This is a genomic window from Planotetraspora thailandica, assembly GCF_016863335.1.
GTDB classification, from domain to species: domain Bacteria; phylum Actinomycetota; class Actinomycetes; order Streptosporangiales; family Streptosporangiaceae; genus Planotetraspora; species Planotetraspora thailandica.
In genome coordinates this window covers 1-57,333 of the sequence record NZ_BOOR01000027.1, presented here as the reverse complement: position 1 = coordinate 57,333, position 57,333 = coordinate 1, and the positions used below count along the sequence as shown (strand labels likewise).

General features: G+C 67.2%; 54 protein-coding genes, 1 tRNA gene and 1 pseudogene (1 of these 56 only partly in view). 29 read left to right on the top strand and 27 right to left on the bottom strand.

The genetic code is table 11. The features are described from left to right. The 3 genes from Pth03_RS19475 to Pth03_RS19465 form a co-directional block, all read left to right on the top strand. Positions 1-368, top strand: partial view of an ABC transporter ATP-binding protein gene (locus Pth03_RS19475; RefSeq protein ID WP_203945745.1) — the end only. It extends 724 nt beyond the left edge of the window; only the last 368 of its 1,092 coding nucleotides appear in the window; its start codon lies off the left edge, out of view; the stop codon is at positions 366-368. Continuing rightward, complete coding sequence (locus Pth03_RS19470) at positions 358-1,047, top strand: HAD family hydrolase (RefSeq protein ID WP_239119186.1); 690 nt, start codon at positions 358-360, stop codon at positions 1,045-1,047. Before Pth03_RS19475 ends, Pth03_RS19470 begins: the two co-directional genes overlap by 11 nt. Positions 1,048-1,136: 89 nt before the next feature. Continuing rightward, positions 1,137-2,096, top strand: coding sequence for a quinone oxidoreductase family protein (locus Pth03_RS19465; protein ID WP_203945744.1), 960 nt, complete (start codon positions 1,137-1,139; stop codon positions 2,094-2,096). Between the two features lie 3 nt (positions 2,097-2,099). On the opposite strand, the gene Pth03_RS19460 is transcribed toward Pth03_RS19465, so the two are convergent. The 10 genes and pseudogenes from Pth03_RS19460 to Pth03_RS19420 form a co-directional block, all read right to left on the bottom strand. Then, positions 2,100-2,441, bottom strand: a complete 342-nt coding sequence (locus Pth03_RS19460; RefSeq protein WP_203945743.1) for a LysR substrate-binding domain-containing protein — start codon at positions 2,439-2,441, stop codon at positions 2,100-2,102. A 35-nt stretch (positions 2,442-2,476) separates the two neighbouring features. Continuing rightward, positions 2,477-2,908: a hypothetical protein gene (locus tag Pth03_RS19455; RefSeq protein ID WP_203945742.1), complete on the bottom strand. Its 432-nt coding sequence runs from the start codon at positions 2,906-2,908 to the stop codon at positions 2,477-2,479. A gap of 327 nt (positions 2,909-3,235) precedes the next feature. Further along, positions 3,236-4,648 carry an FAD-binding oxidoreductase gene (locus tag Pth03_RS19450; protein ID WP_203945837.1) on the bottom strand — a complete coding sequence of 471 codons (1,413 nt, stop codon included), beginning with the start codon at positions 4,646-4,648 and terminating at the stop codon, positions 3,236-3,238. A 29-nt stretch (positions 4,649-4,677) separates the two neighbouring features. Then, positions 4,678-4,844 (bottom strand): annotated as a pseudogene (locus Pth03_RS42530) (IS30 family transposase); the annotation flags it as partial. Positions 4,845-5,309: 465 nt separating this feature from the next. Beyond that, positions 5,310-6,014 carry an SHOCT domain-containing protein gene (locus Pth03_RS19445; RefSeq protein ID WP_203945741.1) on the bottom strand — a complete coding sequence of 235 codons (705 nt, stop codon included), beginning with the start codon at positions 6,012-6,014 and terminating at the stop codon, positions 5,310-5,312. Between the two features lie 26 nt (positions 6,015-6,040). Continuing rightward, entirely contained in the window at positions 6,041-7,093 is a 1,053-nt protein-coding gene (locus tag Pth03_RS19440) for a PucR family transcriptional regulator (protein WP_239119185.1), read from the bottom strand. Next, positions 7,093-7,893 carry a DUF2705 family protein gene (locus Pth03_RS19435; protein WP_203945740.1) on the bottom strand — a complete coding sequence of 267 codons (801 nt, stop codon included), beginning with the start codon at positions 7,891-7,893 and terminating at the stop codon, positions 7,093-7,095. The genes Pth03_RS19440 and Pth03_RS19435 overlap by 1 nt, the downstream gene beginning before the upstream one ends. After that, a complete protein-coding gene (locus Pth03_RS19430) occupies positions 7,874-8,779 on the bottom strand; it encodes an ABC transporter ATP-binding protein (protein WP_203945739.1) in 906 nt (301 codons plus the stop codon). Before Pth03_RS19430 ends, Pth03_RS19435 begins: the two co-directional genes overlap by 20 nt. Positions 8,780-9,096: 317 nt before the next feature. Then, positions 9,097-10,047 carry a cobalamin biosynthesis protein gene (locus tag Pth03_RS19425; RefSeq protein ID WP_203945738.1) on the bottom strand — a complete coding sequence of 317 codons (951 nt, stop codon included), beginning with the start codon at positions 10,045-10,047 and terminating at the stop codon, positions 9,097-9,099. Between the two features lie 262 nt (positions 10,048-10,309). Continuing rightward, on the bottom strand, positions 10,310-11,137 hold the full coding sequence (locus tag Pth03_RS19420) for a phosphotransferase (protein WP_203945737.1): 828 nt from the start codon (positions 11,135-11,137) through the stop codon (positions 10,310-10,312). 118 nt (positions 11,138-11,255) lie between these two features. Between Pth03_RS19420 and Pth03_RS19415 the strand changes: the two genes are divergently transcribed. The 4 genes from Pth03_RS19415 to Pth03_RS19400 all read left to right on the top strand — a co-directional run bounded on the left by Pth03_RS19415 (position 11,256) and on the right by Pth03_RS19400 (position 14,105). Further along, complete coding sequence (locus Pth03_RS19415; protein WP_203945736.1) at positions 11,256-12,227, top strand: Gfo/Idh/MocA family protein; 972 nt, start codon at positions 11,256-11,258, stop codon at positions 12,225-12,227. Between the two features lie 58 nt (positions 12,228-12,285). Next, positions 12,286-12,359, top strand: a tRNA-Arg gene (locus Pth03_RS19410). A 121-nt stretch (positions 12,360-12,480) separates the two neighbouring features. Continuing rightward, entirely contained in the window at positions 12,481-13,104 is a 624-nt protein-coding gene (locus Pth03_RS42375; protein ID WP_203945735.1) for a hypothetical protein, read from the top strand. A 69-nt stretch (positions 13,105-13,173) separates the two neighbouring features. Further along, positions 13,174-14,105, top strand: a protein-coding gene (locus Pth03_RS19400; protein WP_203945734.1) for an IS5 family transposase whose coding sequence is annotated in 2 segments (ribosomal slippage) — positions 13,174-13,624 and positions 13,624-14,105 — 933 coding nt in all. Because the reading frame shifts where the segments join, the coding sequence is not laid out codon by codon here. Positions 14,106-14,173: 68 nt separating this feature from the next. On the opposite strand, the gene Pth03_RS19395 is transcribed toward Pth03_RS19400, so the two are convergent. After that, complete coding sequence (locus Pth03_RS19395; RefSeq protein ID WP_203945733.1) at positions 14,174-14,608, bottom strand: nuclear transport factor 2 family protein; 435 nt, start codon at positions 14,606-14,608, stop codon at positions 14,174-14,176. Positions 14,609-14,695: 87 nt separating this feature from the next. On the opposite strand from Pth03_RS19395, the gene Pth03_RS19390 reads away from it, so the two are divergent. The 7 genes from Pth03_RS19390 to Pth03_RS19360 all read left to right on the top strand — a co-directional run bounded on the left by Pth03_RS19390 (position 14,696) and on the right by Pth03_RS19360 (position 22,966). Further along, positions 14,696-15,247 carry a TetR/AcrR family transcriptional regulator gene (locus tag Pth03_RS19390; RefSeq protein WP_239119184.1) on the top strand — a complete coding sequence of 184 codons (552 nt, stop codon included), beginning with the start codon at positions 14,696-14,698 and terminating at the stop codon, positions 15,245-15,247. Between the two features lie 536 nt (positions 15,248-15,783). Beyond that, positions 15,784-17,010 (top strand): EfeM/EfeO family lipoprotein, encoded by a 1,227-nt coding sequence (locus Pth03_RS19385; RefSeq protein WP_203945731.1) that lies wholly within the window; start codon positions 15,784-15,786, stop codon positions 17,008-17,010. Positions 17,011-17,054: 44 nt separating this feature from the next. Beyond that, on the top strand, positions 17,055-18,293 hold the full coding sequence (efeB, locus tag Pth03_RS19380; protein ID WP_203945835.1) for an iron uptake transporter deferrochelatase/peroxidase subunit: 1,239 nt from the start codon (positions 17,055-17,057) through the stop codon (positions 18,291-18,293). Between the two features lie 50 nt (positions 18,294-18,343). Next, positions 18,344-19,987, top strand: a complete 1,644-nt coding sequence (locus Pth03_RS19375) for a phospholipase C (RefSeq protein ID WP_203945730.1) — start codon at positions 18,344-18,346, stop codon at positions 19,985-19,987. Positions 19,988-20,435: 448 nt separating this feature from the next. Beyond that, positions 20,436-20,801, top strand: a complete 366-nt coding sequence (locus tag Pth03_RS19370; RefSeq protein ID WP_203945729.1) for an ankyrin repeat domain-containing protein — start codon at positions 20,436-20,438, stop codon at positions 20,799-20,801. 985 nt (positions 20,802-21,786) lie between these two features. Continuing rightward, a complete protein-coding gene (locus Pth03_RS19365; protein ID WP_203945728.1) occupies positions 21,787-22,176 on the top strand; it encodes a hypothetical protein in 390 nt (129 codons plus the stop codon). Between the two features lie 379 nt (positions 22,177-22,555). After that, positions 22,556-22,966 (top strand): DUF5959 family protein, encoded by a 411-nt coding sequence (locus Pth03_RS19360; RefSeq protein ID WP_203945727.1) that lies wholly within the window; start codon positions 22,556-22,558, stop codon positions 22,964-22,966. A gap of 334 nt (positions 22,967-23,300) precedes the next feature. Here the strand turns inward: Pth03_RS19360 and Pth03_RS19355 are convergent, their stop codons facing one another. After that, a complete protein-coding gene (locus Pth03_RS19355) occupies positions 23,301-23,819 on the bottom strand; it encodes a YxiG-like protein (protein ID WP_203945726.1) in 519 nt (172 codons plus the stop codon). A 585-nt stretch (positions 23,820-24,404) separates the two neighbouring features. Next, positions 24,405-24,770, bottom strand: coding sequence for a MerR family transcriptional regulator (locus tag Pth03_RS19350; protein ID WP_203945725.1), 366 nt, complete (start codon positions 24,768-24,770; stop codon positions 24,405-24,407). A 114-nt stretch (positions 24,771-24,884) separates the two neighbouring features. Between Pth03_RS19350 and Pth03_RS19345 the strand changes: the two genes are divergently transcribed. Both Pth03_RS19345 and Pth03_RS42525 read left to right on the top strand, forming a co-directional pair. Beyond that, positions 24,885-26,198 (top strand): alpha/beta fold hydrolase, encoded by a 1,314-nt coding sequence (locus tag Pth03_RS19345; RefSeq protein WP_203945724.1) that lies wholly within the window; start codon positions 24,885-24,887, stop codon positions 26,196-26,198. A 170-nt stretch (positions 26,199-26,368) separates the two neighbouring features. After that, a complete protein-coding gene (locus Pth03_RS42525; RefSeq protein WP_203945723.1) occupies positions 26,369-26,839 on the top strand; it encodes a hypothetical protein in 471 nt (156 codons plus the stop codon). Here Pth03_RS42525 and Pth03_RS19335 read toward each other — a convergent pair. From Pth03_RS19335 to Pth03_RS19300, 8 genes are all read right to left on the bottom strand, one after another. Beyond that, entirely contained in the window at positions 26,833-27,540 is a 708-nt protein-coding gene (locus tag Pth03_RS19335; protein WP_203945722.1) for a hypothetical protein, read from the bottom strand. The genes Pth03_RS42525 and Pth03_RS19335 overlap by 7 nt on opposite strands. Before the next feature lie 224 nt (positions 27,541-27,764). Next, on the bottom strand, positions 27,765-28,685 hold the full coding sequence (locus tag Pth03_RS19330; protein WP_203945721.1) for a PspA/IM30 family protein: 921 nt from the start codon (positions 28,683-28,685) through the stop codon (positions 27,765-27,767). Positions 28,686-28,990: 305 nt separating this feature from the next. Beyond that, positions 28,991-30,553, bottom strand: coding sequence for an HAL/PAL/TAL family ammonia-lyase (locus tag Pth03_RS19325; protein ID WP_203945720.1), 1,563 nt, complete (start codon positions 30,551-30,553; stop codon positions 28,991-28,993). 15 nt (positions 30,554-30,568) lie between these two features. Beyond that, positions 30,569-30,991, bottom strand: coding sequence for a hypothetical protein (locus Pth03_RS19320; protein WP_203945719.1), 423 nt, complete (start codon positions 30,989-30,991; stop codon positions 30,569-30,571). Between the two features lie 249 nt (positions 30,992-31,240). Continuing rightward, positions 31,241-31,564: a hypothetical protein gene (locus Pth03_RS19315; protein ID WP_203945718.1), complete on the bottom strand. Its 324-nt coding sequence runs from the start codon at positions 31,562-31,564 to the stop codon at positions 31,241-31,243. Between the two features lie 10 nt (positions 31,565-31,574). Beyond that, positions 31,575-33,092, bottom strand: coding sequence for an FAD-binding oxidoreductase (locus Pth03_RS19310; protein ID WP_203945717.1), 1,518 nt, complete (start codon positions 33,090-33,092; stop codon positions 31,575-31,577). A 5-nt stretch (positions 33,093-33,097) separates the two neighbouring features. Beyond that, entirely contained in the window at positions 33,098-33,820 is a 723-nt protein-coding gene (locus Pth03_RS19305) for a GNAT family N-acetyltransferase (RefSeq protein ID WP_203945716.1), read from the bottom strand. Beyond that, positions 33,817-35,349, bottom strand: coding sequence for a class I adenylate-forming enzyme family protein (locus tag Pth03_RS19300; RefSeq protein ID WP_203945715.1), 1,533 nt, complete (start codon positions 35,347-35,349; stop codon positions 33,817-33,819). Before Pth03_RS19300 ends, Pth03_RS19305 begins: the two co-directional genes overlap by 4 nt. Before the next feature lie 456 nt (positions 35,350-35,805). Here Pth03_RS19300 and Pth03_RS19295 point away from each other — a divergent pair, with 456 nt between their 5' ends. The 9 genes from Pth03_RS19295 (at position 35,806) to Pth03_RS19255 (ending at position 44,853) form a co-directional block, all read left to right on the top strand. After that, positions 35,806-35,958, top strand: a complete 153-nt coding sequence (locus Pth03_RS19295) for a DUF4334 domain-containing protein (RefSeq protein WP_203945714.1) — start codon at positions 35,806-35,808, stop codon at positions 35,956-35,958. A 14-nt stretch (positions 35,959-35,972) separates the two neighbouring features. Further along, complete coding sequence (locus tag Pth03_RS19290) at positions 35,973-36,257, top strand: hypothetical protein (RefSeq protein WP_203945713.1); 285 nt, start codon at positions 35,973-35,975, stop codon at positions 36,255-36,257. Then, positions 36,254-38,533, top strand: coding sequence for an Rv1355c family protein (locus Pth03_RS19285; protein ID WP_203945712.1), 2,280 nt, complete (start codon positions 36,254-36,256; stop codon positions 38,531-38,533). The genes Pth03_RS19290 and Pth03_RS19285 overlap by 4 nt, the downstream gene beginning before the upstream one ends. Positions 38,534-38,646: 113 nt before the next feature. Next, entirely contained in the window at positions 38,647-38,928 is a 282-nt protein-coding gene (locus Pth03_RS19280; RefSeq protein WP_203945711.1) for a hypothetical protein, read from the top strand. A 422-nt stretch (positions 38,929-39,350) separates the two neighbouring features. Next, entirely contained in the window at positions 39,351-39,494 is a 144-nt protein-coding gene (locus Pth03_RS19275) for a hypothetical protein (RefSeq protein ID WP_203945710.1), read from the top strand. Between the two features lie 168 nt (positions 39,495-39,662). Further along, positions 39,663-41,294: an ABC transporter substrate-binding protein gene (locus Pth03_RS19270; protein WP_239119182.1), complete on the top strand. Its 1,632-nt coding sequence runs from the start codon at positions 39,663-39,665 to the stop codon at positions 41,292-41,294. A gap of 21 nt (positions 41,295-41,315) precedes the next feature. After that, positions 41,316-42,275 (top strand): ABC transporter permease, encoded by a 960-nt coding sequence (locus Pth03_RS19265; protein WP_203945709.1) that lies wholly within the window; start codon positions 41,316-41,318, stop codon positions 42,273-42,275. After that, positions 42,272-43,201 (top strand): ABC transporter permease, encoded by a 930-nt coding sequence (locus Pth03_RS19260; protein WP_203945708.1) that lies wholly within the window; start codon positions 42,272-42,274, stop codon positions 43,199-43,201. Before Pth03_RS19265 ends, Pth03_RS19260 begins: the two co-directional genes overlap by 4 nt. Next, positions 43,198-44,853 carry a dipeptide ABC transporter ATP-binding protein gene (locus Pth03_RS19255; RefSeq protein WP_203945707.1) on the top strand — a complete coding sequence of 552 codons (1,656 nt, stop codon included), beginning with the start codon at positions 43,198-43,200 and terminating at the stop codon, positions 44,851-44,853. The genes Pth03_RS19260 and Pth03_RS19255 overlap by 4 nt, the downstream gene beginning before the upstream one ends. Positions 44,854-44,883: 30 nt before the next feature. Here the strand turns inward: Pth03_RS19255 and Pth03_RS19250 are convergent, their stop codons facing one another. The 4 genes from Pth03_RS19250 to Pth03_RS19235 all read right to left on the bottom strand — a co-directional run bounded on the left by Pth03_RS19250 (position 44,884) and on the right by Pth03_RS19235 (position 49,588). Next, positions 44,884-45,666, bottom strand: a complete 783-nt coding sequence (locus Pth03_RS19250; RefSeq protein WP_203945706.1) for a protein phosphatase 2C domain-containing protein — start codon at positions 45,664-45,666, stop codon at positions 44,884-44,886. Positions 45,667-45,964: 298 nt separating this feature from the next. Continuing rightward, positions 45,965-46,471, bottom strand: coding sequence for a DUF6933 domain-containing protein (locus Pth03_RS19245; RefSeq protein WP_203945705.1), 507 nt, complete (start codon positions 46,469-46,471; stop codon positions 45,965-45,967). 142 nt (positions 46,472-46,613) lie between these two features. After that, on the bottom strand, positions 46,614-47,312 hold the full coding sequence (locus Pth03_RS19240; protein ID WP_203945704.1) for a FadR/GntR family transcriptional regulator: 699 nt from the start codon (positions 47,310-47,312) through the stop codon (positions 46,614-46,616). Positions 47,313-47,500: 188 nt separating this feature from the next. Next, entirely contained in the window at positions 47,501-49,588 is a 2,088-nt protein-coding gene (locus Pth03_RS19235; protein WP_203945703.1) for an NPCBM/NEW2 domain-containing protein, read from the bottom strand. A gap of 592 nt (positions 49,589-50,180) precedes the next feature. Here Pth03_RS19235 and Pth03_RS19230 point away from each other — a divergent pair. From Pth03_RS19230 to Pth03_RS19215, 4 genes are all read left to right on the top strand, one after another. After that, on the top strand, positions 50,181-51,005 hold the full coding sequence (locus Pth03_RS19230; RefSeq protein ID WP_203945702.1) for an ABC transporter ATP-binding protein: 825 nt from the start codon (positions 50,181-50,183) through the stop codon (positions 51,003-51,005). After that, on the top strand, positions 51,002-51,847 hold the full coding sequence (locus Pth03_RS19225; RefSeq protein ID WP_203945701.1) for an ABC transporter permease: 846 nt from the start codon (positions 51,002-51,004) through the stop codon (positions 51,845-51,847). The genes Pth03_RS19230 and Pth03_RS19225 overlap by 4 nt, the downstream gene beginning before the upstream one ends. A 116-nt stretch (positions 51,848-51,963) precedes the next feature. Then, positions 51,964-53,049, top strand: coding sequence for an ABC transporter substrate-binding protein (locus Pth03_RS19220; protein WP_203945700.1), 1,086 nt, complete (start codon positions 51,964-51,966; stop codon positions 53,047-53,049). Between the two features lie 3 nt (positions 53,050-53,052). Continuing rightward, a complete protein-coding gene (locus Pth03_RS19215) occupies positions 53,053-54,237 on the top strand; it encodes an LVIVD repeat-containing protein (protein ID WP_203945699.1) in 1,185 nt (394 codons plus the stop codon). A gap of 141 nt (positions 54,238-54,378) precedes the next feature. Here Pth03_RS19215 and Pth03_RS19210 read toward each other — a convergent pair whose 3' ends face one another. Together Pth03_RS19210 and Pth03_RS19205 are read right to left on the bottom strand one after the other, a co-directional pair. Beyond that, positions 54,379-56,190, bottom strand: coding sequence for a CocE/NonD family hydrolase (locus tag Pth03_RS19210; protein WP_203945698.1), 1,812 nt, complete (start codon positions 56,188-56,190; stop codon positions 54,379-54,381). A gap of 190 nt (positions 56,191-56,380) precedes the next feature. Continuing rightward, the coding region (locus Pth03_RS19205) for an OmpL47-type beta-barrel domain-containing protein (RefSeq protein ID WP_203945697.1) at positions 56,381-57,333 on the bottom strand (953 nt) is incomplete at its 5' end.

Below are 57,333 nucleotides of genomic sequence, written 5' to 3'. Positions count from 1 at the left end.
TCCCCGGCCGCGTGTCCGGCGACAAGGTCACCGTGCTCGGGCAGCTCCTGCCCGTCGACGGCGAGGTCCCCGCGACCCCCGACGTCGAGGTGCTCGTCCGCCCGGAGGCCGTGCAGGTCACTCCCGATGCTGAGGCAATCGGGATGGTCCTGGTCTCGTCCTTCCGCGGGTCGACGGCGCGGCTGCGCATCCAGCTCGGCGACACCGAGGTGCTGGCCGACGTGCCGGGTCACGACACCACGCGGCTCGCCCCCGGCACGCGCGTACGGGTCTCCCTGGTGGAGCGCCCCGTGCTCGTATCGGCGGCGGCGCCGCAGGCTCAGTCGGCAACGGTGGAAGGCCTGGTGCCGCAGCACGATGTCGTCTGAGCCCAAGGGGCCGGTCGGCGAGATTTCCGGAGAGCTGGGCGCCGTCCTGTTCGACATGGACGGCACCGTCGTGGACACCGAAGGTCTGTGGTGGGCGGCCTGCTTCGAGGTCGCCCTCCACCTCGGATCGGCCCTTTCCGCCTCCGACCAGCGGACCCTTCTCGGCCTGTCGATCGAGGACGCCGCGGCGCACCTCGTACGGCTGGCCGAGGATCCGCTGGACCAGGACAAGGTGGAGGCCATGGTCACCAGGGCGTTCAGCGTACGGGTCGAGGCGGGGGTGACCGTGTTGCCGGGAGCCCTCGCCCTGCTCGACGCGCTGCGTGCGGAGGGAGTGCCCGCGGCGCTCGTCAGCGCCTCGCCCCGGCAGGTCGTCGACCTGGTGCTGGAGACCGTGGGCGCCGACCGTTTCCAGCTGTCGATCGCCGCCGACGAGGGCGGCAGGAACAAACCCGCCCCCGACCCCTATCTGACCGCCGCGAAGAAACTCGGGGTCGCCCCGGAGAACTGCGTCGCCATCGAGGACAGCCCCACGGGGGTGGCCTCCGCCCAGGCCGCCGGGTGCACGGTCGTCCTCTCCGGCGGGGCGGAAGCCGTACCGGAGGGGGTGGCCAGGGTGACCACGCTGGAGAGCGTGGACGTGCCGCTGCTGCGGCTGCTGGCGTCCCGATTCCAGTGACGCGCGACGCCTGAACCAGGGCGGGGAACAGCCGCGGCACGGCTCCCGTTGGGCAGGATCAGAGGTAGATCCGAGATGAGGAGTCGCGCATGCGTGCCATCGTCGTCAACGCCCACGGGGATTCGTCGGCGCTCGAACTCGCCGAAATCCCGGACCCGGTGCCGGGTCCGGGAGAGGTCCTGGTCGACGTGGCGGCGAGCGGCGTCAACTTCATCGACGTCTACCGGCGCGAGGGCCGCTATCGGACGAAGCTGCCGCTCGTGCTCGGCTCCGAGGGTGCGGGCACGGTGACGGCGGTGGGGCAGGGCGTCGCCGACGTGGTGCCCGGCGACCAGGTGGCATGGGCCGACGTGCTCGGCTCCTACGCGGAGAAGGCCGTCATCCCCGCCGACAAGGCGATCGTGCTGCCCCAGGGCGTGTCCCCCGATCTGGCGGCCGCCGTGATGCTGCAGGGACTCACCGCGCACTACCTCACTCATTCGACCCACCAGGTCAAGCCGGGTGACGACGTGCTCGTGCACGCGGCGGCCGGCGGGATGGGCCTGCTGCTGACCCAGATGGCCAAGCTGCGCGGCGCCCGGGTCGTCGGCACGGTCTCCACGCCCGAGAAGGAGAAGCTCGCGCGGCAGGCCGGCGCCGACGAGGTGTTCGGTTACGACGACTTCCCCGAGAGGGTCAAGGAGCTCACCGGCTCCGGCGCCCACGTCGTGTACGACGGGGTGGGCGCCTCCACCTTCGAGGGCTCGCTGGCCTCACTGCGCCCGCGCGGGCTGCTCGCGTTGTACGGCGCGGCCAGCGGGCCCGTGCCGCCCTTCGACCTCCAGCGGCTGAACCAGGCGGGCGCGTTGTTCGTCACCCGGCCGTCGCTCGGCTACTACACCGCGACGCGCGAGGAGCTCGTCGCACGGGCCGACGACCTGCTGGGGTGGGTCGCCTCCGGCGCGATCAACGTGCACGTCTCCCGGCGCTACCCGCTGGCCGAGGCCCGGCAGGCGCACGACGACCTGGAGGCCCGCCGTACGACGGGCAAGCTGCTGCTGATCCCCTGACGATCAGACGTACCGGCCGACGCAGTCGCCGAACCGCTCCCCTTCCAGGGAGCAGTCGTAGGTGAAGTGCTCGCGTCCTCCGCCGCGCGTCGTGCCGGCCCGGCGGCGTGCGGCAGAGCGGAACGGCTCTCCACGCAACGCCGCGATGGGGACCTCCTCCCGCCCGGCCAGCTCGTGGCCGGCCGGCATCGCGACGAACCGCCGCTCGCGCGTCACCTCGCGGGTCGCCAGCCCCGGCGGTACGGGCAACCACAGGAAGGCCACGTCGGAGGACCCGCGGAGACGGCCCGGTACGGCGTTGCCGTACGGCCTGCGTTGCGATGACCATGAGTCATGGACGTCCACCTATGGCCTGGTGCCGTTCTCCTGGATCTATGGAGTCACGCTTTGATCTCTGCTTGCTTGAGCCCACTGGCCATCAAGAACACGACAGCGGGTAGGACAACGGTCGGCACCACGATGGAGATCGTCTGGGTGGCCGCCTCAGCGGCACTCAAGTGGTGCAGGTGGAAGCTGTGAAACACCGTGTGCGGTACGGCGAACACGAACAGCGCGGCCGTGCTGGTACGGACCAACGCCGGAGTCAACCTGATCGCGGCCGCCACGAAGACCACGGTCATCCCGAGGTTCATGAAGCCGTAGTCCCGCACCAGGTGTTCGTTGTACGGCGGCAGCATCGCCACCCAGCCCGTGTCCGGGAAGGGCAGGGGGCCGTGCTCGTAGAAGGACAATGGCGCGAACCCGGCCCACACACCGAGCGTGGCCGTCAACAAGGCGAGCACAACGACGAGTGCCCTTGTCCACGTCCTCATCGCCGCCCCCGAGCCGAAGTGGTCCGGTTGTCCGAGCGTGCCGCGACGTACCCGGCGAAGGTGAGAAAAGGTTTGGTCATACCCTCCCAGACAGGGCAGCCGTCCAGACTGTGACAGTGGCCCACGTCTCACCCGCGTCCGGGCCTGGTCAGAGCAGCCGGCTCCTCCGGCGGCCGGCCGCATTTTGGAGAATCGGGGAACCAGGGCAGGTAGGCCCTCCGCAACTCCATAAGCACTAGTCCTGTCGAGCGAAACTCCAGCTCAGGAGCCTATCGAGGCATATCCGCCCGATTTTTCGCGAGTACTACCGTGACCCCGAGAGAGCCGCTAGGCGGGCGTGATGTTGTGGTTCATGCGGAACAGGTTGCGGGGGTCGTACCGCTTCTTGATCGCGGCGAGTCGGTCGTAGCGTTCGTGGCCGTAGATGGCGCGCAGTTCTTCTGGAGTGGTGCCCTGGCCGGCGGTGAGCAGGTTGGCGTACATCTCGTTCTGCGCCCACGGTGCCACCGCGTCGACCACGTTCTTCAGCTGTTCCTGGAACACCGGGATCTGGTCGGGGCTGCCCGCACCGAGGCCGACGACTTGCCAGCGCACGCTCCGACCGGCTACCGCGTTCGGCACCGCGGGCGGCCGTTCCAGCGCGCCGCCGAGGGCCCGTATCTCGACGAGGACCAGCCGCGCACCCGAATCGGGACCGACCGCGGCGAGCAGGGCGTCGGCGGCCTCGCGGGGGAAGTCTCGCAACGCTGCCGCGCGTTCGACCCACGGCACGGGATTGGGCGGGTCCATGTGCACCTTGCCGGCCATGCTGTAAGGCAGTTCGGTGATCGTGTCCATCACCGTCGGTGCTATCTCGCGTATCGGTGCGAGCAGGCGTTCGGCTTCCTCCTGGGGCTGTAGCGAGGAGAACCGTACGTGCATGACGAAGGTTCCCCGCAGGGGCTCCGGCATCTCGGGCCGCGGAGGCCGGCGCAGGAAGGCGATGGAGGAAGTCATCTCCGGCGGCAGGCCGACCACCCAGTTCCGCCAGGTGTGCAGCACCTTCGCCGCGTACTCGCCGGCGAAGAAGAGGCCGCCGCCGTAGAAGTGCTTGAGCGGGAAGAGGGCGAACTCCAGGGCGGTGACCACGCCGAAGTTGCTCTTACCACCGCGCAGCGCCCAGAACAGGTCCGGCTCGGAGGAGGGGGTGACCTGGCGTAGCTCGCCGTCCGCGGTGACGATCTCGAGCGCCTGTACGTGGTCGGCGGCGTACCCGTGCATGCGGCCCAGGACCGGGCTCAGCCCGCCGCCGAGGTGGTAGCCGACGACGCCGACGGTGGGGCTGGAGCCGCTGGCCGGGGCGAGGCCGTACTTGTCGGTTTCGGGGAGTACCTGACGCCAGCGGACGCCGCCCTCGACGCGGGCGAGGTTTCTGGTGGGGTCGACGTGCACCGCGTTCATCCTGGACATGTTGAGCAGTACCGCGCCTTCGGCGGAGCGGACCACCTGGTGTCCGGTCGCGAGGACGGCCACCGGCAGGTCTCGTCCGGCGGCGAACCGGACCGCGGCCTGCACGTCGGCCGCGCTGGTCGCGCCGACGGCGACGGCAGGTCGTACCGGGGTCATCAGGTTGAAGGTGGCACATTCATCTTGGTAGCCCGCGTCGTCCGGCAGCACCACCGGACCGGCGACCTGCGCCGTGAGATCGGCAATTTCGGCCCTGCTCAGCGAGGCTGGGCCCGCCGTGTCGTACAAGGTCATTTATCTCACCTTTCCGTATTTGGACTCGTGATGGAGGAGGCGATGCGTCCCGGACGGCTTCCGCCCCCGTGCCCGGCCGGCGCGAGACCGTTGTGAAGCCACGGGCCGCCGTGGCCTTCCATGCGGGGCAAATGCAGCAGCATGGTGAAAGGGTGGTGCGCTCGACCAGGGTGCCGATCGCGGAGCCGTCCAGCCCGGCTGAACAGCAGGCTCAATGCCCATCGACGGACCGCGTGTCAGATTTGTGTTGATTGTGGATCGCGTGTCCGACTTTCATGCTGCCTACCGATCGGCGTGCAGCGCCGCCTTCGTCCGGCCAGGAAGCACTTATATCCGGACAGGGCGAAATCGCAGCCGTGCGCTCCACCACGGCGCGGCACCACGTCGCGCAGCCGAGTCCAGCGCGTGGCCTGCGACTTCGCGTTGCGATCCTCGTCTACGACGGAGTGACGTTGCTGGACGTCGCCGGTCCCGCGGAGGTGTTCAAGGAGGCACCGGTGGGGTGCCGACTACCGGATCGTGCTGCTGCCTCTGATCTCAACTCCGTACAGGCCCTAGGTGGCGGCGTGAAAGATCAACACGCCGAGGTAGACGCCGCCCGCGATGGCGGCCACGTGGAGGATGATCGACAACACGCGTACGGCGGTGGTGTTCATCTGCGTCATCCGTTCAGGAGGCGATTCTTCGCGGCGGCGTATTCGGCGTCGTCGAGCCGGCCCTCCTTGTGCAGGGCGGCCAGCCGTTCGAGCGCCTCGACCAGACCCGTTCCGGCGCCCGACGGGGCCCGCTCCGGCTCAGGGCGGCGGGGGTGGGCGTGTCGACGGTCGCGGTCGCGGTCACCGGGAAGCTCGACCGTGGTCGTCCAGTGCACCTCTCCGGGGCGGGTGGCGACCGGGGCCTGCGCGGTCCGGGGAGGTGCGACGCCCCAGAACACGCGCCGCAGCGCGTCGCGGTTGGCCATGAACAGCAGCGGGAGACCGCCCATGACGATGAACAGCACGGCGCAGATCATGAAGCCCACGTCGACGCCGAGCTCGGGGTCGAGGGCCGCGTCGAGGAAAACCCAGCCGAGGCTCAGGAACAACGCGGGCCAGGCCAGCACGACGAGCTTCGGGCCCACGGGCAGGAGACTGACCGCGTAGAGGCCGAGCGCGGCCAGGCCACCGAAGATCGAAACAGGGATGATCCAGGCGATGCCCGCCGGGCAGGGCGTCTCGACGACGTACGGCCCGCCCGCCCCGCAGCTGCCGCCGAGCGTCATCAGCGCACTGACGGCCAGGTAGAGCAGGGTGAGCGCGCAACTGAGAGCGCCGAGCCCGATCAGCAGCCCGATGGACCGCCGGACAAGCCCAAGGGGGGTGAGCATGCGTCGAATATAGGACAGGAGGGGCGTCACGTCAGGGGTTGCGCGGGCCACTCCAGTAGGCGTGCACCGAGCACCGCGGTCTCCAGGGTGAACCGCTGCGTGGGGTCGGTCGGCGAGAAGCCGGTGAGTCTGCGGACGCGCTCCAGCCGATAGGTGATCGTGCGGGCGCTGATGCCGAGCCTGCGGGCCGCCGCGGTGTGGTTGCCCTGCGAGGCGAAGATCGCCTCAAGGGTCTCCAGCAGCGGCTCGGGGCCGCCCCGGGTGGTCGTGAGCGGGCCGAGCACGGTCGACACGAGGTCGACGATCGCGCTCCTGTCGCGGAGAAGGACGGGGAAGACGAGCAGGTCGGACGCTTTGAGCACCTGGGGGCGAAGGCCGAGCCGCTCCCCGAGCTCGATGGCGTTCGCCGCCTCCTGATAGGAGGTGACGATCCCGCCGGGTCCGGCGTGCGGCCTGCCCACCCCCGCCCGGAACGACGGCAGCGCCGACCGCACATGGTGGACGAACTCTCCTCCCGCCGCACCCAGCGAGCCCGGCGCGACGCACACCAGCAGCCCGTCGCGCGCGGCGACGAGGATGTTGTGCGATCCGAACCTCGCGACGAGCGCTTGCTCGATCCGCCGGATCAGCGGATCTTCGGCGGCCAGGGCTCTGTCGGCCTTGACGACGGTCGCCATGTAAGCCTCGGCCAGGCGTAATCCGAAGTGCTCGGCCCTGCGGGCGTCGGCCCTGCCCCACAAGAGGTCGTCGACGAACGCACGGCGGCCCTCCTCTTCCTTCCTGATGGCCGTGAGCTGGGCCGCCTCGTAGCCTTCCGCGAAGGCGGCCATGCTCCGCCGTACGGCGCCGAAGGCTCCTCCGGCGGTCAGTTCGGCGGCGTGCAGGCAGGCGTCGGCGAGCACGCGCAGGGGGATGCCGCGCTCGGCGGCGAGCGCGCCGCACACCTTGAGGTCGTCGACCTCGGCGCGGCCGGGCAGCCGGCCGGTCGCGGCGGTGGCCGCGAGCACAGAGAGGTACCCGCCGAGAAGGTCGGCGGGCACCCCGGTCGCCTCGCTCACCCGAGCGAGAACGTCGTCCATCAGACACCCACATCACGCCGGGAGAAGGCGAGCATCGCCGTCGTCACGAGCACGGCGGTCGCGCCGAGAAGCACAAGGTAGTCCCCGAGGGGCCAGCCGAGTGCGACCGGGCTGCCGTCCAGGTAGTAGTGGAAGGGCGAGACCCAGCGCAGCCACGAGATCGCGTCCACGCTCTTGCCGAGCGTCTCGACGACGTACCCCGCCAGCGCGTAACCTCCGCCGACCGCGAGGGAGACCGCCTTGCTGCCCGTGGCGGCCCCCACGGTGAGCGCCAGCGTGCCGAAGAACAGCGCGAGCAGGAACAGCCCGGTGTGCGCAGCGATGATGTTGCCCATCGGGACGCCGATGTCGCTCACGGACCCGAGCGCCAGGACCAGGGCCAGCGTGACGATCGCGACCGCCAGCACGCCCAGGGCCACGGCCGCCCACCGCTCCAGCACGAGCCGGCCACGGTCGATCGGCAGGGTCACCGTGAGCTCCAGCGTGCCGTCCTCCTCCGGAGCGGCGATCGCCCGTGTGCCGAGGAGCATCGCGCAGATGGTCAGGAGGATCGGGACGAACAGCTGGTAGACGACGGCCTGGAGATAGCCCGTGCCCGACGCGATGTCGGCGAGGCCGCCCATCAGGTCCCTCAGCGGGCCGGGGTACTTCGACAGGGCGGCCTGCTGGGCGAAGTCGGGATTGCTCCTGATGCTCGGATAGATCGACAGGTACAGCGACAGGAAGGCGGAGATGCCGACCGCCCAGCCGATGACGCTCCGGCGGTAGTCGCGCAGGGTCTTACGCACCAGCGTGGGCACGGGGGGCCTCCTCGCTGTAGTAGGTGAGGAAGATCTCTTCGAGGTCGGGCTCGGAGCTGACCATGTGGACGACGGTGAACCTCGCCGCGGCCTTGATCAGCGCGTCGGGCCGGCCGTCGATCGTGCAGCGCAGGCTCGCGCCCTCCACCACGACGTCCCTCACGCCAGGCAGACCCTCGAAGGCCTCCTTCGGCACGGGCGCGTCGAAGTGGAACTCCACATGGCGGACGGCACGCTCACGCAGGGCCGCGACGTCCTCCACGGCCACCAGCCGTCCGGCCCGGACGATGCCGACGCGGTCGGCCACGTTTTGCACCTCGCCCAGCACGTGCGACGACATCAGCACGGTGCGGCCGGACGTGCGGACCTCCCTGACCATCGCCAGGAACTCGTGCTGGACCAGCGGGTCGAGTCCGCTGGTCGGCTCGTCGAGGATGAGCAGCTCCGGCTCGTGCATGAACGCCTGGATGAGGCCGACCTTCTGCTTGTTGCCTTTGGAGAGCTGGCCCATCCTGATCGACAGGTCGGCGTCCAGGCGGTCGGCCAGTTCGTCGATGCGGCCCCGGCTCACCCCGCCCCGGACCTCGGCGAGGAAGCCGAGGAAGTCATGGGCCCTCTCGCGACCCGCCAGCGCGAGCTCGCCGGGGAGGTATCCGATCCTGCCGCGCACCGCGGTGTCGCGGGTGTCCGCCCCGAGCACGGTCGCCCGGCCGGAGGTCGGCCGGATGACGTCGAGGAGCAGGCGAATCGTCGTCGTCTTCCCCGCGCCGTTGGGGCCGAGATAGCCGAAGACCTCGCCCGGCTGGATCTGGAGAGTGAGGTCCTCGAGGCCTTTGCGGGTGCCGTAGAACTTCGTCAGCCCTTCGGTCTCCACTACTGCTGTCATGGACGACATGTTCCTGCTGCGACCAGGCCCTGCGGTATGCCGAAGATCGGACAACTTCAAGCCGGTTCCCTTCCCACATCCGGCAACCGCCCTGTGGCGCGTGATCATGCAGAAGTTCGGGAACATGGCCTCTGACCTGCGACTCCCCCGTCCCGTGATCATGCAGAACTTCGGGAACATGGCCGCTGACCTGCGACCTTCCTGCGCGTGATCATGCAGAAGTTCGGGGATGCGGCCGCTGACCTGCTGGTTTCTCCTTCGTGATCATGCAGAAGTTCGCGCTGACCACCCATGACCTGCGAGTCGGTTGTTCGTGATCATGCACGACGCAGGAGCCGGGCCCCGACCGCCAGCGCGACCGCCGACAACGACACCGCGCGCGCCAGCCGTACGGACCTGCGGACGTCCGCGACCGCGGGGCGCGGGCCGTCCCCCAGCTCGGGGCGGTGCTCCAGGCGTCCGCCGTAATCGTTCACGCCGCCGAGCCGTACGCCGAGGGCGCCCGCGAAGGCGGCCTCGCACCTGCCGGCGTTGGGGCTGGGATGACGGTGGCCGTCGCGGCGCAGCGCGGCCAGGGCGCGGCGCGGCGACCCGCCCGCGACCGGCGCGAGCGCACTCGTGAGCAGGCCGGTCAGCCGTGCGGGCACGAAATTCGCGACGTCGTCCAGACGCGCCGACGCCCAACCGAACCGGTTATAGCGCGGCGAACGGTGACCCACCATCGCATCAAGGGTGTTGATCGCCCGGTACGCCAGAAGACCGGGCACACCGGCCACCGCTCCCCAGAAGAGCGGCGCGACGACCGCATCGGAGGTGTTCTCGGCGATCGACTCGACGGTGGCCCTCGCCAACTCGCTTTCGTCCAGGCGCGAGGGGTCGCGTCCGCACAGATGGGGAAGGCGCTCGCGGGCGGCGGCGAGATCACCGGCTTCGAGCGAGCCGGCCATGTGAACGCCCTCTTTCGCGAGGGTCGTCCCACCGAGAACGGCCCAGGTCGCGGCAGCCGTGACGACCGTACGGGCGATGGGCCTGTCCCGGGTCAGCCGGTGCGCGGCCAGGCCGATGCCAGTTGCCGCACCGACGCAGATGGTGGTGAACGCCACCCCCCGAAGCCGGGAGTCGCGATATATGCGTTTTTCCAGGACGGCGACTCGACTGCCGAACACCGCCACTGGATGCCCTCGGCGCGGGTCCCCGATGGCCGCGTCGACCGCGGCACCGAGGAGCAGACCGGCCGATGTTCCGTTTCCCCTGATCACGTGGGGCATTCTGGCGCATTGCGGACTTCTTTGCCGTACGGCAGGCCGGAGCGAGGGCGTAAGTGCATGATCACGAAGCGCATTCACCCAGGTCGGGAGTGATACCGCCGAACTTCTGCATGATCACGAACTGGAAATGCGCAGGCCACGCGCCATGTCCCCGAAGTTCTGCATGATCACGCCCAAGGTTGGGCGCACTGACCTGTGCCCAAGGTTGGGCGCTCTGACCTACACCCAAGGTTGGGGTGATCACACCCCAACGGTTGCGTGATCACCTCACGAGCTGATCGTGGAGAGTGTCCTGGTTGGCGTCGAGCCAAGCGGCGGCTCTCCTGATCCGCTGCCCGACTCCTTCCTCCCACATCCGGGCCCAGCCGCCGCCCGAGGTCTCCGCCTTGTACCGCATGGCCACATAGACGCGATCGAATCGAGTGCGGGCTTTCTCGAGCAGCCTCAGCCTGTCCTGCCAGGCGAGGCCGTACGCGTCGCAGAACAGCCGCAGCCGCGCACCCACATCGAGGTCGCGCAGGAGGGGATCGCGATCGACCGGGTCGGCGATCGGGGCCCAGTGCCTAAGTGTGGTCACCACGTCGAACAGCCGCGTCGTGGGCCGGGCCATGTCGAAATCGATCAACGCGTACGGCACGAGCCGCAGTTGCCCGCTTTCGTCGAAATCCTCGCGGAACACGACGTTGCCAGGGGTCACGTCGCAGTGCCCGACCAACTCGGGCTCATCATCGAGAACCGACCCCTCCTCCCAGATCGAACCGGGTGAAGGCGTGAAAGACGCGACGGCGTCATGGAAGCGCCGCAGAAGGCGGGCGAGCGCGATGAGCGTCGCATCAGTGACGGCGTAGGCGGGGAGCGAGCCGAAGGGCACGTGACCTTCGACGAAGGAGAGGATCTCGGTGTCCCGTCCGTCCGTGCCGAGCACGCGCGGAGCGCCCTCGAACCCGACGGCTTCGAGATGCCGCAGCACCGCGTGAACCGACGGAGAGCAGGGCTTCATCGAGCGATGTACGGTGGCCCCCACCCTGACGACTCCTTCGGTGACATCGCCACCGAGCAGGATCATCGAGGGAGCCGAGCGCACGACCATGGCCAATCACCCTAATGGTCATGATCTCTTCGTGCGGGTAGTTCGGTGCATCGGTCACACAAAGGACCGCCGGGTGACCGAGATCACTCGGCCGTGGACCGGGATCTAGGATGTCCGCGTGCGCATCGGAACACTCGGGGCTGCGCGAATCGCCCCCGCCGCCTTGATCAAGCCAGCTCGGTCCGTGCCGGAGGTCCAGGTCGCAGCCGTCGCCGCCAGGGACCGCTCCCGAGCCGCCGAATTCGCCGCCAAACACGGCATTCCGATGGTCCACGACTCGTACGAGGCGCTGATCGACGATCCTTCGATCGACGCGGTCTACAACCCGCTGCCCAACGCCCTGCACGCCGAATGGACGATCCGCGCTCTCGAAGCCGGCAAGCACGTTCTGTGCGAGAAGCCGTTCGCCTCGAACGAGAAGGAAGCCCGCACGGTGGCCGACGCCGCCGACAAGTCCGGACTTGTCGTGATGGAGGCGTTCCACTACCGGTATCACCCGCTCGCTGAGCGGATGGCGTCGATCGTCGGCGAACTGGGAGAGATCGAGCAGATCGAGACGGCTCTATGCTTCCCACTCCCCCGCTTCTCCGACATCCGATACTCCCTGCCCCTCTCCGGCGGGGCGCTCATGGACGCGGGTTGCTATGCCGTACACCTCGCCCGGTTCCTCGGCGGAGGTGAGCCCGCCGTCGAGTCGGCCCGCGCGTTGCTGAGGAAACCGCAGGTGGACCGCGCGATGACCGCCACGCTGAGGTTCCCTTCCGGCGCCTCGGGACGCGTCACCGCCTCCATGTGGTCGTCTCACGTGCTGAAGATCGCCGCCCGGGTGACGGGATCACGAGGCCAAATGCGGGTGACCAACTTCATCGCCCCCCAGGTCTTCCACCGCCTCTCGTACACGGTGGACGGCGTGAAGAAGCGGGAGCGTGTGGCCGGGGAAGCCACCTACACCTACCAGCTCCGCGCCTTCCTGTCGGCCGTGCAGACCGGCGAGGGCAACCTCACGCCGCCGGCCACGTCGATCGCCAACATGGCCGTCATCGACGAGATCTACCGCAAGGCCGGGCTGTCGCCGCGCGGCATGATCTGACGTCCAGGCGAATACCAGTTGTCCAGGCACTCGTGGGATCATGCAGAATTAGGCACGAGCGCCCTTAGCTCAGCCGGATAGAGCATCGGACTTCTAATCCGACGGTCGGGGGTTCGAATCCCTCAGGGCGCGCTCCCCAGACCAGCCCAGATGCCCTCTGAGCTGGTCTTTCGCGTTGTACGGCTCCCGCCGCGCATGCAACCGGAGGCTGCCGGATGCACCCCGATGCCGCCACTCCCGGAATATATCCGGAATGATCTTGACGGCGTTTTCGCAGGTCAACGGTGAGATTCCGACGGCTTCCGGAATGATCCCGGGCTCCCCGAACACGCCGAAGGGTCCCGGCGTGAACCGAGACCCTTGGTACCTCCGCTACGTCCAGGGTGACCTCGCACGGCGTGCGCTGGAGATCGATGGGTGGGAAGCCGCTCTCCACCATCACCTGACGGACCAGCGGCTCGACTTCGGTCATCGGCCCGATGGACAACGCGTAGCCCGCGAGTTCCCAGACCGCAGGCGTATCAAGTCCGGCTTCGATGAGCTCACAGGCCAGCCATCCGGCATCAGGCGCAGTCCCAGCGAGCCGGCCCCAGAGGAGTTCGCCCCTAAGCTCGGCCAGACGATCCCTGAGCTCTGGCAGCAGTTCCAGCGGGCCAGTATCCCGCGAGCGGTCATTCATGTTGCTAGCGCCTTCGATCCGCTGGTTGGCGACTTCGCGTTGGCCATCGATGCACTTGGCGTAAACGCGGAGCATCACATCTATGCCATGGCCAGCCCGCTCTGCCGCTTCCGGTGCGTGCACCCCTGCGTTCAACCAGAGCGAGACGGCCGCATGCCGGAGATCGTACGGCCGGGCCGCTATCTCAGGAGAGCATAAGCGGCGCGGTCGTCGTGATCCGCAAGTTCTGGTGTGTCGCTGATCGCTAAACGACGACGTCTCCGATAGATGGTTCATCGACCAAGACGACCATCCCCCGGAGACCTCGTGGCCACCTTAACGGTGACGGGGCGGGCCGACCTGACCGACGCGCAGTGGGCGCTGCTGGAACCGCTGCTGCCTAAAGGTCGCGTGCCCGGACGCCCGCCGATCTGGACTAAACGGCAGCTCATCGACGGCATCCGGTGGCGAACCCGGGTGGGCTCGCCCTGGCGGAACGTGCCCGAGCGGTACGGACCCTGGCAAACGGTCTACGGCCTGTTCCGGCGGTGGCAACGCCGCGGCGTCCGGCAGCAGATCTTGACCGCCTTGCAGGCCCGCGCCGACGCGGCCGGTCTGATCACCTGGGATGTCAGCGTCGACTCCACGATCGCCCGGGCGCACCAGCACGCAGCCGGTGCCCGGAAAAGGGGGACCTGCAGGCCGAGCCACCGGGCGGCGTGCGGATCGAACCGGCCGATCATGCGCTGGGCCGCTCGCGCGGCGGGCTGACCACCAAGCTGCATCTGACTTGCGAGCAGGGGCAAAAGCCGTTGTCGCTGGTGCTGACCGCGGGACAGCGTGGCGACAGCCCGCAGTTCATCACAGTCTTGGACGGTATCCGGGTGCCGCGCCCAGGCGGTGGCCGGCCGCGGACCCGCCCGGACCGGGTGCTGGCCGACAAGGCCTACACCTCGGCGGCCAACCGGCGGTATCTACGCCGTCGCGGGATCAAGGCCACGATCCCGATCAAGGCGGATCAGGCGGCGAACCGGCGCAAGAAGGGGTCCATGGGCGGCCGGCCACCGGCCTTTGACCTGCACCTGTATAAGCAGCGGCATGCCGTGGAGTGCGGCATCGGCCGCCTCAAGCGCAACCGGGCCGTGGCCACCCGCTTCGACAAACTCGCCGTCCGCTACGAGGCGACCGTCCTCGTCGCGGCCATCAACGAGTGGCTGTGATCGGCGCATTCAGCACGCGCCCAAGTCGGCGATAGATCACAGCACAGGCGTGCACAAGGCCCGATCGATCACTCCGCCGCGAGTAGGGCCATCGCTGCGGGATTCTGGTACTCGCGCCACAGTGCGACGCGCCCGTCCCGGACCCGCACCACCACCACGAATGGGGCTGCGGCACGCAAGCCGTCGGCCTCGCGGACCGCCTCCACCTCGTACTCAACGACGGCGACCTGCGGGTCAGTCGTCTCGTGGACGACCACATTGCGCACGGCGGTAAACCGGATGCGTCCCCGAAGCGCCTCCCGCTGCGGGACGGCCCTGGCGGCGAACGCCTCCCGTCCCTCGACCCGCCGCGGCACACCGGACGGGGCAAACGGGCTCTCGACCACGCCGTCGTCGGCGAGGAACCTCTCCAGCCCGGCCGATGTCCCCGCCAGCAGGTAGTCCCGGAATCGTTCGAACGCCTCGCGCGGCCCTGCCAGCGCCCTTTGGTCCACTCCAGTCACCGTACACTCCTAACATGAGTTGTCACTCACGATCCTGCAGCCCAAATTATGAGTTGCCACTCATGTTGTCAATGTCCGGAGCCCACCGTGCCTGAGCCGCCCCTTCGCGCCGACGCCCGCCGCAACCGGGCCCGCATCCTCGCCGCCGCCGCCGAGGTCTTCGACAAGCACGGCACGTCCGCATCGACCGAGGAGGTCGCGCGTTGTGCGGGCGTCGCCGTCGGCACTGTTTTCCGGCACTTCCCCACCAAGGCCGACCTGCTCGCCGCGATCATGAAGGAACTGCAGGGCCGACTCGCCACGCAGGCCGAGACACTTGCCGCCGGGGGCGACCCCACCGCGCTGCTCACGTTCTTCGCCGAAGTCGTCGAGCGCGCGGCTAGCGCCCGCACAGTGGTCCATCTTCTCGCCGCCGGCGGGACGGACGTGGGCGTCGACCGCCAGGTCGCGGGCCTTGGCGAGGCTCTCGACGCCCTGCTTGCGCGAGCCCGGGAGGCGGGTACTGTCCGCGCTGAGGTGCAACTCGATGAAGTCATCGCACTGCTCACCGCCGCCTGCCACGGCGCACTGGCCGCCGGATGGGCGCCCGATCTTCGTCACCGCACCGTCGCCCGACTCCTCGACGGTCTACGCCCCTAAACCACTTTTGAAACAGACCCTAGAACAGGCGATCTCTCGCGTCTTGTGCTTCCCTCGCTCTTCGAACTACGATTCCATCCCTCTTTGCCCAACCACGAAAGTGCTTTCCGGCCAATTCGATCGTTGCGTCGCCCCATTCGGCGTTACAGGCATCACGAATAATGCAGCCCAACGTCAAATTATCAACGGTTGGATCATTTTGTAGTTCGGATATTGCAGCCAACCCGCCCGTGATGGACCCTAACCGCCCCCGAAGCAATTCAGTAGATATTTCTTTCTCAAAAACAACATCATCCGCAATCCGAACCAGGCCATCGGATTGGCTTGAGAACAAGACCAAGGGTAAACAACTGTGAAGTACGTCACGAGGCTGAGCAGCCGAGATAACGCCCGGATGAACATCTGTTGACAATCTGAGCGGTGTCGCTGAACTGAGCATGAATCTCGTGGGAAAACTCTTGCGTCAAACGACTGTGCTGCCAAGCGTGGCCTTAAGTTCAGTTCGTTAACCGCTGTCTACCCTGCGAGCCCTTGCCGTGCGTTCTTCCGTTCTTGTCGTGCCCGGCGGGCGGCGGCTGTTGGTGGTTGTGGCCATGATCGTTGCGGCCGCGCTTATTGCAGTGAGTGCGGTGTTCGCGTCGCGGACCTTCGGTTTAAGTCGGGAATCCTCTTCGCCTTCGGCGGGCGCGATAGCGGTGGTGAACGGCTTCGATGCATGTGGTGACGGCTGGTCGGGTCCGGCCACCGGCGGCGCGTTCGATTTCGCGGTGTCGAATTCCACCGTCGCCGGTGAAGCGGTCTACCTCGAAGGGGCCGATGACCGGAAGGTGTATGCCGAGGCTGAGGGTCTGGGCCCGAGCACGGTCTACCACCTGCGGGTCACTCTCGCCGACGGCCGGTACCGGTTCGTGTGTATGCCGGCTGGTAACGATCCGATCGCCGGGCCGGTGGTGACGGTGCGTGATTCCCCGGCTGGGCTTGTCCCGACTCCTGGCATCGAGGTGGTGACCCGAGCGGATTTGCTTCCCGCCGCTCACACTTACAACGAGTGGGTCGGCTCCCGTATCAAGGGACTGGCGAGCGACGCACAACGACTCGACACAGCGATTGTGAGTGGCGACCGTGCTGTCTCACAGGCGGCTTGGCTGACGGCCCAGCAGGACTACTCGCGCCTCGGTGCGGCCTACGGGGCGTTCGGGGATCTGGCCGACGCTATTGATGGTGATCCAGCCGCCGGTAGCTCGGCGCTGGAGGACTCCGATCTGCACGGGCTGCGCAAGATCGAGGCGCTGTTGTGGAGCGATCGACCGATCGCCGACGCCGCGCCGGTCGCCTCGCGGCTCATCACCGACATCGGATCGTTAACGGCGACGCTGGCCAAGACGCCGGTGAACGCCATCGATCTCGGTCTGCGTTCGCATGAGATCTTGGAAGACGCGATCCAGTTCACCCTCACTGGTGCCGACGACGCCGGTTCGCACACCGGGTTGGCGGTGATTGCGGCCGATATCGAGGCGACCCGCGCGGTGCTCGACCCGATCCGCCCCCTCGTGACATCCCGCTACGCCGGGCTGAGCGACGCGGACGCGTGGCTGGCCCGCACCGCGACCTTGGTCGCCTCCTACAAGACCGGCGGTACCTGGCGGGCGTTGGATTCGCTGGACCGCGCCCAGCGCGAAGCGCTCGACGCCGACTTGGAGCGCACCGTGGAGTTGCTCGCCCCCATCGCCGCGGTCACCGACCCGAGGGTGGCCGACCAGTGACCCAGAACCGGAACGCCAGCACGGGCGGAAACGGCCCCACGCGGATGGTGGGCCGGCGTGGGTTCTTGGGCGCGGTCGGCGCGAGCCTCGGCACCGCCGCCCTCGGCGCGGGGATAGGTGCGGCGGCCGTTCACGCCGACGCAGCGCCATCGGCTGCGGACTCGTCGGCCGCGCCTACCGGTGGGCGGTTCGCCTTCTACGGCGAGCACCAACAGGGTGTGCTCACTCCGCCCCAAGCCGCAGCGGCATTCCTGGCGCTCGATGTCACCGCAGCCGATCGTGCCGAGCTGTCCGAGCTGTTCCAGGCGGTCACTAGCCGGGCACGGTTTCTGGCTGCTGGTGGTGCGCCGCCGTCGGTCGGCATCACCGCGCCGCCGTCGGACTCTGGCGTCGTGGGGCCCGACATTAGCCCGGATGGTCTGACCGTGACGCTGTCGGTGGGCGCGAGCCTGTTCGATGACCGTTACGGGTTGGCGGATCGGAAACCGGCCCGGCTGGTGACGATGCCGGACTTCCCGAACGACGCGCTGCGCCGCGACATGTGTGACGGGGACCTCCTGCTGCAGCTGCGCGCCGACCATGCCGACACCGTGATCCACGCCATGCGCGACATCACCCGCGCCACCCGCGGCGGCATGGCTGTCCGGTGGCGGACCGACGGGTTCATCTCCCCGCCTCGCCCGACCGGAACACCCCGCAACCTGATGGGGTTCAAGGACGGCACCGCGAACCCGAACATCCACGACCCGGCCGAGATGGCACGGCTGGTCTGGGCCGCGACCGACGGCAGCGAACCCGCCTGGACCGCGGGCGGCAGCTACCACGTCGTCCGGCTCATCCGCATGCTGGTCGAGTTCTGGGACCGGGTTTCGCTGCGCGAGCAGGAGAACATGATCGGCCGCTCCCGCGACGTCGGCGCGCCCCTGACCGGAGTCAACGAGACGGACACTCCGGACTACCTCAACGACCCGAACGGTGACGCGATCCCCACCGGCGCCCACATCCGGCTCGCCAACCCGCGTACGCCCGCGACCGACTCTTCGCGGCTGCTGCGTCGCGGCTACAACTACAACGCCGGCACCGACACCAACGGCCAGCTCGACATGGGCCTCATCTTCACGACCTTCAACCAAGACATCAAGCGGCAGTTCGCCGCCGTGCAGCAGCGGCTGGTCGATGAAGCCCTGACCGACTACATCTCCCCGTTCGGCGGCGGCTACTACTTCGCGCTGCCCGGTGCCCGCGACTCCAACGACTGGCTCGGCCGCACCCTGATGAACTGACCGGCCCGCGAAAGTACCCACCAAAAGGAAAACCCGAAAGGCACCATGCAATGCGCTCCATCGGTTACAAACGCGCCGCCGTCGCGGCCGCGTCGGTTGCCGCCGTGGCCGCGACCGTGTTCGGCGTCGCTAACCTCGGCACGTCAGCCAACGCCGCACCGAAGGCCGACAATTCCGCCAAGACTGCGACCCCGATCAAGCACGTCGTGGTGATCTACGACGAGAACAACTCCTTCGACCACTACTTCGGCACCTACCCGCATGCGGCGAACACCGACGGCACCACGTTCACCGCCAAGACGGGAACGCCGATCCCGAACAACTACATCTCCCACCCGGACCTGCTCACCAACAACCCGAACGCGTTCAACCCGCAGCGTCTCGACGCGGCGCACGCGCTCACTTGCGACCAGTCCCACTCCTACGGCAGTGAGCAGAAGGCCTTCGATGGCGGCCTGATGGACCGCTTCGTCGAGGAGACCGAGACCAGCAGTTGCAGCCCGTCCACCCTCTACGGCACCGACGGAATCGTCATGGACTACTATGACGGCAACACCGTGACCGCGCTGTGGACCCTGGCCCAGAACTACGCCATGAGCGACAACAGCTTCAGCACCGGCTTCGGCCCGTCCACGCCGGGCGCTCTCAACCTGGTCTCGGGCAACACCTCCGGCGCGCTCAGCGTGAACTCCGTCACCGGGGTCCCGACCTCAACCACCACGACGACCGTGACGAGCGACCCTGACCCGTTCTACGACGACTGCGCCGACAGCAACCACGCCAAGACCGGCAACCTCACCATGATGACCGGCAAGAACATCGGCGACCTGCTCAACTCCCGCGGCGTCAGCTGGGGATGGTTCGAGGACGGCTTCACGCCGACCACGACCGCGGCCGACAGCCCGACCGGCTACGCCGTCTGCGGCGCCATGGTGCCGATCACCGCGGAGAACGCGAACTTCCCGCTCGGCGCCTATGTGCCACACCACGCGCCGTTCGCCTACTACGAGTCGACCTCCAACCCGCACCACCTCCTGCCCGCCTCGCTCGACGAGGTCGGCCACGACGGCCAGGCAAACCACAACTACGACGTCAGCTACTTCTACCAGGCGCTGGCCGCCGACAAGCTCCCCGCGGTCTCCTTCGTGAAGGCCGCGGCCGCCCAGGACGGACACCCCGGCAGCTCCAACCCGGTCGACGAGCAGATCTCCCTCGTCAAGGAAATCAACGCCATCGAGGCCTCGCCCGCCTGGGCCGACACCGCGATCGTGATCGCCTACGACGACTCCGACGGCTGGTACGACCACGTCGCCGCCACCATCACCAACGGCAGCGCCGCCAGCGGCAACTCCGCAATCTGCACCAACGCCGCCACCCTCGACATCGGCGGCCAGGTCAACCGCTGCGGCCCCGGCCCCCGCCAGCCGCTCCTGGTGATCTCGCCCTACGCGAAGAAGAACTTCATCGACCACACCCTGACCACCCAGTCCTCCATCCTCAAGTTCATCGAGGACAACTGGAACACCGGAAGGGTCGGCGGTGTCTCCGCCGATGCCACCTCCGGAGACCTGGACAACATGTTCGACTTCAAGGCACCCCCGGGACAGGCGATGCGCCTCACCCTCGCCGCCAACGGCACCGTCGCATCCGAGTCAAAGGTCCACGGTAACGGAAACGGCAACCGCAAGAACTAGCAGAACTCCTACGAACCACTGAATGAAACACCTGAAAATGGGCGGGGTCAGCTTCTGCTGACCCCGCCCAATTGCATCAAAGACCCAGATTACTGAATGGCTTCGATCGGAAGGGTCCTCCGGTCCCTCGGAAAGTAGCCAGCGACATCCCCATTGCATGATGCCGAGACAGGATGTGAGGTAGTAACTGGTTCCTTAGCAATCATCAAGAGGCCACGGGTTAGCTCCAGGCGCGAGCCCGTACGGACGCGACGATATGTCAGCGCAGTGGCGCTAGGCTCAAGTCGCCAGGCTCATGCTTGCCGAATTGCGCTCATAGAGATCAAGGGCGGCGCTGCGCGCCGCCTCGCGGCCCTCCGCCCGCTCGTCGGCCGGGCATGCGGCCTGGGGGCCGGTCCCGGCCGCCGGCGGCTCGTGCCGCATGAATCGCGTATGACACACTCCGCAAATGGAGTGGAGCCCCGCCCATCTGGCGGTCGAACATGAAGACTTACCGACGCTGCGCGACCTGCTCAACAACGGGCACGACGTTCAAGACGCCGATACGTCTGGATTGACACTGCTGCATCACGCCATAGACGGGGAGATCGATGGACACCACCAGACCGGCGAGCCTCTACATGTAGATGTGACGGCATACCTTCTCGCCCGCGGCGCTGACCCCTTAGCCCCATCCCACCGTTACGGAACGCCCCTGCAGATGGCGACGTTTAGCGGTCACTGGCTTGCCGTCGAGCTGATCCACTCGTGGCTTCGAAGGCCAGGCCTGGATAAGGAGCATGCCTCCGGCGGGGGCGCTCCGACTCCAGGGTGATCGCCGAGGGGTTGCTCACCCCTCACCGGCCCGTATATGGCTGAGGTAGAGGCCTGATCACCCCGCCGGCCATCGACCCGGGACAAGCCGAGCAGACCAAGGCCGCCGGGTCCGCTTCCCCTTCGGGCGGGTCGACGGCATACGGGGTGATCAGGCAGGGTGAACTGTGCGCGGGTACGCAAACTTGGTTGCAGACAGGATCGCCGCTTTGTCATGGTGTCCGCCATGGAGCTTGAGCCGGGCATCTATCCGGACCGCCACCACGACCCTGGACGGTGGTTGGCTCAGTTCGCCGGCCGAATCCTCGTAGTGTGCCCGCCGTGCGGCGGTTGTGCCGTCGTCGTTCCCCTGCCGGGTCTTCCTGAACTTAGATACTTCAGTGAGCTGTTGTACCGGCCGCGCCGTCTGACTTGCGCGGAGTGCGGAACCGTCGCCGAGTGGGCGCCCGAAATGCGGGGTGCCGGGTTGGTCGGCGTGGTATTGGGAGGCACTGAGGACCCGTTCTTCCGTCGACCTCTGTGGCTTCAGACCCGTTGTGTCGGCCAGATCCTCTGGGCCTACAACGAGGAGCACGTCAACGAGCTGGCGGCCTACGTTGGCGCCCGGTTACGTGAGCGTGGCGTCGCTCGGCCGACGATGGCCATGTTCGCGCGATTGCCACGATGGATGAAGGCGTCTGGCAATCGCTCTGATGTCCTCGCCGGCTTGGAGAGGCTGCGAGTTCTAGCCAAGCGGTCGGCGCCTGCCGACCGGTCTGACGTCGCACATGAGCGCGGCGACCGTCCGCGGCCACACTAGAGCATGTATTTCCGGGGCGGTTCTTACTAGGCATGAGGTTCAGAGCCCGAGTCACAGCCACACGGTGACATCCGGGACGGGACCGCAGCCTCGCAGGAAGTAGGCTCTGATCACCATTACAGTCCTTATGAGGCACACGACCAGACACCCAGTGCCTAGGTAAACTGCGAGCCCCCCAAGAGGTCCTGTGGCTGAGGCAGAGAAGAACGAGCGCATGTCGCTCGCGGTTAAAAGTGCCCAGTTCATCATGATCGTCCAAGGGGCGCTGGGACTCTTGTCCGGCGTGCTGCTTATCGCTCTGCTGGCGGCGTCGGGCGGCAAAGGTGATGTCCTGACATCGCTGGTTCTCGGCCTCAGCGTTGTGATCGCAGTGCTGATCGGCTGGTGGGCAGGCAAGTGGATCTCGCGTAGAAGACGGGTCAGGATCGCCGCGCTTGGACTTGAGTGCCTCATGGCCCTCACCTACATCTCCACACGTGCGCTCGACCCCCCTCCCAACATGTACGGCCTGGTCCTGCCCGTCGTCGTACTCCTTCTGTTGCTCCTGCCCTCTGCTAAAGCGTGGTTTGACCGCTGACCCGGTAGGGAGCGGCTGCGCTCATCAACCACTGGCACGCGGTGTGGGAGTTGAGCAGCAGCTACACCCGTCAAGCCGCGGGTGACCCGCCTGATCGTCGTGCAATCAGCGTGCAATTAGAGAGGGGGACGAGGGGTCAACCACGGTCACTCACGACCGGCCTGAAGCCCAGCTCAGCGGCCCTACGACCCCTGATCCATACACTTCCCAAGCTGACAGCGCGGGTCCGATCTCGTCATCCGCCCCACACGCGGAAGGCCGAAACATGGCCCTGGTCCGCCATCGGGCGAACTGGAATGCGTTGGTGCTGAGGACCGCAGGTGAGCCACAATCCCTCAGGCGCATCGATGGAGGGAACGCTATGGCCGGGGTCGTTCCAATGGATCTGGTCGTCCTTGCCGATGATGAGGGCAACAGCGTCTGCGTCAAGGTTCTGGGGCGTCATCCTGACTGGTCTGCCGGACTTGCGGCTGAGATCGTCGTCCAGACCCCCTTTGTGAGCGGCCGCATCGACCTGGTGTTGTCGGCCTCAAAACTGGAAGCATGGGCCGACGCCCTAGCCAGACTCGACGCCGGCGAGGACATTGCATGGATGGCCATGGGCAGAGGACCTTCCATCTCCATCCAGCTCACGGGCGAGCGTGACTGCCCAGAAGTGGTCGTTGAGGACGTGACCGGCTCCATGGTCACCGTGCGCGTTCCAGTCGTCCCACCAGAGGACTGGATCGCGAGCCACCGGCAGCGACTCCACGACCTGACGACTAACTGGAATCCGATTCCGTCAGCGTAGAAGGTCGTCGGATTAGCCCGACGAGCCAGCCAGCGCCTTTCTATAGGTGGCCCGGTGCGCTTTGGGAGCCATCTTGGGAGCCACCGGTGCGGACGATGCCGGATGGAGCCGTACGGGCCTGAACGGCCGCGGCGTTGTCGACCAGCGCCGCGAACTGATTCGGACGCCGCTGGAGATCGTTTGGGAACCTTGTAAACAGAAGGTCCGAGAGCGGACTGAGGATGGTCCGCCCCCATGCTTTGGACGTATCTCTCGCCTGAGAGTCGCGACGCCGGCACGCGCACCGGCACCGCGCTCTGGCCGGGCCAAGGGACAAAACCGTCCGGCGTGGGCGCTACTGCAGGTTGTTTTCGACGGAGTCGGCCGCGGCCTCTACCTCGACAGGCACGGAGAAAGGTGTGTAGCCGGGCGGCAGCTCGCTCACGTCCAAGTCGGAAAAGACCAAGGTCAGGTCATGCGCGTTGGTCTGGATACGCACTTCGTGGAATTCAATCCCGATGGCTGCGGTCCAGGCATCAGCCGACGTCGACTCAGCCATGACTGTAGCCCCGGGATAGAGGGGGTGCCACTTCACACCCCAGACGTACCCATCGAGGTCTACGCCGGTCTCGTAGTCGATGAGGCGGTCATCCAACGACTCGTGCCAGATCTCCGAAGGAACCGCTGTCTGGCATCGGGCATCAACGCAATACCGGAACAGATATCGCAAGTAAGCAGGTTGAATTCCGGTGCTCGGATCGGCCGTTGCGTACACGATGACCTCGTAGTCGCGCATGTAGTCGACGAACCCGTGGAACACCAGCGCCTGGTCAAAGACATCGTCCAGCGCCCGCTGGAGAGCCTCGCTATCCATGGTTGCAGTTGTACACCAGCGCGCCCAGACTGTGGTCAGGTCAAGCGGCGTTGCCCTCCTCCAGGGACAACCGCCTGAATGCCGAGCACCCACCGCCCGCCCACGAACGAGAGCTGAGGAATCAGCGCGCCGACAGGAGCAAGATCCGGAATATGCCCGGAATGATCAGCCCCGCAGCACCGCAGCCGACTGACCATCAGCAGCTAGCAACCAATCGGCCCATCATGAAGGCGACCCACTTCTAATCCGCCGGTCGCAGGTTCGAATCCTGCAGGGCGCGCCATCCTGACCAGCCAAAACACCTGCTGACCTGCGGTTATACACTCGGGCGGGGAGTGCTCAGGTCCGGCCGTATACGGCCCTCGCCGGGCGTGTGCGGCTGATCCTTCCCAATGCCTTCCCACGGGAACGGGCGCGATCCTCATAGCTCCAGGGCCTCGGAGAGAGCGCTCAGGGGCAGGGAGGGTGCCGGGGCTTGCCCGATTCGACGGCGGCCCGGGATGCTTGACGCGTACGCCGCCGATCCCGCCGCGTGGTCGACGACCTTCCTGGTAATGGACTTCGTTATCTGCCCAGAGCGGCGTCTCACACAGAGAGCTCTTGCGCCTCCACCGCCTGGCAATAGTCGAGTTGCTGCTTCGCCAGCTTCCGGACTCGTTTCAGTGATGCGATCCGCTCGTCGATGAGGTTGATCTTGGACTGCAGGCTCTCTTGTGCTCGCGCGTGATCTAGCACGCCGTCGGTCATCTCCTGGGAGAAGGCCAGGATCTCGCGCAGGGAGAAACCTATCGATTTCCCGGAGGCGATGAGGTCGGCCGTTTCGATGTCCTTCTCGGTGTAATGCCGATAGCCGTTCTCGCTGCGGCTGCTGGAGAAGAAGCCCACCTTCCCGTAGAAGCGGATCGTGTCGGTGCTGACGCCGACGCGTCTAGCGAATTCGCCGATCAACATGCGCTGAGCCTCCCTGTCGATCCGAGCGGAGTGGAGTGAGACGCGGATCACCCTGGACCTTGAAGCATACTCCAAGGTTTACGTTCGAGCCGACCGACAATCAAGGAGGCTCCAATGACTGTGACTCATCCCGAACCGGGAACTGCGGTAGACGGCCTGCCCGGCTTCCACCACCGCTACGCCGAAGGGAACGGCACCCGCATCCACTACGTGATCGGCGGCGCCGGCCCGGCGGTCGTGCTGGTGCATGGCTTCCCGTTCACCTGGGCGGTATGGCGTGAGCTGATGCCGATGCTGGCGGCCCAGGGCTACACCGTGCTAGCCCCCGACCTGCGCGGCATGGGCGATTCCGACCCAGCCGAGAGCGACACCTTCGCCAAGACCAACGTCGCCGAGGACATCCGGCAGATCGTGCTCGGGCTGGGTCTCGGACCGATCAACCTGGTCGGCATGGACGTGGGCGGCATGGTGGTCTACGCGTACGCGTCACGGCACCCTGACGAGGTCCGCCGGCTGGTGCTCTCCGAGACGCTGATCCCCGGCTTCGGCCTTGAAGAGATGATGAACCCTTCCGTCGAGGGCGGCACCTTCGGCTTCGGGTTCCACGGCCAGGTCGACCTAGCCACGTTCCTCACCCAGGGCAAGGAAACCGAATACCTCACGCCGTTCTACCGGCTGACCTCGGTGCGGCCGGACGCCGAGGAATACGGCGTCGCCCACTATCTGCCGCATTTCACCGGCCCGAACGGCATCCGCGGCGGCTTCCAGCACTACGGCGCCATGATCGAGGACGGCAAGGCCAACCGGGCCGAGTTCACGACCCGGCTCCCGATGCCGGTCCTGGCGCTCAACGGCGACCACGGCTACTACCGCGACCAGCTGCTGGCCGGCGTCCGGGAGGTCGCCGAGAACATCGAAACCGATGTCATTGCGCAGGCCTCCCACGCGTACGCGTTCGACAACCCGCAGGCCACCGCCGAGCGATTCCGCCAATTCTTCGCGGTGTCCGATACTGAGCGGCTGGTCATCGTCGACGAGATCCGCCAGTTCATGGCGCGGTACGCCTACTACGCCGACCACAAACAGTTCGACCAGCTCGCGCGGCTGTTCGCACCGGAGGCGACCTTCACGATCTATGACCCGCAAGGCGTCCAGGTTATGCAGATGGCCGGCCCGAAGGAGATCGAGGACGTCATCACCACCAGCGTCGGCGACGCCACCGCGATCCACCACCTGTTCTCCTTCACTACCGAGGTCCACTCGCCGGTGGCTGCGTCCTCGACCATCAACATGGAGGACTGGATCGACGGCAGCACCCTCACGGTGCGCGGCTACGGCCACTATCACGGCGAGTTCGCCAAGGTCGATGGCTCCTGGCGGATAGAGAAGTTCGTCCAGACCCGCCTGCGCACGGATGTGCTCCCGTGAGCGCGCTGGGCGCCAGTGGCATCGACGTGTTCCCGCTCAACCTCGGCGGCAATACGTTCGAGGTTGTCCCGTAGCTCGTAGAACTTGAAGTGGTGGTCCCCGCCTCGCGGCCTACCTGGTGGTAGGTCTCAAGCAATCGCCAAATCACTCCGAGTAGGGAGACGGGGACCGTGAGCAAGACCTACCAGAACCAGCGCCGCCGCGCCCAGCAAGCCGCACAAGACGTGGCCGTCCCGTCACAGGTGAGCGTCGCGATGGAGCAGATCGCCGCCTCGATGAAGGACGGCCTGCTCGCGCTGGCCGTGCAGTCCGGGCTGGCGGTGACGTTCGCGCTCCTGGAGGAGGACGTCACCGCCCTGTGCGGGTCGAGGGGCAGACACAACCCCGGACGGACCGCGGTACGGCACGGCAGCGACGCCGGGTCGGTGGTGCTGGGCGGCCGCTCCCGTGGACGCAACCTTCCCAAGCTGACAGCGTGGGTTCGATTCCCGTCGCCCGCTCCGCACACGAAGGCCGAAATAACTGCCCCAAGGTGCGCTGCCCTGTCTGGCACTGATAGTGGTTACGACACCGGTTGGCATTCTGCTGGCACCTCCGCATCGCCGCTCGTAACCGCTGCGAGCTTGGCAGGTGATCAGTGACCGGCCGGCGACGGGTTGACCGTGTCGCCGTCGAAGGTGGTCCGCATCTGAGGGGGTACCGCCATGATCTCGACATCTGGGAGAGCGAGCAGCGCGGCGATGGCCGTCACAGAACCGCCGACGTAGGTGGTCATGAAGTCGATCTCTGTGGCCACGCACCACGCGTGATCGTCGGGCCACCACAGGTTCGGCCGCTGATCGAAGCCGTCCAGTGCCGGGGCGTCCACGATGGTGGTCACAGTCCCCCGCAGCAGGAACATCTCTCTCTCAGGGATCTCGAACCGGGCAGCCTCTGGTGGCACGGGCACCCCGCCGAAACCTACCCAGACGCCGTACCAGCATGTTTCCGGGGTCGTGGTGTGCCGGGCCAACTCAGTCGCGAGTAGGCGCGCGAGATGTGCGGGGATGGTGCCCTCTGCTGGATGCTGATCCCACAGACCTGGCTGATCATCCCGCCAGTGAAAGCGGTAGTCGCCCGTGATCGACGGCCACTGCATCCCCGGATGTGGAATGCGGCCGTTGGCCTCGGCAACCTGGCGCCAGGACACCGTCTGACCGTCGAGATGGGCCGGGTGGAACACTCGCGCGTATCTGTCGAAACCAGCAGGCAGCACCGACAGTACGTCCACGCCGAACGGGCCGATCCGATCGACGATCCACCGGGCAGGCTCAGCGTCGGACGCAAGCTGGTAATCGGTCATTTTTCCATCGTGTTGGCTTCGCTGCAGTAGGGACCCCGCATGGTCGGCGTACTGCAATGGGTGACAACCTCGCACGACCGCTCACGTCCACGACCGCCCAGCAATCGTAAGAAGCGCGGCGCAATCCTGTGACCACGGCGGGGATGGTCCTGATGAGGAAGCCGTCACCACGCCCGGCTGAGGGTTGCAGTTTGGGTTTACAGTTCAGTCCCGTCCCAGCTCGATCAAGGGAGACCGTCCGCGCCTGTCGGCCCAATCTCTTGTGCACGGTTCAGTTCAATCAGCCGGAAGGCCCCCGCACGGACCTCGGTCTCCTCACCAGGGAAGTACTCGGAGAGGAACGTTGCCAGGTCGTAGTCGGTGAAGTCGTCGCCTGCAAGTTCGCGTTCCGCTTGTGCCAGCGGCAACGCCTCGTCATACCACGCCCCCCAGTCCTGGCCCATCCCCACAACTAGCAGTACCGCGGTGTCCGGGGACTCTGCTGCGAACAGAAGGCGCAGATCCGCCGACTCAAGCCGCAACTCACTTGTGCCCTCATTGGCCGCGTCATCGCTAAGCTGCCGCTGTAGATCGTCAGCAACCTGCAGCAACTCGCTGATGGCGGCGTGGACAGCAGTCATGTCGTCGACCGCCCGTTCGGACATGCTCGGCTCACCGGCCGCGGCGAACGCCTTGTCGATCTCCTGCCTGGCTTGCGCCGCCGTGTAGTTGGCCTTGACGACCTCCTTGCGGACCCGGAACGCGTCCACCTTGGCCTGGAGCCGCTGTGACTGCAGGGCAGCGCGTTCCTCTTCCCTCACCAACTCCTCGTACCGCCTCCGCGCAACGCGAGCATTCTGCTCGTGGCCGGCCCTACTGATCTGCAGTCCCAGGCGTTTGCGGGCAGCTGCCATATCGGCGACGTCTCGGCGAATCCGCTGCAGCAGTTGGAGCAGGCGCCGGTAGCAGTAATCGAGTGCGCTGCCGGGACTCTGCGTGCGGAGCGCAGACTGCAGAGGGACGACCAGAGGCGCCCCCGTTTCGGCGTCACATTCGAACAAGACCGCCACGGCCTCGCCAATCGCCCTGCCCTTCTCATGATCTTGAGCTACCAGCGTAGACAGCCAATCCCGGACCTCAGCGGACATACGGACCCGATAGGTCATGCGCTCTCCGTTATGACGGCGGACGATGATTGGTTGGCCAGAGGCCATTTTGTTTCAGGAGCCGCTTCGCAGCGTGCTGAGTGGCCCCCCATCGACAGTGACCTGAGGTGCCCCGGGTTGGTGGGAGGCGTCCAAGACTGGGACCATCCGGCCCCACCGTTCCTGCGCATCGTTCCAGGAACGGCGGGGCTTGACCCATTGCAGGGATTGTCACGGTGGTTTCCATGGAAGGCGAGACGGTTCAGCATGCCTGTCTGCGGCGTCTTCTATTCGTCCGCGCGTGTACCCGCGCCACTTGATATTGCTTACTGTTCCTCGCGGTGGCTTGGGGCGGTTTTAAGGCGAGGAATGACAAGACCCGCTGCGCGATCGGCGACGAGGGAATCCATGGCGTCAGCAGCGGTGCGGACATCCTCGTCCAAGGGCCTGTCTTCGGTCAGCGGTGCGATTGAGGGCGCCAGTGCGGCGACAAGGGAGCTAGCGCCCGACGCTTGCGGGGTCCGGTCGAGCAGGTGGAAGGCCTGCCGAAGAGCGACCGCCAGCATGCCGTGCATCCATCTCAGGCGCTCGGCCTGTTCCAGTGCGCTGAGCGCGGCCTGGTTTCCGAACGGTACGACGTCCTGATTGTGCAGGTTGGTGGGGAGGCTCTGCATTCCCGCAGGGAGGCATTCCCTCCGCATAGCCGCGACGACGGAGGTCGCAGCGATCTGCACGCCGGTGAGACCGTGCTGGCGACCAGGGTCAGCGGCCAGCAAAGGAGGGAGTCCGCCGTTGCGGTGCGGGTCAACCAGGAGGTCAAGTTGCCGCTCGGCTAGGTTCGCGAGCTGGGTGAGCACGTTCGCTACCAGGTCGGCCGCGAAAGCGATCGACTGGCTGAAGAAGTTGCCGCCGTGTGCCACCTTGCTCTGCTCGGGAAAGAACAGAGGATTGTCACTCACCCCGTTCAGCTCCGCTTCCACCGTCTGGCCGGCCCATTCCAATGCCGACCATGCAGCGCCGACGAGTTGAGGAGCGCAGCGAATACTGTAAACCTCCTGCAACGGCCTATCGGGAACGGTTACCCCACCGGCGAGAAGGTCGCGCAGTTCGGCCGCAGCCGCACGAACGCCCGCGTGCCCGCTGGCGGCAGCGAGGTCGTCGTCGGCGAAGGCCGGAGACGCGCCTAGAGCCTCGGCCAGAGCAGCCGTGAGATGCAGCGCAACGAGCAGTGACCTCTTGGCCTGGGCTACCGCCAGTGCCGCCGCGGCGCAGGAGAGTGATGTGCCGTTGACCAGCGCCAGCGCGTCGCGTCCAGTCAGTGTGAGAGGAGTGATCCCCATTCCTTTCAGGGCTTCCCCGGCAGGCAGGCGCGTGCCGTGCACGAACGCCTCGCCATGCCCAGTGAGCAGCCGGGTGGCGTGCGCGAGTGGTGCCAGGTCACCGCTCGCGCCGACCGAGCCGTACCGCGGCACAACCGGCACCAGCGGGGTGGCGAGAACGGCGGCCAGTGCTTGGAGCACCTTCGCGGACACCCCGGAGCGGGCCCGGGACAGAGTGGCCAGGCGCACCAACAGCATGCCGCGCGCCACTTCGGCAGGAAGGGGATCGCCCTGCCCGACGGTGAGGAAGTCGATGAGACCTTCGGCCCTGTCCGTGTCATCCGCCCTGCCACGGTAGTTGACGAGGGCACCGTACCCGGTGGTCTGACCGTAGATCATGGTCTCGCCTGTGCTCTGACTGATCACGAATTCATGACAGCGGCGAACCGGATCAAGGACGTCGCCGTGCATCAGGACCTGCAATGGACCCTTGGCCGACTCGACATCCTCCACGTGTAGCGGCCGTTCAATGGACAGCTCAGGCATACGTAAGCTGGGCGCAGTGCTCACTTGCTGGCTCCTTTGTCATGATTGTGTTGCATATGTCCCTGCAGGGCTTCCACTCGGCCGGCGCGTCGCTGCGGAGCCGATGCGGAAGTCGGGGCGGCGATCAGACCGGGATGTGGGATCGGCCGCCGTCAGTGCGGCGCGGGCCAACCGTTTCACCCGGGGGAAGTCATTGGCGCCCCTGCTCAGCCGCGCCGCCCGTACGAGAAGTTCGGGATCGGCCTGGCCGCCTCCCCCGAGCTGCCGGATCGCCACCTTCACCGGGTCGTCTAGCCGACGCGCTCCCAGCTCGGACACCTTCGCGATCTGGGCGCCCATCATGTGGTCGACGGCGAGCTGGGAAGGCCGGTTCCAGATCACGTGGGCGTACAAGGGATGGGACAGTGTCACCGGCCTGCGTCGCCCTTCTGCCCCTACCTGTACGAGGCCGGAACGTTCCACCTTCGAGCACCTCCACGGGCGCGAGAGCGGTCAAAGCGGAGGCGCCGACCGGTCCGCACACCGCCAGGTGCTCGAGTACGGCCCGCGCTAGAGGGTTCGTATCCGGTTCGCAACCAGGTCCTGAAGGTGGCTCGTCGGCAGAGGCTCGTCCCCCAGCCGCCATACTCCATCGCGAGAGTCAAGGGCGCCACTCTCCAGCGCGCCGAGCACCAGATCCCGCAGGTACAGCACGTTCCTCTGGCTAACGCTCTACAAGGTGGTGGCGGTGTCGGCGCTGACTGGGCTCCCCAGAGCGAGAGTCAGCAAGACCTTGGCGTCCCTGCCGGTCAAGCTGGACAACTCGACCCATACGGCACGGTCGGCCGACCACATCCGGTGCAGTACATCCGGCGGCGGCTGGCTCGTAGGAAGGGTGGTCAGCACGAAGATGTCACCCGCCTTCATAAGCTGCCCTAACAAGGCCAGTGACACCGCGTCGAGCAGGTTCAGGTCGTCGACGAACAGCCCCAGGCTGCGCGATAGGGCAACTGGTCGGCCATCGACCTGGGTATCCGTGTCGTGACGGTCAAGCAATGGCCTCGGTTCAAAAGTTCCGCCCCAATATATGGGGGTCGTATCGCTGAGGAGCGATGATTCCCAGAGGATCGAGGACGGACTTGATGCGTGCCGCAGTTTCCCAAAACGCGTCGTCGTTCGACCGAATGAGTCTCGACATCGTCTGTATGCCCAGCCGGTAAGGCATGAATCCATTGTCGGCGAGTACCGCGTGCAGCCCGTCTACGCAGTCCTGTGCGGCTGGGGCCGCTGCTGCATCACGACGGTCGAAAGTGACGTCGATTGTTGCCTGCAGTGTGACGTCGTTCATCACATTGAGCGTTATGGCGGGTTCGTATCCGTACGATCGGCAATGGCGCCGTGTGAGCTCGACGAGACGGTGAGCGCTACTGCCCGTGAAGGAAAGCACGGGCAGGCAGAAAAGGATTCCGGTGTCTGATGCGTCGACCTCGGTCGCCTCGACGGCAGGGCCATAGCGTGTGGCGAGGGCGCTCACCCCCGCGTCCGTGGGTGTCCCTTGCAGGATGGGGCGGATGGCGGCGAGTGCACCCTGCAGAGCCGGGTCGGTGGAGTGTTCTGTACCGCCGGCGTCCAGCACGTCTGCGATGCCGGTGAAGGTGCTGCACAGGTCTTGCCAGGCAGCTGCCGAACCTCGGGTGGTGCCGCCGATCGAGCCAATGGCGACCCAGGATCGATGGGGGACGCCCAGGGCGGACTGAAGCCGCTCGCGGTCAAAGATGTGGGTGGCGCTGCGGATCACTCCTAATTCGTGGAGTATGCGGAGCTTGTTTACCAGTTCGGGGAGGTCCCACTCGTCGCTGACGGCGATGGCGAAGACACGGTGGCTTGGTGGCTTGGATCGCAGGCCGATCGCCGCCGCGGTGATGATGCCGTAGTTCGACTGGGTGAACATGCCGTCGAGTGAGGGGCCGATGCCGTGTCGCCAGCGGTGTGTCGCCTCGCTGTGACCGTAGTGCCAGTAGCCGGTGCGGACCGTGGTCCCGTCATGCAGCATCACCTCCAATCCCCTCAAGTCATCGATGCGAGGACCCAGCCAGCCGTCGCCTCGTTCCGCGATATTGCCGACAATGCTGGTTCCACGGGCAGACCCCGTGACGTTGAGGTGAAGTTCCGGCGCTTCGGCAGAGAGACACGAAGCAAGTTGGCCCTGAGTCACTCCGGGTTCGACGACGGCCACTTTGGCATCCTGATCCAGGACTCGTATGCGGTTCATACCAGACAGGTCCAAGACGACGCAGCCGTCACGCACGGGCAAGGACGAGCCCAGGCCCCAGTTCTTTCCGGTGCTCACCGGATAAACAGGTACGTGATGTTCTGTTGCGATGATCAAGGCGAGGCGTAGCTGTTCCACGGTGGATATCCGCAGGCGCGCTGGGACGTGGCGCTGGAAACCGCCGGCGTTGAGTGCCAGATCGGCCAGGGAACGGCTGTCGGCGGCCACTGAGCTGTCGCCGAGGGCTTCGCGCCAGGCTTCGATGGCGGCGGCCACCTCGGAGGTGTGGATGTTGGCAGGGGTGCTCATCATGCCTCTCAGGGCAGCGTCTGTGGCGGGGGGAAGAACTCGTCGATGGCAGCGGCGACGTTTGGTGGAAGCGATGTGGTCTGCTGGTACACCAGGCTCAGTTCATCGTCGAATTTAGGTGCCGCGAATGTGGTACTGCCATAGCGGGCGTAGCCCAACCTTCGGAATATCCGCTCCTGATCCTGCCGGTTACCGGCCGTTCCCCAGATGAGCCTGCGGTTGATATTTCGGGCCAGGAGTGTTCCGGCAGCGAGCAGGATTGCAGCGAATCCTTGATTACGCGCCTCGCTCGCGACGATAAGTCGGCCCCCTTCGAGAACGTCCCTATCCGTAGCTTTCATATCCTGCAGGAGTGAAGTGGCGGCCACAGGGGCCGCGCGTCGAACATGACTGTGCTCCCCCAGCGCTTCTAGTGGTGCGTAACGAACACATCCGAGAATACGTCCGCCGGCGCGGATTATCAGGATGTGCCACGAGACGGCATCTACGGGGTCGGAGTCACGTAGCGTTCCGTCGACCTGGCGGAAGGCCGGGCGGCGACCATTATCCCAGGCCACGGCGCCCCGAAACTCTTGAATGGAAGCGACGCGCTTCCTCCAGCTTTGCATGAGGGGCGCCGGAGCGTTGTCACCGGGTTGCCCTACCAGTTTCAGATCAAGGCCTGCCTCAGCCAGTTTCCCCGGGGTGGGAAGCACAAATGTGCCGGACCGAATAGGGAAGGGCTCGGTCACCGCTCTTGCTCCTGTACAGAGTAGCGATGCACCAATTCCGCCTTATTGATCTTTCCGGCGGGAGTACGCGGAAGGTTTTGAACGAAATCATATGAACGAGGACGTTTGTAACCTGCAAGTTTGCCGTGCAGCTGAACGGTCATGTCTGCCGCTGTGACGTCCGGGGACGACGGCACAACGAGGGCGTGGATTCGCTCACCCCAATATGGGTCGGGTAGCCCGATGACCACCGCGTCCTTGACCCCCGGCAACGCCTGAATGGCACGTTCGACCTCGATTGAGTAGACGTTCTCACCCCCAGTGATGATTACGTCCTTGGCGCGGTCGACGATGTAGATGTTGGCCTCCGCGTCCTGGAAAGCCAGGTCTCCAGTCTTGAACCACCCATCCTGTCTCACGTCTTTCGCGACGCCATTGTCCCAATATCCGCAGAACACATTGGGGCCTGCCACTTCGATTTCACCGACGTCGCCAGGGATTTCGGCGCCGCTGATTCGTATCCGGACGCCGGTGGCAGGCCTTCCGCAAGAGCGAGCGAGGGGAAAGTCCGGGCCGTTGTGCCGCACGGCGTGATGCGGGCGCGCTCCGAGAATTGCTCCTAAAGAGATCTCGGTCATCCCATACCCTTGGACAAGGTCGCACGACAACTCGGCAAGCGCTCGGTCGAGCAGCCGCGGATGGATGGGCGCGCCACCGTAGAACAGCGTTCGCCAGGCAGACAGGTCAGTGCGGGCAAGCGAGTCACTGTCCAACACGGCTGAGATCATCGTGGGCACCAGCAGCGTCGCGGTGACCTGCCGCTGCTGCATCACGGTAAGAAAGCCCTGCGGGGAGAAGCGCTCCAGGAACGCATGCGACCCACCCCTGAGCGTGACAGCAAACAGAGAACAGCAGTCGGCGATGTGGAACATGGGGGCCGCGTGGAGGTACACCGTGTGCTCGTCATAGCCGAGTTCCATGACCGTGTGGTAAGCGTTGCTCACAAGGCTGCGGTCGGTATGAGCGACAGCTTTGGGGATTCCAGTGGTCCCTCCCGTACCGAAGAGCACTGCGATGTCGTCCTCGTGCCTGAGGTGCGGCCCGACCGATGGGCCCTGTGCCGCCAGGTCGTCCAGCCCCGTTCCGGGTGCCGCCCCTTCAATAGCCACCACCGGATACTTTTGTTGTACGGCCTGGGTGACTTGCAGGGAATCGCTGACTACGAGGCGCGGCGCGATGCAGTCCATGTATCCACGCAGATCTGACTCGGTCAGACGGGTATTCAGCGGAGCGACGATTCCCCCGGCCCATGCAATCGAATAGAAAAGCTCGAGATATTCGGGTCGATTGGCCAAGCCGACGGCAACGCGGTCGCCGGGACGCACTCCTGCCTCCCGCAGGGCTCCTCCGATGCGGGCGACCCGCTCCCGCGTCTGACCCCACGTCATATTTCCGCCGGCCAAGCGCAGCGCCGCACGATCAGCATGAACGGCAGCGGCATATTCCAGGCTGTGCACAAGAGACAGCTGCCCCATCGGTTCGCGGCTCACCGCTGGAGACCCTTTCTCCATGGCCGTCCCGTCGTCAGCTTGTCGTTCACGACAGTGTCCGAGAGGCAGTCTGCAGCGCGGACGTATCCGGCCAAGGGCCGGTCCGGATCGGCCGAAGGAATCGTCTCGGTTTGCCGATTCTCAGCGCTATGCGATTAAACTGGTCCTGCATCGGTATCCCTCGTTGATTAATGAGATGAGTCGGTGCACCGGGACAGTAAATTCGGTCCCGGGTATGACGGGGGCGCCCTTCGGCGGCCTCACAAGCGTCGCAGTAATGACTTCTGTGCGTTGATGCCGATCGGCCACCAGCTAGCCATATGTCCCTCTGGATATGGCGTGGAACACTCACTTGTGCTGAAGCCGTGGATATCTCGCGATCATCCCCCGATGGTCGACGAGCGTCAATAGAGCTTCGGCCGCCACCTAAAGATCTTGATCCACAGGTATTGACGATTGCTCGAGTCGACGACCACCATGATCTATGACGGCCAGCCGATATTCGACCATTTCAAGAAGGTCGACGACAACACCTTGATCGGCGTCTTGAACGGCAAGGACGTACCCGAGGAAGGCCCCTTCTTCTACTTCATCCTCGACCGCGCCTGACAGGAGCCATCATCATGTGCATCCAAGCCGCCCTGGTCGAATTCGCGGGGGCTCCGTTAACCATCATCGACGCCGATCTCGAAGCGCCCTGTGCGGACGAGATCCTCGTCCGTATCCAGGCGGCCGGCCTGTGTCCGGCTGGGCCGGCGGCGGGCTGGAACTTCTGGGGGCACCTCGGTGACGGCACCACCACCGACCGCCACACCCCAGTCACCGTGCCTCGGCTGAGTTCAGTGACCCAGATCTCGAGGTGGCCCGACGGCTTCCGCTTGGAGGCCGAGGAGCGTGATCGTCGATGACCCTGGAACGCCGAGTCCTCGACCTGCTGGAAGATCCCAGCGCGATACCGCCCTGGCGGCCCGAGCTCTTCGACCTCGCCGTGGACGGGGCCGACCGGGCTCTCGAGGCGCTCCTGGAGAGCGGTCGGGTGGCGGTGGTATCCAACACCCTCGGAGCCCAACTCGAGGAGCTTCTGGCCACCCGCGACGCTGCGGCCAAACTCTCTCCCGCAGAGCTGGCGGCCCGGACGAAGGCGCACCTCGGTCCCCGATCCCTCTTCGAGTACGGGACCTGGGTTTTCTTCCCGTGGTCCCGCCGACTCGTCCATGTGCTGCCCGAGCTGGAGTATCGCGAGCTCCGCCACGCCCGCAATCAATACAAGATCACGTCGGACGAGCAGGAGATCCTCGCCCGCAAGGCGATCGGCATCGTCGGCCTATCTGTGGGGGGCGCGACGGCCGTGACCCTCGCACAGGAAGGGGTCGGGCGCGTCTTCCGCCTCGCCGACTTCGATCATCTCTCGATGTCCAACATGAACCGGCTGCGCTGTTCGGTGCACTCCATCGGCGTCCCTAAGGTGGTGATCGCCGCGCGCGAGATGTTCGAGATCGACCCGTACCTCGACATCGCCCTGTGGCCTCACGGCCTCACCGAGGAGAACGTCGACGAGTTCCTCGTCGGCAGCCGCCCCATCGACGTCCTGGTCGAGGAGTGCGACGACCTCTTCATTAAGCTGCACGTGCGCGAGCGGGCCAAGGCGCACCAGATCCCGGTGGTGATGGACACCAACGAGCGCGGGATGCTGGATGTCGAGCGCTTCGATCTGGAGCCGGATCGCCCGCTGCTCCACGGCCTCCTCCACGGCGTCAGCGCCCGCGACGTCAAGCACCTCACCATGCGCGAGAAGGTGCCGTACGTGCTACGGATCCTGGCGCAGGATAAGTTCTCCCCGCGCCTCATTCCCTCGCTCGTGGAGATCAACGAGACCATCAAGTCCTGGCCGCAGCTCGCCGAGGGCGTGACGCTGGGGGCGGGCATCATCACCAACGTCACCCGGCGGATCCTGCTCGACCAGTTCCGCGGGCAGGGACGCTATTTCGTCGATCTCGACGACATCGTCGGCGAGGGCAACCTCGTACCGCTCGCTCCTCCGGGCCCGATCGACGCGCCCTTCAGCCCACTCACCGTCGAAGAGCCCGAGCTCCGGCTCCCGGACGCGCGCGGCGAGCCGACCGCGGAGGATGTTCGTCGGATCGTGGCGCACGGGCTCATGGCACCTTCCGGAGGCAACACCCAGCCCTGGCGCTTCGTCGCCCGGGGGCCGGTCATCCGCTGCTACGTCGACACGTCCCGGCCGCCGACTCTGCTCGACTTCGAGCGTGGCGCAACCCACCTCTCCCACGGCGCGGCGGCGTTCAACATGGAGCTCGCGGCGCGCGCCGCGGGCCTCGACTGCCACGTCGCAACCTTCCCCGATCCGCGCGACCCCGATCTGGTCTGCGAGGTGTCGCTCCTGCCGGCCTCGCGGCGGCACGACCCTCCCCCCCTCGCCGCGTTCATCGGGCGGCGCGTGACCAACCGCAAGCTCGGGCCGTACTCACCGCTGGAAGCCACGGTGATCGAGGCCCTCCACGCCGCCGCCGCTGACGACGAAGCGCGTCTGCAGCTCGTCACCGATCCCGACGCGCTCGCGGAGCTCGGGCGCATCCTGGGGATCGGCGACCGGGTCCGCATGCTCAATCAGCGCATGCACGGCGAGATGATGGACGCACTCCGCTGGACGCCCGCGGAGGAGGAGATCCGCGACGGCATCGGGCTCGCGCAGCTCGAGTTGCCGCTCGACGACCTGGCGGGCATGAGGGCCGCCCGTCAATGGTCGAACATACGTTTCCTGCGCGCGATCCATGGCGGTGGAGCGTTCGAGAATCCGTCGCGGCGGGCGCTCGTCTCCTCGTCCGCGCTGGGCTTGCTCACCATCCCCGGCGTCGGTCCGGGGAGCTACTTCCGCGGCGGCCGCACGCTCCAGCGGGTATGGCTGACGGCGACCTCGCTCGGAATCGCTTTCCAGCCGATGGCGGTTACCGGTTACCTGTGGACGCGCGTCGAACGAGGCGGCGAGGGGCTCGACGCCGAAGAGATTCACACCCTGAGCGGGCTCCGCCGGCGGTTCGCGCAGTTCTTCGAGATCGTTCCCGACACGGCCGAGATCATGATCTTCCGCCTCGGGCGTGCGGGCCCCCCCACCGCCCGCTCGTTGCGCCGGCAGGTCGACGAGATGCTTCAGTTCGAGGAATAGACCCTCAGCCGGTTCCCGGCCACCTTGGCCGTGCGCAGCGGGCCTTGACCTGCTCCCCAAAGCCAGCCGACCGGAGCGGGTTGTACGGTGCGACGGAGGAGGGCGGACGCTTTATGGCAGACGAGCAGATCACGACAATCGGCAGATGTTACGTGTGCAAGCGAACCTTCAGCTTCACCCCTGCGAGTGTCATGACGGTCATGATGGACCCCGAGACCAATCTTCCGCCAGGCATGACGCTGTCAGGTAATTTCCGCGAGCCGACACCGGAAGCCACCGCAAGATCGGTTAAGGAATACATCTGCTCCGATTGCGTGGACAGGGCGAAACAGCTCAAAGAATTCATTGACTCGCCCGTCCCCCAATTCGACACATGGCAGAGAGGCGACCTTTGATACCGGCCCATACGGCCGCAGGTTGCAGTCCGGCTCCGGGGACGACTGGATCGATGAGGTCCTGAAGAAGCCGGACGACCCAACACGATGACCGTCATCTCGTGACAAGTGATCGCCCGTTGCTGCCCGCCAGACCAGCCCACTCACCCAAGCGGGCACGTGAAAGCTCGTGATCGTGCAGTACGGCCGTGCGTCCGCCCTCTCCTGTCATCCGCACCCGGAGGAGGGCCGCACCGCCCGACCGAGCGGGAGAAACGCATCGCAATAACCTACTTTCCATGTAGGGATTGACTTAAATTCTGCCGGCTGCCTACCATGAGCGCGACGAGACGCCGGTGATCAACCGGGCCCGCCCGGCGGCACGATGTGGTGCGCCGACGCGAGCTGACGAGCCGTACAGCGCGGTCGACAAGGAGGCGAACATGCTGCATACGCAGGTGTACGTCATCCCGCCCGAGGCCGCTTCGAGCCATTCCCCTTTGCGCTTCTTCCGCCACCACATCGACCTGCATCGGGTCCGGGGTCCCCTCTGTCACGACTGCGCGACCGCCGAACCGCCGGCCTGAGCGACACCGCACCCCGGCCCGACCGCCATCCCCTCGAGTAACCGCCAGGTCGGCCAGGCACACCGAGCGCATCGGTGCCTACCCCGACCTCCCCACCGATCGGTCCGCTCCTGTCACGCCCAGCACGGAGGCGACCTCAACGCCTCTCTCGATCCAAGTGGAGTACACGTGCACCGAGCCCCCCAGTCCATCGTGGTCCGCCGGCGGCTGATCACGAGACTTGCCGTGGCCGGGTCGATCCTGCTGACCACCGCCTGCGGCTCGGGCGTCGGAACCGCCGGCGTCGCCGACGACAACGCCCCCAAGGCCGGCGGAAGCCTGGCCTTCGCGGTCGGGTCGTACGCGGGCTGCGTCGACCCGCAGCAGGTCGGCAGCAACGACACCATCTACGCCCTGCGGCAGATCGTCGACTCGCTGACCGACCAGGACCCGGCCACGGGCAAGATCGTTCCCTGGCTCGCGGAGCGTTGGGAGGTGAGCCCGGACGCGCGGACCTTCACTTTCCACCTCCGCCCGGGAGCCACGTTCAGCGACGGGACGCCCGTCAACGCCCAGGCGGTCAAGGACACCTTCGACGCCGCGCCCAAGCTCGGTGCCAAGGCGACCCTCGCGATCGGCTACCTCAGCGGGTACACCGGCACCAAGGTCGTCGACGACCTCACCGCTGAGGTCTCGTTCAAGCAGCCCAACGCCCAGTTCCTGCAGGCGACGTCGACCTTCTCGCTCGGCCTGGTCTCCTCGGCGAGCACCAAGAAGACGGCGGACCAGCGCTGCACCGAGGGGATCGTCGGGTCGGGCCCGTTCACTCTGGAGAGCTACCAGGCGAACCAGTCGATCACCCTGGCCAGGCGCACAGGCTACAAGTGGGGGTCGTCCCTGTGGCGCAAGCCCGGTGAGGCCTACCTGGACAAGGTGGTGTTCACCATCGTTCCGGAGGCCGGGGTCCGCACCGGCAGCCTCCAGTCGGGACAGGTCGACGCCATCGGCAGCGTCGGGCTCGCCGACGAGAGCGCGTTACAGGCCGGCGGCAACGTCGACCTGCAGGCGCGGGCCAACCCGGGCGTGGTGTTCAACCTGGGGCTCAACAACTCCCGGCCGCTGTTGCGCGACCCCGCGGTGCGCCAGGCGATCCAGGTGGCGATCAACCGGCAGGAGATCGTCAAAACGATCTTCCCGACCGGCAGCAAGCCGGCGACCAGCATCCTGGCCCACACCACCCCGTTCTACACGGACTTCAGCGCGCAGCTCACCTTCGATCCCGGCAAGGCCGCCTCGCTGCTCGACGCGGCCGGATGGCGGCCCGGCGCCGACGGCATCCGGACCAAGGACGGCACCCGGCTGAGCCTGGAGGTCGACTGGTTCGCCAACGCCGCGACGAACCGGCCGACCCTTGAGCTGATCCAGCAGCAGCTCAAGGCGGTCGGCGTCGACATCCGGCTGCGGGAGCTGCCGATCGCCCAGATCACCCAGATACAGCAGTCCGGCGACTTCGACGCGCTGTGGGGGAACATCACCCGGGCCGACCCGGACATCCTGCGCAGCACCTACTCGACGGCGCTGGCCAACACCTACCGGCTCGAACCGGGCGAGCTGGACACGGTGCTGGACGAGCAGGCCGCCACCACCGACACCACGAAGCGCCAGGCCCTGGTCAGCCAGGCGCAGAAGCTGATCGCCGAGAACGCGTACGCCATCCCCGTGGTGGAGCTGACCACCGAGCTCGGCGTCGCCAAGCGGGTCCACGACCTGGACTTCGAGGCGTCCAGCCGAATCCAGCTGCACGACACCTGGAAGAGCTAGGGGCGGGAGGAACCACCGAGCATGCGTCGATATCTAGCCGGTCGCCTCGGGCAGGCGGTGGCGGTGCTGTGGGCGGCCTACACGATCTCTTTCCTGGTGCTCGTCTGGCTGCCCGGCGATCCCGTCTCGGCGATGGCCGCCGGCGGGCTCGACCAGGCCGCCGTCGACCCGGCGCAGCTCGAGGCGCTGCGCCGGGAGTACGGCTTCGACCGGCCGCCCCTTGTCCAATATCTGGACTACCTGGGGCGGGCCGTACGCGGCGACTTCGGCAACTCGGTGGCGACCGGGCGGCCGGTGACCTCGACGCTGGCCGACGCGCTGCCCTACACCCTGCAGCTGACGGCCGCCGCCCTGGCGCTGGCCGTCCTCCTCGGCGGAGCGCTCGCCCTGTACGCGACCTACACCCCCCACCGCTGGCTGCGTCAGCTGCTGATGTCGCTGCCGTCGTTGGGCGTGTCGCTGCCCACCTTCTGGATCGGCCTGATGCTCGTCCAGCTCCTGTCGTTCCGGCTCCGCCTGCTGCCCGCTTTCGGCAACGAGGGCGCGGCCAGCCTGATCCTGCCGGCGGTCACCCTCGCCATACCGACCGGAGCGATGGTCGCGCAATTGCTCGCCAAGAGTCTGCTGACCACGCTCGACGAGCCGTACGTGGAGACCGCCCGGGCCAAGGGCGCCGGCCGGATCCGGGTCCACCTGCGCCACGCGTTGCGGAACGCCGCCCTGCCGGCGCTCACCATGGTCGGCATCCTGGTCGGCAATCTCATGGCGGGCTCGGTCGTCGTCGAGACGGTCTTCTCACGCAACGGCATCGGCCGGGAGACCGTCGGCGCCGTGACGGTGCAGGACATCCCGGTGGTCCAGGGTGTCGTGGTCTTCGGCGCGTTGGCCTACGTGCTGGCCAACCTCGCCGTCGACCTGATCTACCCGCTCCTCGATCCGCGAATCGTCGTCACGGCCGCACAGCCAAGGAGTACCGGATGAGTCAATCGCTGGTCGGCGAACTGGAGCCGGAGACCGGGCCGGACCCCGGCCGCCCGCTCCACCCGGAACCGGTCGAGCCGGGCGCCGTCGGCGGCGCCGAGGTGCGGCGGCTGATCCGGTTCCTGCTGCGGCGTCCCGGGCTGGTGCTCTCCCTCCTGGTGATCGCCCTCGTCGTGCTGGCAGCCTTCTGGCCGACGCTGTTCACCTCGCGCGACCCCCTGCTCGGGGTGCCCGCCGACCGGTTCCAGGGCCCCGGTGCCCAGCACTGGTTCGGCACCGACGAACTCGGCCGGGACATCTACGCGCGGGTCGTGCACGGCGCGGCGCTCTCCCTCAAGGCGACGTTGATCGCGGTCGGGGTCGCCTTCGTCGCCGGCGGCACGATCGGTCTGGTCGCCGGCTTCATCGGCGGGTGGGTCGAAAACGTGCTGATGCGGATCGTCGACGTGCTGCTGGCCATACCCGCGCTGTTCCTCTCGCTCGCCCTGGTCACCGCGCTCGGCTTCGGCACCGTCAAGGTCGCCGTCGCAGTCGGTCTCGCCAGCGTCGCGAGCTTCGCCCGGGTGATGCGGTCGGAGGTGCTGCGGGTACGCCGTGCCGTCTACGTCGAGGCCGCCCGCTCCACCGGGGCCCGGTGGTATTCGGTCCTGCTCCGGCACGTGCTGCCGAACGCGATGGGCCCGGTGCTCGTCCTGGCCACCATCGAATTCGGACTCGCGGTCCTGGCCGTCTCGTCGCTGAGCTTCCTCGGGTACGGCGCCCCGCCGCCCGCTCCGGAGTGGGGCACTCTGATCTCCACCGGCCGGAACTACCTGGCGAACGCGTGGTGGCTCTCAACGCTGCCCGGCCTGACGGTCGCGGCCACCGTCCTGGCCGTCAACCGGATCGCCCGCGCCCTCGACGGAGAGTCGGCGACCTGGCGATGAGCACACCGAGCGGTCCGGCCGCGATGCCGGAGAACCTCCTCGAAATCAGCGACCTCGCCGTCTCCTACCGTTCGCGGTCGGGGGTGGTGCGCGCCGTGGACGGCGTGGACCTGACGGTCCGCGCCGGTGAGATCGTCGCGGTCGTCGGCGAGTCCGGCTCCGGCAAGAGCACCACGGCACACGCGGTCATCGGCTTGCTGCCGGGCACCGGCCGGATCGACGCCGGCCGGATCCGGTTCGGCGGGCGGGACCTCGCCGGCCTGTCCGAGCGGGAGCTGCGGCTGGTCCGTGGGGCTCAGATCGGTCTCGTCCCGCAGGACCCGACCGTGTCGCTCAATCCGGTGCAGCGCATCGGCGACCAGGTGGCGGAGGTGCTGCGGGTGCACGGCCTGGCGGACCGCCGCTCCGCGCCGCTGGACGCCGTCGACCTGCTGGAACGGGCAGGTCTGCCCGACCCGGCCGTACGGGCCCGGCAGTACCCGCACGAGCTCTCCGGCGGGATGCGACAGCGGGTCCTGATCGCCGTGGCGATCGCCGCCAAGCCGAAGCTGATCATCGCCGACGAGCCGACCAGCGCGCTCGACGTCACCGTCCAGCGGCTGATCCTCGACCACATCCAGAGCCTGACCGAGGAACTCGGCACGGCCGTCCTGCTGGTGACCCACGACCTCGGCGTCGCCGCCGACCGGGCGCAACGGATCGTGGTGATGTCGCGCGGCCGGGTGGTCGAGGCCGGACCCACCCGGCAGGTCCTCGATCAACCGGGCCACCCGTACACCCGGCAGCTGCTGCGCAGCGCCCCGAGCCTGGCGGTCGCCCGCCCGGCCGCACCGCCGCGTCCCGCTCCAGGCCGGATCGCGGCCGACCGGCCGCTGGTGACGGTCGAGAACCTGGCCAAGGAGTTCTCGCTACCCCAGGTGGCAGGCGCCGTACGGTCGGTGCGCGCGGTGGACGACGTGAGTTTCTCGATCAACCGGGGCGAGACCTTCGCCCTCGTCGGCGAGTCCGGTTCCGGCAAGTCGACGACGGCCCGCCTGGTCCTGCGCCTGGCGGAACCGAACGCCGGCCGGATCTCCTTCGACGGCGAGGAGATCACCCGGGCTCGGGGCGAGGCGTTGCGCCGGTTGCGGCGGCGCGCCCAGCTCATCTACCAGAATCCGTACGCGTCGCTCGACCCGCGCTTCTCGATCGGCGAGGTGATCGCCGAACCGTTGCGCGTGTTCCGCGTCGGTGACCGGGCCTCCCGGCAGGCGCGCGCCCGCGAGTTCGTCGACCGGGTCGCGCTGCCGGCTTCCGTCCTTGACCGCAGGCCCGCGGAACTGTCCGGCGGGCAACGCCAGCGGGTCGCCATCGCCCGGGCCCTGGCGCTCTCCCCGGACCTCGTGGTCTGCGACGAGCCGGTCTCCGCGCTGGACGTCTCGGTGCAGGCCCAGGTCCTCGAGTTGCTCGCCGAACTCCAGGCGTCCACCGGCGTCGCGTACCTGTTCATCTCCCACGACCTCGCCGTGGTGCGGCAGATCGCCCACCGGGTGGCCGTCATGCAGGCCGGCCGGATCGTCGAGATCGGCACGCCCAGCGAACTCTTCGACCGCCCGAACCACGCCTACACCCGCGAGCTGCTCGCGGCCATCCCCGGCGGGCAGCATGCCTGATCGGGAGCGACGCACGCCCGCCGGCGAGCGTCAGGTCTCGCCGAGGTCGGTGCAGTGTGCGATCGTCGCATCGTCCGCCGCCACCGCGTGCCGCGCCTCCGCTTGCCGAACACGATGGATGACTTCGGCGGGTCCGCTCGACGCCAGGACGGCCATGACCTCTGGCCACTCGGCGAGCCGGAACCGGTCCACGATGCGGCTGGCTCCATTGCTGAGCAGGACGGCACCGGTCAGCTCGGAGATCAGACAGCTTCCGGTGATCGCCTCGTCTGCCGCCCGTGGGTCGTCCTTGGCCACCCAGAAGCCGCCCGGCTGGTTCCGGTTTCCGCGCAAGTCTCGGAGGATTCGGTGGTACTCATCGCCGTCCTCGGCGGCGGCCTCGAGCGCGGACCGGTACGACCGGCTGATGACCACCTCCCGGGGATCGGAGACGACGAGCGGCGTTCCGTCTGCTCTGTCGAGCACGAGGACCGAGTCACCGAGCACCAGGTGCTCAACGAGACCGTCGGACAGGCGCAGGATGGCTACCGTCGCCGACGGACTGATGGGGTCGGCGACGTCGCAGGTGTCCCGGTGATCGTCCGTAACCTGCTTGATGGCCCTGGCCAGCAGCTCCGAAAGGCTGCGGTCCCGCACGAGTGACAAGAGGCCGAGGAGGCTGCCCCCCAGGCGGCTGGCGTACCAGGCCACGCCGTGCCGGCAGATCGACTCGGCGCCGGAGATGCCGGCACCGTCGATCAGCACCGCTGCCGTCGGTACGGCGCCGGCGAAGTCCTCGTTCGCGTGGCCAGTCCGCGCGGCAGCGCTCGTCATCGTCACCCGCATGCCCTGCCGCCGCCCTCCCGCCGATTAAGGCGTTGACACTTACAACCGCCAGGGCGCTTGGGGGCGCACCCATCTGTCGCCGCGCAGACGCGTCGGGCGCACCGTCTGGCCCCTTGATCAGTATCCGGATTTTCCGCGGCCTGGGCGGAGAGACGGCCGACTTCAGCGCCCGAGCGCATCAGGGCGATGTCGCGGACGTCGGCGAAGTCTTTCGGGTAGGGAGAGGATCGTGTCCGGTCCCGCCTTTGATCCTTGCGGCGGAGGGGTACTGGCCGTCGTCGGCGGGTCAGCTCGCTGGAGGCGTGATAGAGCGCAGCAACGCCTGCAATTCGCGGTCGGGACTGATGTGTTTGCTGTAGAGGGGTCCGCAGGGTGTGGCCGCCAGACGTATCGCGAGGCCGAGCAAATCTGGCGCCGGGGTGCCACCTCGGTAGGTCTCGGCGAGGTAAGTGAACTCATTCATGATTCCGACGACGCTGCGGTTGGCGGTCTTGGCGAGGCGGCTGTCGCGCATCTGCTGCAATTCCTCACCGATGATCATGTCGGGGGCTCCGAGCGCGGCAAGCACCGTGGCGACCTGCTGCGGGAATCTGGCCAGCAGGGTCGCTGCGGGAGCCAGCGGCATCAGCACGGGCACCAGTGTCGATTCATTGACGAACAGCGCAACCTGGGGTTTCCAGAACACGGCTGTGGCGTACCACTGGCCCAACAATGTGGTGGGCTGCTCGCCTTCACCCAGGCTGGGCGGGCCGATGCGGTCGAGCAGTTTCTTGGTCGCGCGTACGATGAGCACCTGCCTATCCTGCCGCCATCATTCAGGGCGCCTGGATGGCTGTGCCGAGGCCGCCTCCTTGAGGCTCACTCCGCCCCACCAGCCCCTCGTCGGTCTCCGCGCGGCAGAGCAATCACCGCGGTGCGACGAGGAAGGCCGATCTTCAACCGCGTGCCTTCTCGACGTCCCGCACGGCCTTCTCCAGCAATCCCCGCATGGCGGTCTCGGCCGCGGTCGCGTCCTGCGCCCGGATCGCGTCCACCACAGCCCGGTGGCTCGGCACCGGGTCGTCATGCGGCCCGACGCCGCCGTGCACCAGACGGTCGCGCTCCGCGAGGCCGGTCTCCATGACAACCTCCATGCGCTCCAGCAACTCGTTATGCGTGGCGGTCAGCAGCGCGCGATGGAAGCTCAGGTCGGCCGCGACGGCGGCGGCCGGGTCGCCGTTCACGGCGGCCATCTCGTCCAGCGCGCCGGCCAACGCGGCCAGGTCGTCTTCGGTCGCTCTGCTGGCGGCCAGCCGGGCGGCGGCCGGCTCGATGATGCTGCGGACCTCGTGCAACTTGTCGAACAGTCGCGGATCGGCGCCCTCGGCGAACTGCCAGCGGATCACGTCACCGTCGAGCAGGTTCCAGTCCGCGCGAGGCCGCACGAACGTGCCGCGCTTCTGCCGGGCGTCCACCATGCCCTTGGCGGAGAGCACCTTGAGCGCTTCCCGCAGCGCGGTGAGGCTGACGTCCAGCTCCTCCAGGAGCGCGGTCATGTTCAGCGTTTCACCTGCGGCGATCTCTCCGGCGACGATGCGGCGTGCGATGACCTCGACGGTCTGCCCGTGGACTCCCCGGCGGGCATACTGTGCCAATGCTCTTCGCACCCTTCTCGCTCGCCCCTGTCGATCTTCCAGGCTGAGGCTTTCGTCCACCAGGCTCGCACCCCCGGGAGCACGGTGTTCACCCGGACCGTACTCCACGGCGAGCCGGCGGACGACGACAGCCGCACCCAGGTGAATCATCACCTGGGCGCGGCTGTCCCGGGTTCGGCAGTTGACGTTCAGCAGCTGACGTTCAGACCCGCCCAGTCGGCACGGTCGTTGTAGCCACCGTCACCCGCGTCGCCGACGACCAGGTCGAGCATCCGGACACCGGTCAGGTCGACGTCGATCTGGCGGACGTCGTCGCGGGTCAGGACTCCGCTGTCGAAGAGCACCCGGCCGTCGCCGACGACCTGGAACGTCGATGTGGCCCCCTCGGGCCCGACGTTGCGCACCGCGTCATCCAGGCCGACGGTCGCGGTCAGCCGGCTGCACTGGTCGCCGACGTAGTAGCGGACCGTGGACGGTGAGGCGACCCCGAGACCGGTCGGGTACACCGTGCCGAGCATGCTGATCGGCGACCAGCCGCCGACGCTCGCGTCGACCGTCGGGCTCATCCATCCGCTGGTGGCGCTGATCCAGGTGTGGTGTGACAGGACGGCCTCGCCGTCCGGGGGCACCGGCGCGACCACCACCGGCGACGCCGTCGTCTGCTGCAGGCGGCCGTTCCCGATCGCGTCGTACGACGTGGTGGCGGTCAGTGCGGCGTTGCCGGCGGAGGCGGAGGCCGGGAGGGTCACGGCGAAGGTGAAGGTGGCGGCGTGGCCGGAGTCCAGCAGGTTCGGCGCCTTGCCGAGCTCACGGACCGTCCAGCCGGTGGGCGCCGTCAACGTGACCTGCGGCGAGAAGACCGGCCGCGTGGCGTCGTTGCGTACGGCCACCTCGACCCGTGCCTCGTCGCCACCGGCGACGACGGGCGCCGCTCCGTCCGGCACCGGGTCGCCACCGACCTGCGTCACCTGCGGCAGACCGGCGACCACGTGCGGGAGACCCGGCTTGCCGCGGGCCGGGCCGACCCGGAACAGCGCCGCGCCGTGGGCGGGGACGGCCGCGCTGATGGTGCCGGCGCTCTCGGTGACCTGGTCGGTCCACGCGTTCTTGAGGGTGAACCGGTCCCCGGACAGGCCGGCCGAGGACGCCTTCGTGGTCAGGGTCTTCGAGCTGTCGCCCCGGTTGAGCAGCACGACGGCCCGGTCGCCGTCGGCCAGCCGCTTCACCCAGGTCTCCGTCGTACCTGCGGGGCCGACGCGGACGGCCTGCACGCCGGCGGCGTCCTGGTCGATCGCGACCACGTCAGGGTCGGTGAGGATGTCCACGGAGGTCTGGCTGAGCTTACGGACGTCGCTGCCGATCACCAGCGGCGCGGCGGCCACGGACCAGAGCGTCATCTGGGTACGGAATTCCTCGTCGGTCATCCCCATCTCGGGGCCGAGGTAGTCCGGGTCGTTGAAGTGACCGGGCCCGGCGGCCTCGGGATGCCGCGCGTTGGCGTCATAGTTGCGCAGCACGTCCTTGAACTTGATGTCGCCGACGAAGCCCACGTCGGTGTAGGTCCGCCAGGACTGCGCGATCGCCGGGGCGTAGCTCCAGGTGAACGTCGACTGCTGCTCCTCCGGGTAGTTGCCCCAGTCGGGCGAGGTCACCGGGTTGCACAGGTTGAAGATGATCGGCCGGTGACTGGCGTTGTTCCGCAGCGCCTGGGCGAACTCGGTGTAGACGGTCTTCGGGTCCAGGTTCGCGGCGATCCCGCAGAGGAAGTCCACCTTCACCGCGTCGAACTTCCAGGCGGCGAACTGGTCGGCGTCGCGCTGGTAGTAGCCGTGACTGCCGAGCCCGCACCTGCCGGGGATGTACGGCCCGGCGTCGGTGTAGATGCCGGCCTTCAGGCCCTTGCTGTGGATGTAGTCCACCAGCGGCTTCAACCCGTTGGGGAAACGGGTCCGGTCGGCCTGCAGGTCGCCTGCGGCCGTCCGCGGCTCCGGGTCCTGCCAGCCGCCGTCCAGCCAGACGATGTCGTAGCCGGCCTTGGCCAGGCCGCGGGAGACGAGGGCGTCGGCGACCTCCCTCACCGACTCCTCCGAGAAGGCGCCGCCGAGGCCGAAGTAGGTGTTCCAGCCTTGGTACGGCGTCGGGCTGATCACCTGCTGTGGTGCCGGCGGCCGGCCTGCCACCCCCGCACCGGTACCCGTGTCGGCCTGGGCGGTCGCGGGTGCGACCAGCAGACCTGCCACGAGGGCGGTCACAGCGGTGAGCACATGTCGTTTCACATCGGGTTCCTTTACTGCCGAGGAATGGCGGACGCCACGATGGGCTACTTGCATCGCGTCCTGGACCTGCTTGCGTGTCCGCCTTCACCCCGCTCCAGCGCATGTGCGGGTTGCGCACCGGCGCGGGAGCCCGGAGTGGCACCGTGCGTTCCTTCGAGGAACGTCCCCGACCGGCTGCCAGACCCAGTCATGTCCGCACTCCTGAGGTGTTTGGTTCCCAGGATCTTGTATCTCGTTACGGCGGCATGTCAACGATAATTCGTAATTTATGAGTTCTTGAGTGCCGGGAAGTGATCTCATCCGACCCGAATCCCGACGTGATCTTGCATGCGGCCCCTTGCACACATCGAACCCTGGAATCGATCTCATTTAGCAATCGATTGCGCACCAGCCTGTTCCTATCGGCCCAGATGAGCCCCCTTAATACAAAGGCCCAGCACAATTACCTTCTTGACGCTGTTAGACCCGTTGGGTACCGTCAGCGCAACCGATTGCAGTGGTCAACGCCAGAGGCAGGAAAACAGACTGATCTGAGCAGGGAGCTGGGATGGGGCATGTGGAGGCTCACCATGCGCCCGGCGCACTACGCGCCGTGAGCGACGAATCGCCGGAGCCGGCGCTCATCGAGGCATTACATGTGACCGCGGGTTATGAGAACAGGCGAGAGCTCACCCGGCTGATCGCGCTGCGGGACGTCTCACTCCAGGTACGGCGGGGCGAGTTCCTCGCCATCGTCGGCCCCTCCGGCTGCGGGAAGACGACGTTCATCAATCTGATCGCGGGATTCGTCAAGCCGACCGAGGGATCCGTACGGGTGCGCGGCAGCGAGGTCGCCGGACCGGGCGCCGACCGGGCGATGGTCTTCCAGGACTACGCGCTGCTGCCGTGGCGGACGGTCGAACGCAACATCCGGTTCGCCATGGAGAACCGGCGCGGGCACGTGCCGAAGTCCGCGCAGGCCGGACGGGTCGCGCGTGCGCTGGAGCTCGTCGGGCTGACGGGTTTCGAGAAGTCCTACCCCCACGAATTGTCGGGAGGCATGCGCCAGCGGGTCGGGATCGCGCGGGCGCTCGTCACGGAACCCGAGATCCTGCTCATGGACGAGCCGTTCGGCGCGGTGGACGCCATGACGCGTGAAGCCATGCAGGCGGAGCTGGAGAAGATCATCGCTGAGACCCGGCAGACGGTCGTCTTCATCACGCACTCGATCGACGAGGCCATCCTGCTCGCCGACCGCATCGTGGTCATCAGCAAGCGCCCCGGCACCATCCGGGAGGTCATCGACGTCGACCTCCCGCGACCGCGGTTCGACGAACAGGCCGACGTTCAACGGTCGCCCAGGTTCGGAGAGATACGCAGCCATCTATGGTCGCTTCTCGCCGACGAGGCCCTGGGCGCGAAGCAGGCGGCACGATGACCGAGACGACCCAGGGCACGCCTGGCATCGAGCGCGCGGACGGCCGGCAGATCGAGACAATCCACGTCAGCCGGTTCGCGCGGTTCAGGACCATCGCGATCACCGTGCTCAACCTGGGCGTCTTCTTCGTGTTGTGGGAGGTCGTCGCCCGCGCTGAGGTGATCAATCCGCTGTTCTTCCCGAAGGCCGGCGACATGTTCGCCGCCCTGTTCAACGGGTTCGCCGACGGCACCATCTGGCCGCAGCTCAGCCACAGTCTGACGAACTTCCTCATCGGCCTGGCGATCTCCGCGGTCATCGGCATCCCCGTCGGCCTGCTGATGGGCGCGAGCAAGGTGGCCGATCTCATCCTCAGCCCCTACGTCTGGGCGATGACCTCGCTCCCCCGTGTCGCCCTCATCCCTCTGCTGATCCTGATCATGGGATTCGGCAACGCCATGCAGTTGACGATCATCGTCTTGTCGGCCGTGTTCCCGATCATGGTCAACTGCATGGCGGGCGTGAAGACGGTCGAGCCGTCACTGATTCGCGCGGGCGAGGTGTTCGGCGCCAACAGGCCCCAGATCTACCTCAAAGTGATCCTTCCGTACACGCTTCCCTTCGTGATCGCCGGCGTCAACCAGGGCATCGCCCGAGGCCTGGTCGGCATGCTCATCGGTGAGCTGCTCGGCGGCGGGGGAAACGGGCTCGGTTACCTGCTCGACAAGGCAGGCGAGCAGTTCGACGCGCCGATGTTGTACGCGACCCTGATCCTTCTCGCCGTCATGTCCGTCGGGCTGGTGCAGGCGATGCGCTGGCTCGAACAGCGCGCGGCGCCATGGCGCGACATCGCCCGCGCGTAGACCTGGCGACACGCACGCACCGATCTCCTCACCGCCACCCATACAGATCTCCCCCCAGAGCCGGCACGGTTCGCTGTCCCCCCACCTGTCCATGGGACGACGCCCAGGAGTCACCGATGCACAGATCCAAGCAGCTACTGACCGTCTTCAGCGTCACGCTCCTCCTTGCGGCCTGCGGCGGCGGAGGCGGAGGCGGCGCCGCCCCGAACGCCGCCAACTCCGGCGCTCCGACGACCGCCGCGGACATCAGCGCCACGATCGACACGAGCAAGGTCAAGCGCGACCTCGTGGTCGGCGTCGACAACCCGTACTACCTGTTCCACGAGGACATCCTGGTGGCCCAGGACAAGGGCTACTTCAAGGAGGTCGGCATCGACACGGTCGAGATCAAGACCATCGAGGACCCGCTGCCCGCCCTCATCGGCGGTTCGCTCGACATGGCGCTCTACGACTCCGACACGTCCATCGCCGCGGCGAAGAAGAGCAACACGGGAGTGCGGTTCCTGTCGGTCTACCTGGGCGGGGAGGCCAACATCCTGGGCGTCCACAAGGGCATCAACACGGCCGCCGACCTGAAGGGCAAGACGATCACGGGAGGGCAGTTCAACAGCCGCAACGACGCGATCCTGCGGGAACTGCTCACCAAGAACGGCGTCGTCCCGGACCAGGACGTCAAGATCGTCAGCACCGGCGGGCAGTCCAACGAGCGCCTGCAGTCCGTGATCGCCGGCGTGGTCGACGGCGCCAGCCTCCAGCTTCGCCACCGGAAGGTGCTGGAGCGTGAGGGCGGCAAGTTCCTGTTCGAGGAGACCCGCAGGGTGCCGCAGAACGGGTGGGCGGCCAACAAGCTGCTCCAGGAGAGCCCGGAAACCGTCACGGCGTTCCTCACCGCCACCCTGAAGGCACGCCAGTTCATCACGAACCAGGCGAACAAGGACGAAGTCCTGGCCCTGATGGTGAAGCACGGCTTCGATGTCCCGCCGGAGTTCGCTGACGCGTACTCGGCGGAGAACGCCCCCGACTACCACGTCGCCGACGGCGGATTCGAGCCCGCCGACATGGACAAGTTCATCCAGGACCAGATCGGATTCAAGTCGGTTCCCGAAGGCACCGACTGGCGTCAGTACACCTACCTCGTCCCACTGTGGCGTGCCCAGAAGATCCTCGGCCTGCCGTTCAGGCCCGCCCTCGGGAGCGTCTGAGCCATGGGAGTGGGAACAGCCGGCGCCAAGAGGCTGCGGCTTCTCGCGCATCACGACCTCGCGGGCAACGGCGACGGGATGCAGGTGATGCGCGAGGGCGACGCGCTCTACGTCGGCCACACCGGGACGTCCCGGATGGGCACCTCGATCCTGGACGTGTCGGACCCGCGGCGTCCTCGGCTGGTGGACCAGTGGCCCGCGCCCGACAACACCCACACGCACAAGGTCCAGGTCGCCGGCGGACTGCTGCTCGTCAACCACGAGCGCTTTCCGTACCGGCCGACCGGGCCGCTCGGCCCCCACTCGGCCGGGCTCGCGGTGTACGACCTGACGGACCCGTTCGCCCCCGAGCAGATCGCGTTCTGGGAGTCTGGGGGCAAGGGCGTCCACCGCATCGTGTGGGAGGGCGGCAGGTACGCCCACATGTCGGCGGTGCCGGACGGCTTCAGGGATCGCATCTGGGTCGTGGTCGACCTCGCGGATCCGGCGCATCCCGTCGAGGCGGGCCGCTGGTGGTGGCCGGGTCAGTGGGAAGCGGGCGGCGAGCAGCCGGACTGGCCGAAGGGTATGCGGTACGCCGCTCACCACGCCCTCCTCTCCGGCGACGTCGCCTACCTCGGCTTCGACGACGCCAACCTGGTCGTGCTCGACGTGTCCGACATCGCGGCACCGAAGATGATCGGCCGCTGCCGGTGGGGCGGGGGCGCGACGCACACCTGTCTCCCCCTGCCGGCCCGCAACCTCCTCGTGGTGACCGATGAGCAGCAGCACGACGGTCCGCACGCTCCCGAGCGGCGCATCCACCTCGTCGACGTCGCCGACCCGTCGGAGCCCCGGTACCGCGGAGCCCTCCCCCGTCCGGACGGTCCGTACGACGACCGTCCGATGCGTTTCGGGCCGCACTGCCTGCACGAGAACAGGCAGGGGTCGTACCGGAGCGAGCGGCTCGTCTTCGCCACGTACTTCAACGCAGGCGTGCGCGTCTATGACCTGGAGGATGCGGACGACCCACGCGAGATCGCCCACTGGGTCTCCGAAACGCCGCCAGGCCAGGATGCGCCTCAGGCCAACGACCTGTTCGTCGACGCGGACGGACTCGTATGGGTGACCGATCGAACCCACGGCGGGCTGTTCGTCCTCGAACCGGAGCCCGAACTGGCCGCGCTGATGGAGGAGGCGCGTGCGTGACGGCCGCCCCACCGACCGCCGATCCGCCCGTCCGCTGATACGGCTGTCGCAATCGGTTGCATCCCATGGATTCGGCCTCTAGGCGAGGCGGTCGGCCGGCTGCCCGGGACCCGCCACGGCGGGTCCCGGGCAGCCGCTTGGTCAGTGCTTCGAGACCTTCAGCGGGAAGGTGCCGGGACCGATGTCGCTGAGCGTGGTGGTGTTCGCCGCGAGGTACCGGTCCAAATACGGCGAGCGGTCACCCTGGGTCGGCACGTCGAACCTCAGGGCCTGCACGTCCAGGAACAGCCGCGCGTCCGAGACCTTGATCGTGTGGTTCGAGGGCACGTCCCGCCAGCCGCGGGAGTCGATGGTCCCGATCTGGACCCCCAGCCGGTGGCCCTGCTTGATGGTCCAGTCGGCCGACTTCAGGTCGAACGAGATGGATCCCCCCTTCAGGAGGGCGACGTTCTCGTCGAACATCGTTGCCGTGCCGTCCGGAGCGACGTCCCACAGGCGGACCATGACGTTACCGCTCGCGCTCGCGTTGAGCCTGATCTTCGGCGTACCGGTGATCCGGACCGTCTGGGACGCGGGCGTGGACCAGGTCCAGAAGCTGGTGTCGGTGGTCTCGGCCAGCCTGGCCTGGTTCTTCTCGGTGTCGGTCAGCGGCTCGATCTGAGGCGCCCGCTCCATGTCCCAGCGCCCGTTGTCCGCCAGGGTGCTCACCGCCGAGCCACCGCCGTTGTCGACGTACTGGCCGGAGGCGAGCCGCGAGTCGTACGACGTCGTGGTCACAGGCCAGGTCGGCTGGGCGCGCCAGTGGCCCAGGCTGTCCTCGATTGCGAACGCCGGGTCGGTCACCGACGGTTTGACGCCGCGGAGGTACTGGTCGTAGAACCGCATGACCTCGTCGAACCAGCCGGCACGGCCCTGCAACAGTCGGCCGTTCGCGTCGGTTTCGTTGCCCCGCACGTGCTCCCACTGGCCGAGCCAGCCGCGTTCCCGGCCCCGGTGGTTGGCCAGGTACACGTCCATGTCCTCAGGCTTGGTGTTGTTCTCGATGAACCCCTGGGTCACGAACAACGGCGTGCTGGTGCCCTTCGCGTCGGCGGCCAGGTTGCGGGCTCTCCAGTACGCAGAGTCCAGGTCGGGGTTGTTGTTGTTGGTGAGGTTGTCGCTCAGGCACTCCGGATGGCTTTCCTCGTACTCCGCATTCGCCTTGTAGCGGTCGCTGTCATCGCCCATCGGAGGCATCACCGCGATCGAGTTGTACGCGTCCGGCGTGCCCGTGACGTTGGGGCGCGCAACCTCGTTGCTGAACAGGTAGTTGTACATGTTCCAGACCGGCTCTTGCGCGACGACCGCCTTCAGGCTTTTCATCTTGAGGTTGTTGCCCACCAGCCCGGTGACGGCGTCGTACGACTTGCCGTACATGCCGACCTTGCCGGTCGACCAGGGCTGGCCGGCCGCCCAGTCGATGGCAGCCCGGACGTCGGCCTGCTCACCCGGACCGACCCAGTCCAGGCACCCGGTGCTCCCGCCGAAGCCGCGCAGGTCGACCATGACGAAGGTGTAGCCGCGCGCCATCAGGTCGGCGCCGTCGATGAAGTCCTGGAAGCGGGCCGATGGTCCGACCCGGTCCCATCCCTCGGGCCCCGTCTGCCCCGCGTGTGCGAAGTAGGGGCCCACCGAGAGGATCACCGGCGTCTTCGCTTTGGCCGGCAGATGTGCCGGACGTAATACGTCGGCGTGCAGTTCGACACCGCTGCCATCCGAGGACGGGAAGTACGCCTCCGTCCATGCAGCGCCCTCCGGAACCCGTGGGTTCTCCTCGTGGGTGACCGGGACCCCGGCTGCCGCAGTCGCCGGTCCGGCTTGGGCAGCTGCGGGCAATCCGCCCGCGGCGAGGGTGGCGATGGTGACCAGTGCACCGGCCGCCGCGGCGGTCGATGTCTTTCGGCGAATGTTCATAGACACTCCCGTGATCATTGGATGCCACGGGAGATTAGCTATTTTCACCGGCTTTGTCGCTACTTGACTTTTGAATGTCTGAATGGGTGGAGACTGATCGAGCCGCACCCGTCAGGAGACGTTCCGAACCGTCGCCAAACGGGCGACCTCTGCCCACTGGTGGATTGAGGTCGCCCGCCGGCTCAATGAATCACTTGCAGTTGCCCTTGCCCGGCTTCGAACAGTCCGAGCCGGCCTCGACGACCGAGAACTTCGCCGTGCTCACATTCGAGGTGTTGCCGGCCTTGTCGGTGGCCCGGTAGTTCACGGTGTGCGCGCCCGGCTGGTTGACCACGAGCGCCTTGGTGTAAACCGCGAACGGCTGCCCGTCGATCGAGTACTCCACCGTGTCCACCCCGGACCCGGTGTCGCTCGCCGAAACCGTCAGCGTGGCCGAGTCCACGTAGTTCCAGGCCCAATCCTGGTTTCCGGTGACCTGCGCCGTCACCTGCGGCGCAGTGGTGTCCTGCCCCTGCGGGGCCACCACCGTGAACGCCACCGACCCCACGGCGGAGGTGTTCCCGGCCTTGTCCGTCGCCCGGTACCGCGCCGTGTGCGCGCCCACCTGGTTGACCGACACCGGAGCCGAATACGCCGCGAACGCACCACCGTCCAGCGAATACTCCACCTTGTCCACCCCGGACTCGGTGTCACTCGCCGAAACCGTCACCGTGGCCGAGCCGATGTAGTTGCCGTTCGCGTCCTTGTTGCCCGACACCGACGCCGACACCTGCGGCGGGGTGGTGTCCTTCGGCTGCGCAGCCACCACCGTGAACGTCGCCGTGCTCACATTCGAGGTGTTCCCGGCCTTGTCGGTGGCCCGGTAGCCCACGTTGTGCGCGCCCGGCTGATTGACCACGAGCGGGTTCGTGTAGACCGCGAACGGCTGCCCGTCGAGTGAGTACTCGACCTTGTCGACCCCGGAACCGGTGTCACTCGCCGAGACCGTCACCGTGGCGGAACCCACGTAGGCGCCGTCGGAGTTCTTCTCTCCCGACACCTGCGCCGTCACCTGCGGCGCGGTGGTGTCCTGCTCCTGCGGGGCCACCACCGTGAACGCCACCGACGCAACGGCGGAGGTGTTCCCGGCCTTGTCCGTCGCGC

What these genes read in the sequence shown, in the direction of transcription:
- Pth03_RS19470 (WP_239119186.1), top strand. Translation starts at nt 358, where the DNA reads ATGTCGTCTGAGCCCAAGGGGCCGGTCGGCGAGATTTCCGGAGAGCTG.
- Pth03_RS19465 (WP_203945744.1), top strand. Translation starts at nt 1,137, where the DNA reads ATGCGTGCCATCGTCGTCAACGCCCACGGGGATTCGTCGGCGCTCGAA.
- Pth03_RS19455 (WP_203945742.1), bottom strand. Translation starts at nt 2,908, where the DNA reads ATGAGGACGTGGACAAGGGCACTCGTCGTTGTGCTCGCCTTGTTGACG.
- Pth03_RS19450 (WP_203945837.1), bottom strand. Translation starts at nt 4,648, where the DNA reads ATGACCTTGTACGACACGGCGGGCCCAGCCTCGCTGAGCAGGGCCGAA.
- Pth03_RS19445 (WP_203945741.1), bottom strand. Translation starts at nt 6,014, where the DNA reads ATGCTCACCCCCCTTGGGCTTGTCCGGCGGTCCATCGGGCTGCTGATC.
- Pth03_RS19440 (WP_239119185.1), bottom strand. Translation starts at nt 7,093, where the DNA reads ATGGACGACGTTCTCGCTCGGGTGAGCGAGGCGACCGGGGTGCCCGCC.
- Pth03_RS19430 (WP_203945739.1), bottom strand. Translation starts at nt 8,779, where the DNA reads ATGACAGCAGTAGTGGAGACCGAAGGGCTGACGAAGTTCTACGGCACC.
- Pth03_RS19425 (WP_203945738.1), bottom strand. Translation starts at nt 10,047, where the DNA reads ATGCCCCACGTGATCAGGGGAAACGGAACATCGGCCGGTCTGCTCCTC.
- Pth03_RS19420 (WP_203945737.1), bottom strand. Translation starts at nt 11,137, where the DNA reads ATGGTCGTGCGCTCGGCTCCCTCGATGATCCTGCTCGGTGGCGATGTC.
- Pth03_RS42375 (WP_203945735.1), top strand. Translation starts at nt 12,481, where the DNA reads ATGATCTTGACGGCGTTTTCGCAGGTCAACGGTGAGATTCCGACGGCT.
- efeB (WP_203945835.1), top strand. Translation starts at nt 17,055, where the DNA reads ATGGTGGGCCGGCGTGGGTTCTTGGGCGCGGTCGGCGCGAGCCTCGGC.
- Pth03_RS19375 (WP_203945730.1), top strand. Translation starts at nt 18,344, where the DNA reads ATGCGCTCCATCGGTTACAAACGCGCCGCCGTCGCGGCCGCGTCGGTT.
- Pth03_RS19370 (WP_203945729.1), top strand. Translation starts at nt 20,436, where the DNA reads ATGGAGTGGAGCCCCGCCCATCTGGCGGTCGAACATGAAGACTTACCG.
- Pth03_RS19360 (WP_203945727.1), top strand. Translation starts at nt 22,556, where the DNA reads ATGGATCTGGTCGTCCTTGCCGATGATGAGGGCAACAGCGTCTGCGTC.
- Pth03_RS19355 (WP_203945726.1), bottom strand. Translation starts at nt 23,819, where the DNA reads ATGGATAGCGAGGCTCTCCAGCGGGCGCTGGACGATGTCTTTGACCAG.
- Pth03_RS19350 (WP_203945725.1), bottom strand. Translation starts at nt 24,770, where the DNA reads ATGTTGATCGGCGAATTCGCTAGACGCGTCGGCGTCAGCACCGACACG.
- Pth03_RS19345 (WP_203945724.1), top strand. Translation starts at nt 24,885, where the DNA reads ATGACTGTGACTCATCCCGAACCGGGAACTGCGGTAGACGGCCTGCCC.
- Pth03_RS19335 (WP_203945722.1), bottom strand. Translation starts at nt 27,540, where the DNA reads ATGACCGATTACCAGCTTGCGTCCGACGCTGAGCCTGCCCGGTGGATC.
- Pth03_RS19330 (WP_203945721.1), bottom strand. Translation starts at nt 28,685, where the DNA reads ATGACCTATCGGGTCCGTATGTCCGCTGAGGTCCGGGATTGGCTGTCT.
- Pth03_RS19310 (WP_203945717.1), bottom strand. Translation starts at nt 33,092, where the DNA reads ATGATGAGCACCCCTGCCAACATCCACACCTCCGAGGTGGCCGCCGCC.
- Pth03_RS19290 (WP_203945713.1), top strand. Translation starts at nt 35,973, where the DNA reads ATGTGCATCCAAGCCGCCCTGGTCGAATTCGCGGGGGCTCCGTTAACC.
- Pth03_RS19285 (WP_203945712.1), top strand. Translation starts at nt 36,254, where the DNA reads ATGACCCTGGAACGCCGAGTCCTCGACCTGCTGGAAGATCCCAGCGCG.
- Pth03_RS19280 (WP_203945711.1), top strand. Translation starts at nt 38,647, where the DNA reads ATGGCAGACGAGCAGATCACGACAATCGGCAGATGTTACGTGTGCAAG.
- Pth03_RS19275 (WP_203945710.1), top strand. Translation starts at nt 39,351, where the DNA reads ATGCTGCATACGCAGGTGTACGTCATCCCGCCCGAGGCCGCTTCGAGC.
- Pth03_RS19265 (WP_203945709.1), top strand. Translation starts at nt 41,316, where the DNA reads ATGCGTCGATATCTAGCCGGTCGCCTCGGGCAGGCGGTGGCGGTGCTG.
- Pth03_RS19260 (WP_203945708.1), top strand. Translation starts at nt 42,272, where the DNA reads ATGAGTCAATCGCTGGTCGGCGAACTGGAGCCGGAGACCGGGCCGGAC.
- Pth03_RS19255 (WP_203945707.1), top strand. Translation starts at nt 43,198, where the DNA reads ATGAGCACACCGAGCGGTCCGGCCGCGATGCCGGAGAACCTCCTCGAA.
- Pth03_RS19250 (WP_203945706.1), bottom strand. Translation starts at nt 45,666, where the DNA reads ATGACGAGCGCTGCCGCGCGGACTGGCCACGCGAACGAGGACTTCGCC.
- Pth03_RS19225 (WP_203945701.1), top strand. Translation starts at nt 51,002, where the DNA reads ATGACCGAGACGACCCAGGGCACGCCTGGCATCGAGCGCGCGGACGGC.
- Pth03_RS19220 (WP_203945700.1), top strand. Translation starts at nt 51,964, where the DNA reads ATGCACAGATCCAAGCAGCTACTGACCGTCTTCAGCGTCACGCTCCTC.
- Pth03_RS19215 (WP_203945699.1), top strand. Translation starts at nt 53,053, where the DNA reads ATGGGAGTGGGAACAGCCGGCGCCAAGAGGCTGCGGCTTCTCGCGCAT.
- Pth03_RS19210 (WP_203945698.1), bottom strand. Translation starts at nt 56,190, where the DNA reads ATGAACATTCGCCGAAAGACATCGACCGCCGCGGCGGCCGGTGCACTG.